The sequence below is a fragment of the Pelagicoccus sp. SDUM812002 genome (genome assembly GCF_031127835.1).
Taxonomy (GTDB): domain Bacteria; phylum Verrucomicrobiota; class Verrucomicrobiia; order Opitutales; family Opitutaceae; genus Pelagicoccus.
In genome coordinates this window covers 344,836-402,190 of sequence record NZ_JARXHX010000001.1, presented here as the reverse complement: position 1 = coordinate 402,190, position 57,355 = coordinate 344,836, and the positions used below count along the sequence as shown (strand labels likewise).

Annotated in this window: 54 protein-coding genes and 4 pseudogenes (2 of these 58 running past the window's edge); 19 read left to right on the top strand and 39 right to left on the bottom strand. The window is 51.1% G+C overall.

Going from position 1 to position 57,355, the window contains the following annotated elements:
- Positions 1-1,017, top strand: the 3' portion of a protein-coding gene (locus tag QEH53_RS01620; RefSeq protein ID WP_309021368.1) for an XRE family transcriptional regulator. The gene continues 69 nt to the left of window position 1, outside the view; 1,017 of the gene's 1,086 nt are visible here — the last part of the coding sequence; its start codon lies off the left edge, out of view; it ends in the stop codon at positions 1,015-1,017.
- Between the two features lie 473 nt (positions 1,018-1,490).
- Positions 1,491-2,153 carry a hypothetical protein gene (locus QEH53_RS01615; RefSeq protein WP_309021367.1) on the top strand — a complete coding sequence of 221 codons (663 nt, stop codon included), beginning with the start codon at positions 1,491-1,493 and terminating at the stop codon, positions 2,151-2,153.
- Positions 2,154-2,393: 240 nt separating this feature from the next.
- On the opposite strand, the gene QEH53_RS01610 is transcribed toward QEH53_RS01615, so the two are convergent.
- The 4 genes and pseudogenes from QEH53_RS01610 to QEH53_RS01600 form a co-directional block, all read right to left on the bottom strand.
- Positions 2,394-6,956 carry a hypothetical protein gene (locus QEH53_RS01610; RefSeq protein ID WP_309021366.1) on the bottom strand — a complete coding sequence of 1,521 codons (4,563 nt, stop codon included), beginning with the start codon at positions 6,954-6,956 and terminating at the stop codon, positions 2,394-2,396.
- A gap of 264 nt (positions 6,957-7,220) precedes the next feature.
- Positions 7,221-8,339: a DUF4236 domain-containing protein gene (locus QEH53_RS01605; protein ID WP_309021365.1), complete on the bottom strand. Its 1,119-nt coding sequence runs from the start codon at positions 8,337-8,339 to the stop codon at positions 7,221-7,223.
- Between the two features lie 94 nt (positions 8,340-8,433).
- Positions 8,434-8,541: pseudogene (locus QEH53_RS24365) on the bottom strand (ion transporter); the annotation flags it as partial.
- A gap of 395 nt (positions 8,542-8,936) precedes the next feature.
- Positions 8,937-9,212: a hypothetical protein gene (locus QEH53_RS01600; RefSeq protein WP_309021364.1), complete on the bottom strand. Its 276-nt coding sequence runs from the start codon at positions 9,210-9,212 to the stop codon at positions 8,937-8,939.
- 169 nt (positions 9,213-9,381) lie between these two features.
- On the opposite strand from QEH53_RS01600, the gene QEH53_RS01595 reads away from it, so the two are divergent.
- Positions 9,382-9,621, top strand: a complete 240-nt coding sequence (locus tag QEH53_RS01595; RefSeq protein WP_309021363.1) for a hypothetical protein — start codon at positions 9,382-9,384, stop codon at positions 9,619-9,621.
- Positions 9,622-9,684: 63 nt separating this feature from the next.
- Here the strand turns inward: QEH53_RS01595 and QEH53_RS01590 are convergent, their stop codons facing one another.
- From QEH53_RS01590 to QEH53_RS01525, 14 genes are all read right to left on the bottom strand, one after another.
- Positions 9,685-9,873: a hypothetical protein gene (locus QEH53_RS01590; protein WP_309021362.1), complete on the bottom strand. Its 189-nt coding sequence runs from the start codon at positions 9,871-9,873 to the stop codon at positions 9,685-9,687.
- The gene (locus tag QEH53_RS01585; RefSeq protein ID WP_309021361.1) at positions 9,870-10,157 is read right to left on the bottom strand and encodes a hypothetical protein; all 288 of its coding nucleotides are present in this window, start codon (positions 10,155-10,157) and stop codon (positions 9,870-9,872) included. The genes QEH53_RS01590 and QEH53_RS01585 overlap by 4 nt, the downstream gene beginning before the upstream one ends.
- Positions 10,158-10,159: 2 nt before the next feature.
- Complete coding sequence (locus tag QEH53_RS01580; protein WP_309021360.1) at positions 10,160-10,882, bottom strand: phosphatase PAP2 family protein; 723 nt, start codon at positions 10,880-10,882, stop codon at positions 10,160-10,162.
- A gap of 83 nt (positions 10,883-10,965) precedes the next feature.
- Positions 10,966-11,334, bottom strand: coding sequence for a hypothetical protein (locus QEH53_RS01575; RefSeq protein WP_309021359.1), 369 nt, complete (start codon positions 11,332-11,334; stop codon positions 10,966-10,968).
- A gap of 115 nt (positions 11,335-11,449) precedes the next feature.
- The gene (locus tag QEH53_RS01570; RefSeq protein WP_309021358.1) at positions 11,450-11,962 is read right to left on the bottom strand and encodes a hypothetical protein; all 513 of its coding nucleotides are present in this window, start codon (positions 11,960-11,962) and stop codon (positions 11,450-11,452) included.
- Positions 11,952-13,025, bottom strand: coding sequence for a TrbI/VirB10 family protein (locus QEH53_RS01565; protein ID WP_309021357.1), 1,074 nt, complete (start codon positions 13,023-13,025; stop codon positions 11,952-11,954). Before QEH53_RS01565 ends, QEH53_RS01570 begins: the two co-directional genes overlap by 11 nt.
- Before the next feature lie 12 nt (positions 13,026-13,037).
- On the bottom strand, positions 13,038-13,937 hold the full coding sequence (locus QEH53_RS01560) for a hypothetical protein (protein WP_309021356.1): 900 nt from the start codon (positions 13,935-13,937) through the stop codon (positions 13,038-13,040).
- A gap of 7 nt (positions 13,938-13,944) precedes the next feature.
- A complete protein-coding gene (locus tag QEH53_RS01555) occupies positions 13,945-14,631 on the bottom strand; it encodes a hypothetical protein (protein WP_309021355.1) in 687 nt (228 codons plus the stop codon).
- Positions 14,628-15,836: a hypothetical protein gene (locus QEH53_RS01550; RefSeq protein ID WP_309021354.1), complete on the bottom strand. Its 1,209-nt coding sequence runs from the start codon at positions 15,834-15,836 to the stop codon at positions 14,628-14,630. The genes QEH53_RS01555 and QEH53_RS01550 overlap by 4 nt, the downstream gene beginning before the upstream one ends.
- A 15-nt stretch (positions 15,837-15,851) precedes the next feature.
- Positions 15,852-16,289: a hypothetical protein gene (locus QEH53_RS01545; RefSeq protein ID WP_309021353.1), complete on the bottom strand. Its 438-nt coding sequence runs from the start codon at positions 16,287-16,289 to the stop codon at positions 15,852-15,854.
- A gap of 2 nt (positions 16,290-16,291) precedes the next feature.
- Complete coding sequence (locus tag QEH53_RS01540; protein WP_309021352.1) at positions 16,292-17,098, bottom strand: hypothetical protein; 807 nt, start codon at positions 17,096-17,098, stop codon at positions 16,292-16,294.
- Position 17,099: 1 nt separating this feature from the next.
- On the bottom strand, positions 17,100-17,534 hold the full coding sequence (locus QEH53_RS01535) for a hypothetical protein (protein WP_309021351.1): 435 nt from the start codon (positions 17,532-17,534) through the stop codon (positions 17,100-17,102).
- On the bottom strand, positions 17,524-20,175 hold the full coding sequence (locus tag QEH53_RS01530; RefSeq protein WP_309021350.1) for a hypothetical protein: 2,652 nt from the start codon (positions 20,173-20,175) through the stop codon (positions 17,524-17,526). Before QEH53_RS01530 ends, QEH53_RS01535 begins: the two co-directional genes overlap by 11 nt.
- A 383-nt stretch (positions 20,176-20,558) precedes the next feature.
- Positions 20,559-20,831, bottom strand: coding sequence for a hypothetical protein (locus QEH53_RS01525; protein WP_309021349.1), 273 nt, complete (start codon positions 20,829-20,831; stop codon positions 20,559-20,561).
- 183 nt (positions 20,832-21,014) lie between these two features.
- On the opposite strand from QEH53_RS01525, the gene QEH53_RS01520 reads away from it, so the two are divergent.
- Entirely contained in the window at positions 21,015-21,959 is a 945-nt protein-coding gene (locus QEH53_RS01520; RefSeq protein WP_309021348.1) for an AAA family ATPase, read from the top strand.
- 644 nt (positions 21,960-22,603) lie between these two features.
- Here the strand turns inward: QEH53_RS01520 and QEH53_RS01515 are convergent.
- A complete protein-coding gene (locus tag QEH53_RS01515) occupies positions 22,604-23,251 on the bottom strand; it encodes a response regulator transcription factor (RefSeq protein WP_309021347.1) in 648 nt (215 codons plus the stop codon).
- Between the two features lie 642 nt (positions 23,252-23,893).
- A complete protein-coding gene (locus QEH53_RS01510; protein WP_309021346.1) occupies positions 23,894-24,286 on the bottom strand; it encodes a hypothetical protein in 393 nt (130 codons plus the stop codon).
- Between the two features lie 576 nt (positions 24,287-24,862).
- On the opposite strand from QEH53_RS01510, the gene QEH53_RS01505 reads away from it, so the two are divergent.
- Together QEH53_RS01505 and QEH53_RS01500 are read left to right on the top strand one after the other, a co-directional pair.
- Positions 24,863-26,206, top strand: coding sequence for a methyl-accepting chemotaxis protein (locus QEH53_RS01505; protein WP_309021345.1), 1,344 nt, complete (start codon positions 24,863-24,865; stop codon positions 26,204-26,206).
- A 735-nt stretch (positions 26,207-26,941) separates the two neighbouring features.
- Positions 26,942-27,196 (top strand): hypothetical protein, encoded by a 255-nt coding sequence (locus tag QEH53_RS01500; RefSeq protein WP_309021344.1) that lies wholly within the window; start codon positions 26,942-26,944, stop codon positions 27,194-27,196.
- Between the two features lie 267 nt (positions 27,197-27,463).
- Here the strand turns inward: QEH53_RS01500 and QEH53_RS01495 are convergent, their stop codons facing one another.
- Positions 27,464-27,916: a JAB domain-containing protein gene (locus tag QEH53_RS01495; RefSeq protein WP_309021343.1), complete on the bottom strand. Its 453-nt coding sequence runs from the start codon at positions 27,914-27,916 to the stop codon at positions 27,464-27,466.
- Between the two features lie 424 nt (positions 27,917-28,340).
- On the opposite strand from QEH53_RS01495, the gene mobF reads away from it, so the two are divergent.
- The 3 genes from mobF (at position 28,341) to QEH53_RS01480 (ending at position 33,137) form a co-directional block, all read left to right on the top strand.
- Positions 28,341-31,124, top strand: a complete 2,784-nt coding sequence (gene mobF, locus QEH53_RS01490) for a MobF family relaxase (RefSeq protein WP_309021342.1) — start codon at positions 28,341-28,343, stop codon at positions 31,122-31,124.
- On the top strand, positions 31,121-31,498 hold the full coding sequence (locus tag QEH53_RS01485; RefSeq protein WP_309021341.1) for a hypothetical protein: 378 nt from the start codon (positions 31,121-31,123) through the stop codon (positions 31,496-31,498). The genes mobF and QEH53_RS01485 overlap by 4 nt, the downstream gene beginning before the upstream one ends.
- Before the next feature lie 121 nt (positions 31,499-31,619).
- Complete coding sequence (locus QEH53_RS01480; protein ID WP_309021340.1) at positions 31,620-33,137, top strand: type IV secretion system DNA-binding domain-containing protein; 1,518 nt, start codon at positions 31,620-31,622, stop codon at positions 33,135-33,137.
- A gap of 850 nt (positions 33,138-33,987) precedes the next feature.
- Here QEH53_RS01480 and QEH53_RS24360 read toward each other — a convergent pair.
- The 5 genes from QEH53_RS24360 to QEH53_RS24355 form a co-directional block, all read right to left on the bottom strand.
- A complete protein-coding gene (locus tag QEH53_RS24360; RefSeq protein ID WP_369426413.1) occupies positions 33,988-34,197 on the bottom strand; it encodes a helix-turn-helix domain-containing protein in 210 nt (69 codons plus the stop codon).
- A gap of 203 nt (positions 34,198-34,400) precedes the next feature.
- The gene (locus QEH53_RS01475; RefSeq protein ID WP_309021339.1) at positions 34,401-35,036 is read right to left on the bottom strand and encodes a tetratricopeptide repeat protein; all 636 of its coding nucleotides are present in this window, start codon (positions 35,034-35,036) and stop codon (positions 34,401-34,403) included.
- Positions 35,030-35,473: a tetratricopeptide repeat protein gene (locus QEH53_RS01470; protein ID WP_309021338.1), complete on the bottom strand. Its 444-nt coding sequence runs from the start codon at positions 35,471-35,473 to the stop codon at positions 35,030-35,032. The genes QEH53_RS01475 and QEH53_RS01470 overlap by 7 nt, the downstream gene beginning before the upstream one ends.
- 509 nt (positions 35,474-35,982) lie before the next feature.
- Positions 35,983-36,324, bottom strand: coding sequence for a VCBS repeat-containing protein (locus tag QEH53_RS01465; protein WP_309021337.1), 342 nt, complete (start codon positions 36,322-36,324; stop codon positions 35,983-35,985).
- A gap of 166 nt (positions 36,325-36,490) precedes the next feature.
- Positions 36,491-36,703, bottom strand: coding sequence for an FG-GAP repeat domain-containing protein (locus QEH53_RS24355; protein ID WP_369426400.1), 213 nt, complete (start codon positions 36,701-36,703; stop codon positions 36,491-36,493).
- Between the two features lie 403 nt (positions 36,704-37,106).
- Between QEH53_RS24355 and kduI the strand changes: the two genes are divergently transcribed.
- The 3 genes and pseudogenes from kduI to QEH53_RS01445 all read left to right on the top strand — a co-directional run bounded on the left by kduI (position 37,107) and on the right by QEH53_RS01445 (position 39,313).
- Entirely contained in the window at positions 37,107-37,934 is an 828-nt protein-coding gene (gene kduI / locus QEH53_RS01455) for a 5-dehydro-4-deoxy-D-glucuronate isomerase (protein ID WP_309021335.1), read from the top strand.
- A 69-nt stretch (positions 37,935-38,003) separates the two neighbouring features.
- Positions 38,004-38,427, top strand: a pseudogene (locus tag QEH53_RS01450) (SDR family oxidoreductase); the annotation flags it as partial.
- 40 nt (positions 38,428-38,467) lie between these two features.
- Positions 38,468-39,313, top strand: a complete 846-nt coding sequence (locus QEH53_RS01445) for a DUF4861 family protein (protein WP_309021334.1) — start codon at positions 38,468-38,470, stop codon at positions 39,311-39,313.
- Between the two features lie 69 nt (positions 39,314-39,382).
- Here QEH53_RS01445 and QEH53_RS01440 read toward each other — a convergent pair whose 3' ends face one another.
- Positions 39,383-39,688, bottom strand: a complete 306-nt coding sequence (locus QEH53_RS01440) for a hypothetical protein (RefSeq protein ID WP_309021333.1) — start codon at positions 39,686-39,688, stop codon at positions 39,383-39,385.
- 104 nt (positions 39,689-39,792) lie between these two features.
- Positions 39,793-40,443 (bottom strand): annotated as a pseudogene (locus QEH53_RS01435) (BNR repeat-containing protein); the annotation flags it as partial.
- 317 nt (positions 40,444-40,760) lie between these two features.
- On the opposite strand from QEH53_RS01435, the gene QEH53_RS01430 reads away from it, so the two are divergent.
- Positions 40,761-41,282, top strand: coding sequence for an IS5 family transposase (locus QEH53_RS01430; RefSeq protein WP_309021775.1), 522 nt, complete (start codon positions 40,761-40,763; stop codon positions 41,280-41,282).
- A 6-nt stretch (positions 41,283-41,288) separates the two neighbouring features.
- On the top strand, positions 41,289-41,507 hold the full coding sequence (locus QEH53_RS24350; protein WP_369426412.1) for a transposase: 219 nt from the start codon (positions 41,289-41,291) through the stop codon (positions 41,505-41,507).
- Between the two features lie 125 nt (positions 41,508-41,632).
- Here QEH53_RS24350 and QEH53_RS01425 read toward each other — a convergent pair whose 3' ends face one another.
- The 3 genes from QEH53_RS01425 to QEH53_RS01415 all read right to left on the bottom strand — a co-directional run bounded on the left by QEH53_RS01425 (position 41,633) and on the right by QEH53_RS01415 (position 43,612).
- Positions 41,633-41,995, bottom strand: a complete 363-nt coding sequence (locus QEH53_RS01425) for a hypothetical protein (RefSeq protein WP_309021332.1) — start codon at positions 41,993-41,995, stop codon at positions 41,633-41,635.
- A 404-nt stretch (positions 41,996-42,399) separates the two neighbouring features.
- Positions 42,400-42,894, bottom strand: coding sequence for a glycoside hydrolase family 88 protein (locus QEH53_RS01420; RefSeq protein ID WP_309021331.1), 495 nt, complete (start codon positions 42,892-42,894; stop codon positions 42,400-42,402).
- Between the two features lie 280 nt (positions 42,895-43,174).
- The gene (locus tag QEH53_RS01415; RefSeq protein WP_309021330.1) at positions 43,175-43,612 is read right to left on the bottom strand and encodes a DUF4372 domain-containing protein; all 438 of its coding nucleotides are present in this window, start codon (positions 43,610-43,612) and stop codon (positions 43,175-43,177) included.
- 222 nt (positions 43,613-43,834) lie between these two features.
- Here QEH53_RS01415 and QEH53_RS24135 point away from each other — a divergent pair.
- Positions 43,835-44,690 (top strand): annotated as a pseudogene (locus QEH53_RS24135) (glycoside hydrolase family 43 protein).
- 65 nt (positions 44,691-44,755) lie between these two features.
- On the opposite strand, the gene QEH53_RS01410 reads toward QEH53_RS24135, so the two are convergent.
- Both QEH53_RS01410 and QEH53_RS01405 read right to left on the bottom strand, forming a co-directional pair.
- Positions 44,756-45,367: a response regulator transcription factor gene (locus QEH53_RS01410; RefSeq protein ID WP_309021329.1), complete on the bottom strand. Its 612-nt coding sequence runs from the start codon at positions 45,365-45,367 to the stop codon at positions 44,756-44,758.
- Positions 45,368-45,501: 134 nt separating this feature from the next.
- The gene (locus tag QEH53_RS01405; protein WP_309021328.1) at positions 45,502-47,439 is read right to left on the bottom strand and encodes a sensor histidine kinase; all 1,938 of its coding nucleotides are present in this window, start codon (positions 47,437-47,439) and stop codon (positions 45,502-45,504) included.
- Positions 47,440-47,934: 495 nt separating this feature from the next.
- Here QEH53_RS01405 and QEH53_RS24345 point away from each other — a divergent pair, with 495 nt between their 5' ends.
- The gene (locus QEH53_RS24345) at positions 47,935-48,081 is read left to right on the top strand and encodes a transposase (RefSeq protein ID WP_369426399.1); all 147 of its coding nucleotides are present in this window, start codon (positions 47,935-47,937) and stop codon (positions 48,079-48,081) included.
- Positions 48,082-48,093: 12 nt separating this feature from the next.
- Entirely contained in the window at positions 48,094-48,540 is a 447-nt protein-coding gene (locus QEH53_RS01400; RefSeq protein WP_309021327.1) for a transposase, read from the top strand.
- A 1,511-nt stretch (positions 48,541-50,051) separates the two neighbouring features.
- Here QEH53_RS01400 and QEH53_RS01395 read toward each other — a convergent pair.
- The 6 genes from QEH53_RS01395 to QEH53_RS01370 all read right to left on the bottom strand — a co-directional run bounded on the left by QEH53_RS01395 (position 50,052) and on the right by QEH53_RS01370 (position 56,156).
- Entirely contained in the window at positions 50,052-50,657 is a 606-nt protein-coding gene (locus tag QEH53_RS01395) for a response regulator transcription factor (RefSeq protein ID WP_309021326.1), read from the bottom strand.
- Between the two features lie 171 nt (positions 50,658-50,828).
- Positions 50,829-51,080 (bottom strand): hypothetical protein, encoded by a 252-nt coding sequence (locus QEH53_RS01390; protein WP_309021325.1) that lies wholly within the window; start codon positions 51,078-51,080, stop codon positions 50,829-50,831.
- Positions 51,029-52,393, bottom strand: coding sequence for a glycoside hydrolase family 2 TIM barrel-domain containing protein (locus QEH53_RS01385; protein ID WP_309021324.1), 1,365 nt, complete (start codon positions 52,391-52,393; stop codon positions 51,029-51,031). Before QEH53_RS01385 ends, QEH53_RS01390 begins: the two co-directional genes overlap by 52 nt.
- A complete protein-coding gene (locus QEH53_RS01380; protein ID WP_309021323.1) occupies positions 52,393-53,538 on the bottom strand; it encodes a sugar-binding domain-containing protein in 1,146 nt (381 codons plus the stop codon). The genes QEH53_RS01385 and QEH53_RS01380 overlap by 1 nt, the downstream gene beginning before the upstream one ends.
- A gap of 1,318 nt (positions 53,539-54,856) precedes the next feature.
- Complete coding sequence (locus QEH53_RS24340; protein WP_369426398.1) at positions 54,857-55,273, bottom strand: transposase; 417 nt, start codon at positions 55,271-55,273, stop codon at positions 54,857-54,859.
- Between the two features lie 64 nt (positions 55,274-55,337).
- On the bottom strand, positions 55,338-56,156 hold the full coding sequence (locus tag QEH53_RS01370; RefSeq protein ID WP_309021321.1) for an AraC family transcriptional regulator: 819 nt from the start codon (positions 56,154-56,156) through the stop codon (positions 55,338-55,340).
- Between the two features lie 95 nt (positions 56,157-56,251).
- Here QEH53_RS01370 and QEH53_RS01365 point away from each other — a divergent pair, with 95 nt between their 5' ends.
- Positions 56,252-57,106: a sugar phosphate isomerase/epimerase gene (locus QEH53_RS01365; RefSeq protein ID WP_309021320.1), complete on the top strand. Its 855-nt coding sequence runs from the start codon at positions 56,252-56,254 to the stop codon at positions 57,104-57,106.
- 34 nt (positions 57,107-57,140) lie between these two features.
- Positions 57,141-57,355 carry the beginning of a Gfo/Idh/MocA family oxidoreductase gene (locus QEH53_RS01360; RefSeq protein WP_309021319.1) on the top strand. The gene runs 895 nt beyond the window's last position, so the window shows 215 of its 1,110 coding nt (coding positions 1-215); the start codon lies at positions 57,141-57,143; its stop codon lies off the right edge, out of view.

Genomic DNA, 57,355 nt, shown 5'->3' with positions numbered 1-57,355 from the left:
GAGGAGATAGACGGAGCACCCCTAACCATTTCACGATGGGAAAAGGGCACACATGTACCTACACGTGAAAACGTGCAGGCCCTCGCTGCTGCTTTGGAATTTCCAGCGGAGTTTTTCTATGGCTCTGATTCAACTGAACCTGAGAAGCGGGACGTAAGCTTTCGCAGTCAAAAGGGCATGACGGCCAAAGTGCGCGACGCCGCGTTGGCCGCTGGTTCTATTGGCTTCTTGCTCAACGAATGGGTTGAGGCACGCTTTTCCCTCCCGGTTGTAAACGTGCCTGACCTTGGCGGCGTTGAGCCTGAACAGGCAGCCCGGCATTTGCGTGAAATTTGGGGACTTGGCGAAGTGCCAATTACCAACATGGTAGAGCTGCTTGAGTCCAAAGGTGTACGCGTCTTCTCGCTTGTTCAAAACACCAAAACCGTTAACGCGTACTCCTTGTGGCAGTGCGGTAAACCCTTTGTGTTTCTAAACACGTTCAAAAGCGCTGAGAGCAGTCGCTTTGACGCGGCCCATGAGCTAGCCCACCTTGTGCTCCACCAAGATGGGGCAATAACTGGCAGGGAGGCTGAGGACCAAGCGGACCAATTTTCCTCTGCTTTTCTAATGCCTAGGGCTGACGTTATCGCATGCTGCGCAAACGAGGTGTTTAGCGTGCACTCCATCCTAATGCACAAAAAGCGGTGGAAGGTTTCAGCCATGGCTCTAAACTACACGCTGCACAAAATTGGCATTCTGAGCGATTGGCGATATCGCGACTTTAGCATTGCTTTAGCCCGTATGGGTTACCGCAGAGGAGAGCCAAAGGGTATGCCACGTGAACGGTCTATGGTGTGGGGAAAGGTGCTGACCATGCTTTGGGGTGAAGGTGTAACGACGGCAGATATCGCCAAGCAGCTTAGCCTTCCGGTATCGGAGGTTGAGGACCTTGTGTTTGACGCTGCCTATCAAGGCAATGGAGCAAGCTTGGATAGAAAAAAGCGAAGTGAAGCGCCAAAACTAGAGTGCTTATGAGTGAAGGCGAAAAGGTTGCTTTGCTTATTTCCTAGTCCAAATAGCTAAAACCTGATCTCGTTAATTTCTCCAGTTTTGTCACAATCCTGCTATACCGACTTTCGCGAGTGAGGTGCTTGCACGGTTGCGGAAGCGGGTTGATTATGCCTCCATTTAGGCAATCGCTTTCTTCGCTCATCTTTGGCGCATTTCTTGTTTTTGAGATGTGAAAGAAATCGGCCAAGCAAGTTTAATATTGATAGAGATTGGATTGACCCCATCCAGCTCCCCCTTTTTGGGACTTTCCTTAGCCGAGTTTGTAAAGGCAGGCCAATAGCAATTTATATAGAAGTATAGTGTCTAAAAGGAAACAAAGACGGAAGCTCATCAAGTGTAAGCTAACTGGTATTGAGGGGCTAGGGGTTGACTCGCACATCATTCCCAGAAGTTTTTATAGGTGGAAAGGATTTAAATCAAGAATCCGAAAACACGAATTGATTGCATTGCAGGGGGATGACTCGTTTCGTCCTCAAAGAGCAACAGCCAAAGGAATTTACGATAATTCAATTTTAGTTTTGGAGGGGGAGGCACTTTTCTCAGACTGGGATGGTTATGCGTGCGAGTTGCTTGTGAAGCTCAAAGCAAATGGTCAACGCATCTTCGTTGACGGAAAGGAAGCTGGATTGGAGATAGCAGACTACGATTATACCAAGCTAAAGCTGTTTTTCGTATCGCTTCTCTGGCGAGCGCATACAACAAAGCATCTCTTTTTTGGGAACGTGGAACTCGATGATTCCCACGAAAAGAAAATTAGACAAATGATCCTAAATGGTTTGCCAGGTGAAGTGGATGATTATCCCGTAACAATAGGATATTGCGAAGACAATAAGGGCGGGTGGCTTCCTGTTGCGAGTCCTTGGTGTAGCATGCGAGGAAATAAAAAATACTACACGTTTTTTCTGGCAAGCTGGATCGTGCAGATCAGGCCTGATGATGAAGGGTGCGACCCTGACGAGCACTTTTATGCTTTATCGCCACACTGGCCGCTCAGGCTCGCAAACTTAGGCAGGTTGCAAGACTTAACTATTTTCAAGGACTGGATGCTGCCTAAGATGAAAGAAAGATGGGAGAATGAGCCAGGATCTTGGACTTTTTAGTCATTCAAAGATGTTTGGTAAAAGAAGGTTAGCTTCCAATGGTATCGGAAGTCGAATCGCTCAGGTAGTAGTTGGAAAGTGGTGACGAGGATTTGGTTAGGCTTATCTCGCAGGATTTATCGATACTTTCCTGCCTCTGTTTTTTTAACATAGAAACGTTTTCTAAAGAGTGGCTTTTCGAAACCTGAATGAAATCAAAAAACAAGGTGCGATCTCATTGGGTTTTCGCTAGCCAGAGGTTTACCGATCAAATTCCGAAAGATTTTGTGCAGCACTATTGAGTCCTTCCTCGCACAGTCGGTCTATGAGTTGCAGCGCTCGGAGCTGGGCTGGATTGCCCTCAAGTTGTTGGTATGCTCGAAACACGATAGGGCCAATCTTGTATTCCTCTGCCGCATATTGGGTGCTGATGTCGTGGGCTTCGGCTGCGTATCGATCAACAAAATGCTCGCAAACTTCGATAGCAACGTCGGGTAGGGTGTGTTTCGAATCTTCCAAGGCATAGAATAACATCGTTGGTGAAACAGTAAATGCCGAGCTTTTCAGGAATTTCGCGATTAGGCTGACGTATTCAGTAAGTGGAACTTCTGGCTTTTGCCAGAGCTGCCAGAAGCAATGGGAAGCTTCCTTTTGAACGGCTTTGTCGGTATCGTCGAATAAATCACCCAACACTTGTTCACACCACGAACGGCAATTCGAATGAGTTAGGTTATGTTCGGCGATTTCGGCAATACCGAGGCGAGAAGCAGCGTTGCCGCCCATGGCAAATTCAACAATGGCTTCTTCGGTTACGTGAGTTAGTCGAGCAAGTGCTGCAAGCCTACCCCCCGTTTGACGGACCTTTGTTTCTTCGGAATACAACATTCTCTCGATGTAAGGGCGCATTATGGGCATGTGTGTTAAGAGGCCGCGGCGAATAAACGCCTCGGCGTATTGCGTCCCAAGCAAAGCATCGTCGGTTTGGGACAGCGTTTCGAAAAGCGTCAACGCAAGCTTTTCATCGTGCAGAGCAACTCCGAACAATGTTGAAACCGTGCAAGCCCGAACAGAAATGTTTGGATCAGTGACCAGATGTTCGATTGTCGGAAGAAACACGTCGAGGTAGTGTTTATCTGCGTTGAGTAAGATGCGAAGTTTGTCGGCGATGCACCCACGTACGGTGTTGATTCCGCAATTCAGGATATCGCCACCAAAAGACGCCGATTGGCCTTCCTTCTCAACACGCCAGTGTTCACGGTCAGGATCTGGATGTTCTCTCGCGAGGTGAGAAATAAATTCGATTGCATCAGATGGTAGAAACTCATCCGTGATTCTGCTCAACAAATCGACGGCTGGTCTCAGGCATGCTTTGTCATCTGAGCTGAAGACTCTGCGAGTTACCTCAATCTTTAGGGACGATGCGATCGCTGCGTCATTCAGGCCATAGAGGACATTCATCCAATAGCAAGGAGCGACATCGGATGGAAAGCGAAGCGCTAGTCGTGCGAAACGATCCGGCTCCTCCTTTACTAGTTCTTGCATCATGGCAGCAAATGATTGTTCGCCGCCACGTTCTGGGTGTTCCCAATCCGAATGGTGCCCGACGCCACGGTATGTTTCGATCATAGCAAGCCAGTCGTCGTCACTCAATTCTTTGGCGTCCTCCTTGGGGACTGGAGATACAATCTCATAGCAACGAATTCCTTGTGGTTCTGCGTCGGGCTTCCCAAAATTCTTCGTCAACATCGCGATGCGTTCCAGTGTTCGTTTGTGACACCGCTCAGGAGGTAGCGCGGAGAGTAGATTGAAGCTCTCACGGCCTCGAATCACTGCTGCGTCTTCACTTTGCTCGTAATTGGTCACATAGCTGGCGAGCAAATCTTCCAGTTTTTGAAAGGTTTCCTGCGAACAACACGACGACAATTTTTTGATCATGCAACGACTGAACCAGTGCGAACTATCGGAATAGCCAGAATGCAAACGCGACGGTTCTTCGCATAGTAGTAGCAACGCTTCGTCAGCAAAGGGTTCGCCGCCTACCGTGTAGGCTTGCAGAAGCAGACTGTTGGTGGTTTTTGTCGATCTGCCTCGAAGCTGTGCTATATATGGTCTGAGGTCTTCTGGAGTTTGCTGCCCGAGGTTTTCAAAGGCAGCCTCACACGCAGCGAGATACGATTCACTGAGAGATGGGTGTTTACTCTTAATGCGAATTGACCAAATGGAGTCATGTGTGAGGCCGTCATCTTTAGAAAACGCCGTGGCTTCAGTGGTCCGCATGATGGCGGGAAGAACATGCGACAGAAACGCTGACGGAGCTTTGCCAGCGCTATAGAAAAGATCTTTCACTCCAACTCCTTCTCGAATTCGGAAATCTTGAGACTGAATATCGTCACTGGTTTCTTCTACTTTCGCGATTTGCCGATCAAGCCAGCGAGCCGCAGCTTCGGCGCACCAATCAGGCCTTTCCTTCGAAAGTCCATAAAGTGTATTCCAAAAAGTGCCGTTAGGAGCAAAGCAACCCTGAGCATCGTCGAGCGTGCCATCTTTAAGTAGGCGGAGGAACAACTCAAAATATCGGCGACTTTTTCCAATGCAGCGGGCCGACATCATATAGCGTAACCGACGAATCCACTCACCTCCATTACCGACAAAAGGTTCGATCAATTCCGTCACCCGGTCTGCGTGCTCGTAAGTTTGCCAGTGTAGATATTTGGTTACGAAGTCCTCCAACTTCGGCTCATTCGAGTGTAGGCAGCGATCAACGAAGCCAAGGCGATCCGCGACGATGAACAGCGAGCGAGAAGCTTGAAATACTTCAAAGGCACGCGATGATATTTTGTCGGAGTTCGCCTTCTCGCAGCGTAGGCAATTGAGTTCAGCCTCGATACGCGGCAGCAGGATCGCCCATTCGTCGTCACCTGGGTGGGGAAATGCAGCGATCAATTCAATTATCAACAGCTTCAAATGCGACCGAATTTTTCCGCTCGCAAGTAGGGCGACGGTATTCCGCAAGTAACGCGGTCGATCATCCTCGCGAAGATACACCAGGACTTGGCGTGTCTGTGCCCGGCGAAAGAGATGCTGAGCATCAGCCTCGAGAAAATCGACCAGGTCCTGCCTGCCAGCGGCAAAGGTGCGCGCAAAGCAGTAGTCAAAAAAGCTCTCGTGGCCGAATCCGTAGCGTTTTCCATCGAAAGTTAAAACCCCGACAGAGACCATCACGTCGAGAAAGCGTGGCGAAAAATCATCAAGTCGCACTTTCGGCACAGAGATCTCCTGCGCTTCGTTCATCGACTGTACCAACGTTTCAATGATTTGTATCCACTGATTCGCGTCGTTAGGTCGAACACGCTCCAACTCAACTCGCTTTGTTCGCCAGTAGACATCAAACAGTTCTTTTTGCGAAATGAAACTCGCCGGAGCGCAACGTACGAGGCCCGAGTCTACATATAGTGCGAGGTTTTGCGGAAGACGCAGCAATCGCAATTGCGTTTGGCCCAACTGTGTAGGAGTGCAGTCTTCCGCCTCTAGCGTGGTGCGGACTTCTGATTCAGACAGTTCACCGAGCGAAAAGGAAGTTTCATCAACTGGACATAAAGCCCGCAACCTCGCGTCATGGTCGAAATCGAATTTTCGGCACGCGAGCAGGAGATGTATTTCCGTTTCTGCACGGAGAGCGCGAACCTCGCCAATGACGGCTGCGAGCGTATCAAAGAAATCAGGATGACGGCCGGATGTTGTACTCACGAAGTCGAGTTGATCGACAACAAGCACAACCTTTTTCCCTGGGTAAGAGCGAGCTAGCACTAACGCCGGCGATTCTGGCAATCCAATCTCTGCACCTAGCGCCGCAGTAGTCTGGACTGGTTGCATCCGATCTAGTCGAAAGGCAAGAACAGGCACACCTTGTTCAACGAGTTCCTCGATGATTTCCAGTAGGCATCCACTCTTTCCGCTGCCAGCGGGGCCAGTTACAATGATGTCGTGCCCAAGGCCTGCATCCATGATTTTGGCGACAATATTGGCTGAAGCGACGCGCGGTATCATTTGACCACGAATCAGTTTGGAACGCTGACCGGCGATGTATGTTTCGGTAACCGCTCTAAGTACATGCAGGGCTTTCTCTCCGAATGAAAAAGTCCGAGGACCAATTTTCAGCTCGTTTAGGTGGCTCCAAATTGACTCTTTGGTAAGGAATCGATGTACGCTGTCCTGATAAAAAGCTCTGAGGCAACCGAGAGTTGCCATCCCCGGTGCTTCGGACAACACGCCGAGTGAAAAGCAAAGGTCTTGCGATAGAGTGTGGTCGTCGGAACTCCTGACCTCAATTCCACAAAGCAAATCAAACGTTTCGGCTTCTTTTGCGTTACCCCAAATACGGCACAATTCGTCAAATTGCTTTCGCCATTTTCCTTCAACAAGGAACTTTGCTATAAAGTCTGTAAAGCCCTCGACGTATGTTTCTGCACTCTCAAGCGCATCGCGGGCACGCTCGGCAAGCGTACGCAATTCCGGCGCGTCGGTGATTGATGCAAATACACAACGATGCCCGCTTCGCCGCTGTTCGAGAAAGAACTGCAAAATACCTTCGTTAGACAAAGCTCTTAGCGTCCAGTTTGCTTGACTGAGGAGCTGCCTCTTAATCTGCCAGTATTCACGTTGTGCATTCCGCTCTATCCAGAATTCCGCGCCATCGACTCGCGGCTCTTCAATGCGAATGCGGTCCGCCTTCTCGTGTAAGATTTCTAGCATTGCACGAACACCCCAAAGTGCTTCATACGTGGTGCCCGCTTTTTCTGCTGCTCCACCTGGAAGACTACTCATTGTTCACGCTTTCGTTCACATTTTAAAAGGAGAAAAGATGGGTGGGTCCTGCATTTTGACATTAGCATGTGAGGTTCGGGAAATAATTGGAATATGGGTTGGTGCTTTACTATTGTCACGATGCTAAATTGCCGCGAGTAAGGCTGTATTCAGATTTTATAGGTTGGATGAGGTCTATCAAAGGAAAGGAACTTCGGTTTTGCCCTCGCTTTTATTTTTTCCAACGTTCTGCGATTTCTTTTAGGTCGGAGGCTTGAAGGTTCTTTACCATTTTAAATCAGAGACGCGTTTCTGATGTTCTTCAAATGCTTGAGCAAATGATTGGGTGGATTTCCAGTTGCTGAATTCGAAGCGTTCGCAGAGCCCATTCGTTGTTCTGAATTCACAATCGTAGTATTTTGTTACTGGAATCTGGGGGTTGTCTTTAAATCGTTTGTCACGAGTTCCGCTTTTGTTCACGTATTTATATGTGTACTCGACGATCTCTGCGTCAGAAGGTACTGCACTGGACTCTACGAATTTTTGTGGGTTATGAATGAGATTGATTTCCGAATACGGTATGAGTGCGAAGTCTTCTTTTCCGGAACCTTCGACAAGTACGAAGCCGGGGTGTAGATGTATGTCGCCGCCATTCTTGTTCTCAAAAGCCAGTGTTTCGTTGTTAGATTTAAAGTAACGATTAGATCCTGAATACGCTCGGGTTTTTGTTCTTTCGATGGCGTGCGAAGCGGCACTGCGCGTCGAGAATTGATCGACCGATGATTCTGTTGTTACGTCCCAAATCGCCTTTGAACTTTTCAAAATTCCAAATGCAGTTTCAAGTTTGTTGAAGCTAGATTTGATTTTTTTATCCATTTCGAAATCGAAGTCTACTTGGTAATCGTCGTATTCTTTCTGTAATGATAATCTTTCTGCTTTGTATATAGCACACGTAACTTTGATCTTCTTGACGAAGAATCCGAATATTAAGATCCGTGAGGTTAACAGCCAGAGTGCGTGCCATCTGTGCTTGGAAAAAGCTTTGTTTAGCTCGCTCCCAATTTCTCTTTTGGTTGCGATGGCGGATGAAACCTGTTCCTTGATGAAATCTAATTGATTACTAGAAATCTCTTGTAGCGGTCTGCTTTTGAACTCGGTTTCGGGCTTGGGTTCGAACTCTAAAGTTTGCTCTCGCTCTTCAAGTTCCTGCGGATTGCGATTGGCCTGCGGCGTGATTCTTTGGCGGTCGTATAGTCCCGTTCCTGGGATGCCCGTATTAAGATACGCCCCTTTCTTTCCAACATTAACATTGAAGCCTCGGGGGCCGATGGTGGCGCTTACACCTGACAAACTTAGGTTGAGTCGAATTCCGGGTGCGATTCTAATACGTTTTCTAAATCTCATATGTCTTGGAGGTGGCTTTTGATTGGGCTGCCTATTGGCTATTGTCGGATTCTATCTTCATCTCTTCCCGGGCTTGGGAAAGGGCGTTGGCCATTTAGCCGGAGGAGACAGCAATGGCAACTAGGCCGACCGCGAGAATGAGGAAGGTAAAGTGCTTGCCGCCAATCGTGATGGGTAAGACGTTGCCGCCGCCAACAGTCGTTAATTTGGTGGTGGCCTTCTAAAGACATTTCGGAATGGAAGGGCAGTGGCTGAACTCCGGCCTCGAAGCCATGGACTCCTACGGCTGCGACGATCCAAAGGACCGATCTATGTTCTGGTGAAACGCTAGGGATGGTCTCAATCGTGAAATCCAGAATCGAGACGATGATTACGATCTGGATGAACCAGGCGAAAACGCATCCAGGACCACGGTCAGAGTTGTCGACCAATTGCTGGAGGATTTCGAGAGACATAAAGAGAAGGAGTTTCCTCTTTGCCGTGTTTTACTAAGTCCGGCGAGCAAAAAGCAGGATTACTTAGGGAAATGATGAGTACTGCTTTTCTCGATTAGACCCGTTCTGTGGTGGGAGCTGGTTACCACCTCGAAACCAGAATTTAAGGGATAGGCTTCGTTTTTTGTAAAATAGCGACTGCTGCTTCACGTTTCTGGTTACGCCTCGATGAATTGCCCTCCAATGCTGTTTTGATCACCCTAGCGACGAAGCGTTCGGTGATCATTTTTTGGATGGCTCTATCTTCAGCTTTTTTGAGCTCCGCTTCGATGAGCGGTATCGAGGAATCAATGACGGCTTTGAGGAGGACTGGTGGGAGTTTGTCTAGTTCGTAGCCGCGTCCGATCTGTTTGAGTCTGGCGATGATTTTGTCTTTCATCTGGGAAAGCTAGCGATGCTTCGCTTTTCGAAATAGGGGAAAGCGTATCCGATGAACGTTCCTATTCAGGACGAGCCCTTCTTGGTAAGGTATGTTGATCGAGCAGGTTGCTGTACGTTAACCTAGCCAGGCAATCGTTGTTCGATGAAACTGAATACAGGAGATTCTAATGAGTGGCACGAACGAACAAATGGAATTGGGCACAGATATCGAAGCCCAGGGCAAGGGACCGAACTACATAGCCTATCAGCTAACGGACCGTAATGAGGGCGAAAAGCCGTTCTGGAACCGGATCGGAGCGGGATTCATGCACCGCGATGGCGGTGGCGTGAACCTTGTGCTCAATAGCTTGCCGATTGACGGCAAGGTGACGTTGAGGGCTTGCTCGCCCTCTGGTGGCGACACCTGAAATTTGGATACAGGAGTTGGTTGACTGCGGGAAAGCTCATTTGAGCTTTCCCGCTTTGTTTTGCTAGGGGCGCTGCTGCGTCCCTTTCTTGAGTTCAAGTTTGTGACGAGGGGTCACTTTGGCAGCGACTCGCTTTTCGAAGCCGGGATTCTCCTTGAGCCACTTTACGACTTGGGGACCGACTTTCAGGTTCGGTTCCGTTTGCAGGTTTGCCTGCTTTTGATTGATGGATTCTTCGAGTCGATTTCTCATGGCTTGGGGTAGTATTCGGTGGTTCTCTCCATTTCCAAGTAGGTCTGTACGAGATGGTCGTCCTTGTCCGGTAATGAACTTCCGGATATCTGGAGGACTTGCCGCTCCAAGTTGGTGACGACTTCGTGGGGCTCGGCGCCTGCGAGGTAGAAGATGGCAAGTTCTTCGGGGCTGGGAGCCACTCCGTCGTATTTGTAGGCGAGGAAGGCGCTGGATCGCTCGAAGGTTCGCTGGATCTCTGGCGGCAGGATCAGGTTAATGGATGGTTGGCTGGTGGACGGCATGCTTAGTGGGCGGTTGAGTGGAGCGTATCGCTTGAGGCGAGTTCGGCCTTGGCGGCATGGAACGCTTCGATGAAGTCCGGCTTCTCCATGAGCCAGGTATTGAGTTGCTTCGCGAGGGAGATTCCGGCCTGGGTGTCGCTTGGGTAGTGGACTCCGGCGATTTCCCGTCGGAGTCCCATTTCCGTTCCCAATGTCATCAGTTTCTCGATACGTGGATCGTCTTCGTGCAGGAACTTCGAAAGGACAAGCGCGAGAAGGTAGGCTTGGGTGGCGTGCCCGGAGGGATAGGAGGCGTGTGGCGGACCTTCGATGACGGTATTGAGGCTATTGTCCAGTTGGTAGGGACGGGTGCGGGAGAACTTGTGCTTGAAGTAGAGGATGGGGAGGTAGGCTTCGGAGGTTATGCGTTCTATGAGTTCGAAGGTGCGTGGATGATCGGCTTTGGTGATGTCGAGCAGGTTGTAGAAGCGTCGCTGAGGTTTGTGGTTCTCTTTGGCGATGAGTACGATGTCGGTGGAACTGCGTTTGCTTGCGATCCTTTTTAAGTAATCGATTTCCGAATACGTTTCTTCAGAATCGTCCGGAGGAGGTGGCGGTAGCGTCAGCTCTGAAGCGTTGGTTTCGACGAATTCGATCGCGAGCGGGATGTCGCCGCTAAGGGTTGGGTCCCATGCGTCGCTGGGGAAGCCTCCTGCCTGGCAGAGAGGGACGAGGCTCTTTATCATAAGTAGGAGAGGGGGGATATAATAAAAGTTCATGGGGAAGGAAGGCTAACCGGACCAGTCTGCCGTCCGGCTAGCCGCGTTGGTCAGATTCCTAAGGCAGTGTTAGTGGCCGCCTTGCGTCCTAGGCGTATGCGAGCGACCTGCTTTTCCTGTTCGGGCACTCGGATTATCTTTTGCTCGATAGCCTCCGCTATTTCGGGATTCTTCTTGAGAAAAGATCCGATTGCCGCGGTTTCCTCTTTCAAGCGCTTCGCCTTGTCGGCGTGCTTGATCGCATCGCCAACGACGACGCGGCGTATCAAGTGCTCCTTGCTTTCCGTCTTTAAAAAGGCGATCCGCTGAGGATTCTCCTTGATGTACTGGTCGATGAGCGGGTCGATCTCGGGGTTCCGCTTGGGACCCTTCGACTTGATCGCTTCCGACTTCTGATTAACGCTAGTTTCTAATGCCATAGGATGTTCCTACTGTAACCCAGCGATTTCTTTGCCTGTCCGCTGGGCCGCTATCAATTCAGCTGGTGACAGGTTCGGCGTCGTGCCAAAGTGTTTATTTTTTGTATCCATAATCCTATTTCGATTCGATTTCTGAGATGCGTCGGGAGAGCGCTTCGACTGCCTTGTCTCGTTCCTTGAGCTTGGCCAGCAGTTCGTCGTTCTGTTCGATGAGGGCTGCGACGAGGAGATTCGCCTGAGCGATCTTGTTCTCGAGTTCGGCCGAAAGCTGCGCGGTTTGCTTGGCGGGATCGGCTACCGCAACGACGGGACCCAGCGGAACGGCTGTCGGCGCGGAGGGGGAAAGATTCCATTTGGCCGAAGACTCGACTCTCGAAATACGATGTCCGTCGTGCCTGATTCCGGAATCCTGCGGGTCGATATAGGGACCGAGGTAGTAGGCGTGGACCGCTTCGGAAGTTCGTACCTTCGACATGTCGTAGGGATCCAGTTCGGTTCCCGATACTTGTATGGGTAGCGAGGGGGCGGGTGGAGCCGGTGGTGGCGTGACGACTTGTTCCGTGTGCTTGCAGCCTGATGTGCTCACCGTAATGCAAGCGAGGAGCGTGATTGCTGATTTATCCTTCATTGGTATCGAGTTTCTGCTTCCAGATGTTTGCGGCTCTCGCGTTTCCGCGAATGGCTTTTTCCACGTCGATGGTTTGCGTGACGTAGACGTAGAACTGCTTTCCCGTGGGAATTCTGATGTAGAAGCCGTCGCTTTCGATGGCCTCCCTAATTTGCCGCGCGTACGCTTCCAGTACTGCGGTCGTCCCGTCGAGGGCGGCGTTTCCTGCCGTGTTCTTAGCGAGTTGGATGCTGGATCCGGTATCGGTAATGAATTGGTCGTAGTCCTTTACGCCTTGGGTGGCGGCGGCAAGGAAGGTGGATGCGAAAAGCCGGATTTCGTTCCAGTTGTCGCTCTTTATCAAATAGCCTTTGAGGCCAGCGGATCCGTCTCTCATGCCCCAGGTGCCGTTGTTGAAGTCGAAGTCCCTGTCCAATGCGATTCCCTCGACTGTGAGTTCTGAGCCGTTGAGCGGGTCCTGGGTGCGCCATACGAAGCTCCATGTACCCGTGGCGTCGATACGGTCGCGCTTTCGTCCTTGGCTTGCCCTTCCGTGGACTTCGGCTCCTGCGGGAATGATCGTCTTCCCGTCGTGTACTACGTCTTCTGTCACGATACCGATGATTGGCGTATCGATGGAGTTACTCTCGACTGTGATGGCAAGCTGACAGGGGACGAGTCGTCCGTAAGGCGCGTATTGTTCGGATACGCCGTCAGCTGTATCCGCTTGTCCGGAAAAAAGGTTGAGTGGGAGGATCGCAGGCTTGGTCGCTTTTCTTGTCTTCTGTCGCGCCAGCAGCGGCCTCGAGAGTGTTTGCTCCGGCTTGGGTGGAGGCGTTTTTTCGATTTCGTCCACTGCCTGGGAACCGGTATCTTCATCGATAGCCTTTCTGGGAGTGTTGAAGCGGGGGATGTCGCGTTTGTATACGTCGGGCTTGTAGTTGTAGGTTTCGCTCGACTCGACGAATTGGGCTGGATCTTCGTCGCTGCCGATCACGCTTATCAAAACCGACAAGGTGACGATCCCTATGAGCAGCAGCATAGCGAGGGCGTTTCCGAGTGGCGACTTGATGAATTCGAACATGGTTTCGCGTTTCTAGGGTATGGTGAGCGTTGCAGGGTCGCTGATTCTGGATACGATGATCTGGAAGCTGTTTTTGATGCTTAGGTGCGCGGGTTGCCCGTTGGGCTTTCCGGTGATTGCGATGTAGGCAACGCTCTCCGATTGAGCGGGTACGATGCCCGAAGCGTCTGCAATGGACGGGAAGTACACGTTCTGGCCGATGCGAACCGCGACGGATTGCGGTTGGTAAAAAATGTCCGTCGCAATTTTGTTTCGTAGGCGTAATTTGAATACGATTGTATCGTAGCTGCCGAAACGGAAGACCTCGCTGATGCTGACTTCGAAATCCCTATAGACAGTGCCCGCGTTGGTTGGAGCGTTCCATTCGATGTCGTCCAACTGTCCTGGGTAGGCTTGGTTGACCAGATGGAAGCTCTTGGCTTGGTCCAAGATACCGACCAATGCCGCTGGCGTGGTGGGACGTATTTCGTTGCGGGATCCGGCGAGATTCGTAGCTCCTGAGATAAAAGTATTTGGGGTTTCCGCCTCGACGAGGCGTACGGTTCGGTAGGGAGGAGTGTCTTCCCTGTGGTAGAAGTTGAATGCGTAGGTTCGGTTCTTGTAGATCGCGTTGATCGCGGCTTGGGCGTTTGGCTGGTTTGCCCGGATGGAGAAGTAGTAGCGTCCTCCCACGTGATTGAGGAGCACGGGAGCCGCGTTCGCCGCATCGGCGCTGACATTGGCGCCGTCGATCGACATTAACGGGCCGGGAAAGGCAATGGTGGTAGGTGTGTTGCCGATGGGGATGTTGTAGACCGTCGCGGGATCCAAGGCGTATTCCTTGATGATGCCCGAGCTGTCGCGGTCCACGCTCGCAGTGGCAAGGTGAGCGGCGGCGAGCAATATCGCAGTGATGGCGCTTGTTCGGATCATTTCAGGTTCAGAGTAAGATCGTTTCTTCGAAGGAGATGACCGCGAGAGGGAAGCGCTTGTTAGCGAGCATGTCCGGGTTTCTGTGCATGACTAGGGTTAGGCTGAATTGCGGGTCCTCTACGAAGGGCTTCCCTTCGAAACTGCCGGTGCGTATGAGCTGGCCCTTGACCTGAGCGAACACTTCCTCTTCGCGGGTAAGCAGTATTTTGATTTCGAATACTTCGACCTTTTGATGGATGCTCTTCTCCCTGAATTCCTTCGATGCGCTCGACTGGAGCTTGCGGGCTGCCTTGAGCGGTTCCTCCAAGAACATCTTGTCGAGGAGCTCCGGCATATCGAAGCCGTTTGGGTTTTGGGAAAAGAGGGCGTAGGTCGACCAGAGGGCCATTTCCTCGTGCAATCGAGTTGCCTTCTCGAAATCCAAGGTTGGAGCGATCGAGAAGGTTCCCGCTTGGTCCATGATGACGACACGCTCTCGGGTGCGGTAGGCTTCGATGATAAAGAAAGGCTGAACGACGACAAGGCCGAGGAGGGCGAGCGAAAGCAGAAACCATACGCGCGCCGCCCAGGCATTGTCGGTAAAGAGCTTTAGCGGATGGAACTGGTTTTTTGTCGCCGCTCTTTTCGCATGTTCTCTTCCCTTGATCGGGTCCGGACGAGAACGGTCCAGTTCTTCTTCGGAGTCCGTATTCATATATCGATGACAGGTTTTGTCGTGGCTCCGAGTGCGAAGAGCTGGGCAGCCTTCCGGTCTCCGCTCGGATCGTTGGGAGAGCTCGGAAGGAGCGGGTTGTTGGGAGAGCGGGAAGAAGGCAGCGAGCGCTGGCTTTGGCTGGGAAGGGTTTTCTGGGAAGGAACCTGGTAGTGCTCCAGGGGGCCGACGATCGAACTGGCCGATCCGTAGGCAGCCGGCGATTCGCTTGCCTGTGATCCACCACCGGATGGGCCGATGCCTCCGTAACCGGAGGTAGAGGCGGGACCTCCTTTGCTTTCCTTGCCGCCTTTCGAAGAATCGGAGCTGCTTCCTTTTCCTGCTGCCCCTTTAGCCACGCCTCCGACTAGGTAGGTTGCGAACATTGCGGTTCCCGATGCGACACCAGTAAGCCCCTGCAGTCCTGCTCCGCTGGAAAAGAGAATGAACATGACGGTGGGAGTCGCGATCGTTCCGATGACGAGGATCAAAGCTGCGATCAGTCCCATGACGAGGGATCCGAAGCTCATCATGTAAAGGGCTTCGCCGGTGGTGTTTCCGCTGTAGGTGGCGGCGGTTCCAAAATCGTTGACGAACCCCATTGCAGCGAGGTTGGTGATAGCGAAGCCAACTGGCCAAGCCATGACCGCCAGGATGTTGGATATAAGCCGAACGCCGATGCTCGCCAGCGAAGGGAAAATGAACAAGGCGAGCCCGATGGGCAGGAAGAGCGCTCCGAGCCATTTGAGGATGAATTGCATGAGGTAGATCGGAACCTGTATCAATGCCACCAATACGATAAAAAATTTGGAAAGTCCGTAGACGACGCTCAGATAGATGGACTGGACGATTCGATCGACTCCCCATCCGTCCGCCTCCGGATCTTCGGCGACCGTATCCATCAAGGCCTTGGTGACTTCGAACGGTTCGCTGCCAAAGTTCTCGTTGATATATTCGGCCAAGCCGTAGAAGCCGTAGTCGAGTTTCTCGAACCAGTAGGAGCTGGTCGAAATGATGGCGACGATGAAGAAGCAAGTGAAGACCGGCTTGGTCATGGCGACCAGGTCAGCGTTGCCGTCTGAAAGCTTGGCGATTCGAACGATCAGTCCGGCTAGGAGAATGAAGTAGGCGATGAACATCATCGCGTCCTGCAGCTCGAGGATCGCGTTTTCGAAGTTAACGAGGTAGATGGGTCCTACTAGGTTCATCGATCGGATAGAGGCTTAGTTTTCGAGCGAATCGAAGTAGTCTTTTGCGTCCTGCGTGGAAGTGGAGGATTCCCTTGTTTCCAAGGTGAAGCCGACGCCTTCGTAGGCTTCGAGCTGGGAGCGGATGTAGGCGCGTCTGAGCTTGTCGAGTTCGCGTATCTGGGCTGCGGTAGAGTCTCTCAGTTTCCCATAGGCCTTTCTTTGTTCGGAGCTCATGTTCGCCCGGTTTTCGATAAAATTGTCGCGCTCGGAGGCGAAGGCTCGCGAGAGCTCCTGTATCTTGTCTTCGTAGGGATCGTCTATAACGACGTCCTTCTTTCCTTCTACGGTGATATGAATGGCGTAGCGGGAGCTTCCGTCTTGCTTTACGACGACCTCGACCGGTTCTTCCGAATTTGAGCATCCGGAAAGCCAAAGGGATACGGCTGCGATAAATGTAGTTGCTATCTTCATACTTATTCCGAGTCCGGTTTTGTGATACTGTCCAAGTAGCTTTGCAGGGAGCCGAGCGCGTCGCTCTGGTCCTTTAGCTGGGCCTTGACCGCTACCGCTTTGGCCTTCGATTCCTGGTTTTCATTGAGCTGCTTGAGGGCGAGGTAGCGCTGGTATTGCTTTTCCCGTTCCGAGACGAGTAGGGCTATTTGCCCGTTTTGGGCGTTGACGATTGTAGAAAGCTTTTGGACTTCCGAATCGGTGGTGGCTGCTTCGAGTTCCTCAAGCGCGAGGGCTTGGTTTTCCTGTAGCTCCGCCAGTCGTTCGTCTATCGTTCCCGATGCTTCGACGTAGTTGGTGTATTGCCGATCCACTACGGCGTACTTTTTTAGTTCCGCATCGCTCATGGCGACTTCCTTGCCGGTGACGGTTGCGGCTTCCACCTCTACGAACATCCCGCCGTGGGTTTCTTCGAGGCTATCCGTCCCGTCCGCTTCCTCGATCACTATTTCCCAGGAGACGCCGTGTTTGAGTTCGTCGAGAAAGTCCTCGACGGATAGTATATCTATGGATGGAAGATCCACGTCGATGGGATTGCCGATCCAGCTTTTCACGTCGAGTTGGGCTTCCAGCTGATCTCCCATGGTATCGAGCTGTTTGGTTAGATTATCGTAGTTGCGCTTCCACTCCCGCATCGTCTTGGCATGCTGGGCGACGTTTTGGATTTTGAAGGCTATCTGGGTGGTTTCCGTCGAAAAGTTTCCGGCTACCGAGAACAGACCGTAGACGGAAGAGGGGGCGAGTAGCGCCAAGGCGAAGATAAGTTTCATGTTATTGGGTCCTTAGGTAGATGATCCGCTCGCTGGTGATTTCACCGTCGATCTCCTGCTCGGGGATGACGACCGGAACGAAGGTTCCGGTATCGGTTCCTTGGTTACTCGTGTCTTCCTTTTGACGGTTTTGAATGATCCAGTACTGTTGCTTCACGCTTTGGTTGAGAGCTGCCTCGTATCCGTTTCGATAGGCTTGTTGCTCGTTGCTCTCTGCCATTGCGTTAACCCCTGCCGCAGAAATGGCACCAATGGCGGCTCCGCCTATCGTCCACGACGCATCGCCATCGGAGGCGTTGTGTCCGAGGGCTGCGCCTAAGGCGCTGCCTCCAATAATGTTCGCGTTCCTGCCTGCGTTTCCGCTGGCGCAACCGGAGAGAACGGCTCCCGCAATCAATAAAACGCAGGCTAGTATAAGTTTGAGTCTATCTTTCATTGTTGGCCGTCTCCGTGGCTTGGGCGGGCTTGCCGCCGCTTTCCTTGTAGTATGTTTTTGCTTGGATGTTCAGGGCGGTGCCGCAAAGGGCGGGGCTCGCTCCGGGAGCGTGGTAGCAAACGCTTGAGAACTTCGCTCCCTCGGGCTGCTGTTCTACGAGAGGATATTCCATGATGGCTTCTTGGGCGACGGGAGGCAGTCCGGTATCCGCTGCTATTTCGTGTATGTCGGCCTTGTCCAACTGCCTCATCAAGAGGTGTTGCTTGGAATTGCCCATCACCACGGAACGGATACGCGAGTTCTTGAACCGTTGGTATTGCTGAACGATCGAGCAGGTCCAGCAGGAGAATTTACGAAGCTGGGCGTAGGCTTCCGAAACCGTTTTTTCTCCGTTTGGAACGTCGAGAAATCTGGATACTTCCTCGAAGATGATTCTCTTCCTCAGTTTTCTCGGAAGCGAAATGATATGCTGCCGGGCGAAGGAGGTGATGAGAAGTCCGGCCGCGGTTCTCAGTTCGACTGCTTCGTCGCCGAGCTGTCCGAGCTCGAAGTGGGCGATCTTGCTTTTTAGGCTGACGTTAGTGGTTCCGTCGAAGAGGCGGCCGTAGCTGCCGGAGGCGGTCCACGCGCTCATCAGGGTGGCGAGTTCGTCGATGTCTTTTTTGGGATGATGGGGGCTTCTGCCGAACCGCATGAGTTCGATTAACTGCGAGTGGGCTGGATAGTCGCTTGGCGAGAAATAGGCGAAGGCCGTATCCTTCACGTAGTCGGCCGTGTCCGGATCTTTGGAGAATGCGAGAATCTCGCTGGCTTGGATGGTGTCGTAGAACTCCAATGCTTCCTCTTCCTCGTTTGCGAGGGCTTCCTTCAGGCTGCTGAATGCCTCCACGTAGCTGGTCTTCGTTCCAGAGCTTCGCTTCTTCCAAAGGTACGCGGCGTAGGCGATCTTGCGAACCTCTGGCATCCTGCTGCGGTTCCGCTTGCTCCATGTCTCGAACTGGTCGCGGTAGAGCAGGTCGATATAGTGACCGATCTGAGCTTGCCTTGTTTGTTGTCGTTCCCGCGAATCGGCGAGTCCGATCATTCTGGATACGAGCGTGACGCCTGCGGATACCTGCAGGCGTGTCAACGGCATGGCTGCGGTATCCAGATAGTTGATAACGAGATCGCTGTCCGGTTCGATAATGATCGGAGTTTCGCCTAGGTTTTTCGTAAAAGTCTCGTAGGACATGCCTTCCTCGATGATTACCGAATAGGCGAACCGGTGGGCCGTTTGCGAAAGCAGGTCTTCCATGAAGACCGACTTGCCCGCTCCACTTGTTCCGAAAAGAACAGTGTGCTGAGGCGTCTCGTCGACGAAGGCGTTGATGCCAACCAAATTGTTTTGGCTCCCGTCGTAGAGCGCTTCGGCTTGGTCGAGATACCCCGTAAAGGTTGCTGAAAAAGGAAGCAGGTCGGCAAGGTATCCGTCTTCGGCGTATTCGCTGCGATGCGTATAGTTCGATCCTGTCCAGCCCGGCCACGAAGCAAAGAACAGCTTTTTGCTCGATGCGAAGAGCGTGTTTTGATAGATCTCCGCTCCGTTCATCTGGCTTATCGCCTGCTTGAGCTCGGTGGTTCGCGCCCTGAGCGTATCAGGATCGCCCGCCCAGACTCGCACGATGTAGGTGACGCTGAAGGGATGCGTATAGCCTTGGGCGAGCGAATCGATTGTGGCTTCCTTCTTGTTGATGGCGGTTGCGTCGGACTGACGTCCTTTGTGCCGGTGCTCGTTCTTTAGCCGGTCCGCTTCCTTTTCTTCCTTGCGGATGATTTCCTTCGCATCGAGTGGCGTCACGTTGACGGTGATCTGATAGTCTTGAGAGGGCAGACTCGTCAGGTTGTGAGCGATTCCTGGATACGTTTCGCTCGGCCAGCGCATGATGGTGAATATGCTGTGGTAGTAGCCGTCGAATTCCAACGCAGCTCCCTGCGCTGGGCGTATGTCGCCGTGCAGGCAGTTTTCCTGTATGCTGTATCGCTCGTCGAATCCTCTGGAAAAGTCATAGTCGACGTTTTGCGATAGGGATGGATTGAGGAACTTCTTTAGGTAACTGCAGTGCTGCAAGTCGTCCATCGGGGCGACAGTCGTGTCCGCTCCGAGCACGTTTCGAATATGGCTCTCCTGTTCCTCGTAGTAGGTTCGCAGGCTGGAAAGCTGGGCTTCGTAAAATCTTCGGAGCCCTGCCTTGGTCTTCAGGTTGCCGGAATACGTTTCCATTTTTCTGGATACGAAAACGACGAGGACTTCGCGCCTGAGTTCCCGGGCGAGCATCTTTGACCAGTAGCGGCTGAAACGTTCGTTGCGAATGGCCCTGACGTAGGTTTGGTCGCAGTGGTCGAGCGTGTCGTTGTAGTACCGCGTCAACTCCTTGCGATAGTCGCTGTCGCAGGTCCACTGGACCTGCATGGTTTCGTCAGGGCCGAGGGCGTTTATCAAATGTCGAATCCTGCGCTTGAATTCGTTTTTCCGGCTAACGCTTCCTCCTCTAAGGTCTGGCGTTTCGATAGCGAAACCTTTCGAGGCGACGCATCCTTTTTCGAGCGAACCGTAGATGAGCATCCCATCCGCAAACCAACCGTTGGGCGCTTGGCTAGTCATGGGCCGCGATTCCGAACCGAGGGTTTGACGGTTGGTTCGACCTCGCGATCGAAAATCCGGAGGACGAAATATTATCGATGAAGTCCTTGTCGAAACCTTTCGGTTTGTTGTGCTTGAATAGGACAACGTATGCGACGGGGATTATCATAAAAGGGATCCCTATTATAATAGAAATGGCTAAGCTAATATTGAAGGCTCCGAAGCATAAGGTCGAAATCGTCAGGGCGAAAACCATGCCTCCTATTGGGTATAGGAAGAGGTTCCCTGATAGGCCGAATGCTTGTCCCTTCGAGTCTGTCGCGGCATTTGTGCGCGTTCTTTCCAACTGTTCCATTACGGTAGTTTGGTTGTGGGGTTAATAGGGGGAGGCCGGTTCGAGCGACCTAGAAGTCCGGCGTGATTACCGCGTCGTCAAGGCCGGCAAGCACGAAGAAGGCGGACATGATCAGGCCTGCGGCCGCTATTATGATGCCTCCGAAAATGGACGAGTATCCCTCGGAATCTCCGTCGGATATCTTTCTGGCTCCGCGCCAGATAAGAAAAATTCCGTAGACGAAACCGAAGAAGAAAATGACGCCTAGGGCTAAGGAAAACATTTCCTTTAGGTCGTCGAGATCCGCTTGGGCAAGGACGATGGGTGCGAAGGATATATTCATATCTCACATAGGGTTGAGTTGGATTTTGTCGCAGGCGAAGGTTGGAGTTTCGCTGCGGGTTACAAGAGTGGGTATATTGAAAAAGTTATGATAATGTTTCGTCAATTTATTTCACTTTATATAACACTATGATGTGTGCGGTTTTACATTGTTTCTAAATATAACATAATGTCTTTTTAATATATGAGCATTCGGAAGCTGGATATCAGTCGGGCGGCGACCCTTAAGGATCACTTGTTGTCCGGGATATTAGGGCAGGATCGCGCGATTGAAAAAGCGTGTTCCGTTTTAGTTCGTGGAGCTTGCGGGCTGGCGTCGAAGGATCGTCCCTTGGGGTCGCTGCTTTTAGTGGGACCGACAGGCGTTGGAAAAACGGAGTTTACGAAACGCTTTACCCGTTGCCTTTTCGAGGGTGAAAACCGTTTGGTTCGCTTGGACATGTCCGAGTATCAGAACAAGGAACAGTTGGAAGTGCTGTTGGGCGATGGATCGAACGCGCAAGGACAGCTGGGCCGTTTCTTCGACTTGAATCGTGACGAAGAAGGGAATCTGAGAGGCGGCACTATTCTCTTGGACGAAATTGAAAAGGCGCATCCGGATATTCTGCTGATTTTGCTGCAAGTATTGGAGGAGGGGCGGTTGACCTTGCGAGACGGTACCTTGCTTTGCTTGTCGGAGTTCTTCGTGGTGATGACTTCGAATATCGGAGCGTCGGAATCGATGGAAATGCGGAAGTCTTCTCAGGAAACGATAGACCGCGTTCTTTTTTCCTTGGTGAAGGACCGATTGAGGCCGGAACTCGTTGGCCGAATTGGCGAGCTGGTCGTCTTCAACCGTTTGGAGTATGCGGCTCAGATCGAAATCGCTCGTCTCTTGCTCGACCGTGAGGTTCGACGTTTGCATGACGAGCTTGGGTATTCGGTATCGTATGACGACAGCGCGCTCGAACTTGCCCTTGTTGAAGGCTTCGACTCTCGCTTTGGAGCCCGTCCCCTGCGCCGCTGTATCGAGAGATTGGTTGGCGACGCGATCGTAGAGAAACTGTTCCTGAACGAGGAAACCGATGGAAAGCTGTTTGCGAATGCGGATACGGGAAAGCTCGTATTAGAAATGGAATCGAAACGGTGAGGAACCGATTCGGTTCGAGGTTTTCTGGCTCTTCCGGGAAGATAGTCGAGCACCGTCGGATATTCAGTAGGGAGGAGCTCCAATCCGAGTTCTGGCTGGCAGCCCTAGAATATTGCCACGCGTCTTTCGTTCAGATTCTCGCACTTCCCAAAACAGCGATTTTGTGTGGTAGAGCTCCGACCAGACGAATCAGGGAATCCACGACTTGGCCAAGAAGCGATAGTTCTTTTGCACGAAGGCGTGCGGTACCGGCTAGCAAAATGCTGTACGCGACGGTTTTTCCACACCTTCCCAGTAAATTAATCGAAGCTATTTAGCTACCTTCTTAATAGCAGGCTGCAGTCAGGTGAGAGATGGGAGGTATCGATATTTGTTGCTATCGAATCAGTGTTTGTGTCCTGATTCCGGATGTGTAGGCTGCCACAGCTGTAAAAAAAGGGGGGGGTATCCGTAAAGGCGGTCTAAATTCTTGAATCGACTATCCTCACTCTTCTATCATTTAGAATTTTGATAGAAGCAGCAGAACAGGATAGAGGATCGAAGAGTATTACAAGAAATCGCGATGACCCCGAAAAAAAGTGATTTAAGGCTTCTGTCGCTCTGAAACCTGCCAACAGGTGGGCTTATACTTTTAAATTGTTTTACTATAGGGCGGATTCGAGGTCGATGAGCCCGTTTATCATTGCGTAGCGAGTGATGCTGGCGACGTTATGCAGGTCGAGCTTGCGCATCATGTTGGTACGATGGTTGTCGACCGTTTTGACGCTGAGACCAAGCTTGAAAGCGATCTCTTTGGTGCTGTGGCCCTCGGCGATCTTTTGCAGTACATCGAGTTCGCGTTCCGTAAGGGTGTCTTTCGAGCGATGCTCGTTTCCTCGGTTTACGACTACGGAGCGAATCAGCTCCGCTACGTTCGGCCCGAAGAAGGTGCCGCCTTCCGCTACGATGCTTAACCCATTGATAAATTCTCTAAGGTTGGCGTTTTTTTCCGCGAAGCCGTGGGCGCCGGCTTCGAGCATATCCTTCAGGATGGAGTGGTTTTGGTAGGTGGAGAATACGAGAATGCGCGTTTCGGGAAGCTGGCGCTTGAGGCGTCGCACGATTTCCAGGCCGTTCAATCTCGGCAGTCGAGCGTCGACGATGACGACATCGGGTTTGAGTTCGATTATTTCTTTGAGTGCTTCTTGTCCGATTCCGCAATCGCCGACGATGTTGTAATTGTGGCGTTCGAGAACATCTGCGAGCAACTGTCGAACGGTGGTTAGGTCATCAACTATGTACAGACGTTTCATTTAGTTTATGGAATCCTCGGAAGTTTTGGGACGTTGTCTACCCGCAGTGGTCTATATATGGAAAAGCTATAGGGTTAAGTCCTTATATCAAGCTACAAGGTCAGATTTCACAAACATCTGAAGTTTGGATTCAAAAAAGGGTTAATGGGTTGGCCACATACGTAAGCCAATCGCGACGAATTTGATTAAGAGGTTCATCACCAAAATCTGTGGAAGGCTTATAGCGAGGAGCGGGCACGTTCTGCAGAGTCTAATTACTCAGGTGAATTCCAGTCCAACCACACCCGTTCAAAAAGATGGAAAGTAAACTTTGCTCGCTGTTTGGGATGGTTACAGCTTACCCCGTTTCGCTACTATGGAATATAAGCACTTTGCTGGCGTGACTGAAGCCAATCGGTGTAGCGCTGTCGGGTTTGTTGAGATCTTGAAAGTATCCAAAAAAAGATACATATTGACCCTGTTGAGCGAGTTGCCGTCAGTTCGCTAGAGCTAGGTTCGCCGTCTGATTATCGACGAGTTCGCTCTGCGAATATGACACTGCCACGCCACGCGGCCAGTACTCTAGGTCGGAAGAAGCAGGAGCCGCGAGGCTTTGCACCTCTTCTTCGAGCGTATTTGATGCTGGCCGCCATCGGGGAAGCTCTATCGTGAAGGAGAGCAGCCTTTGCTGTCTTCGATGTGGGCGAGGGCTTCTTCTTGGGATTCGAAGTGCAGAATTGCCCAACATTGTTGGGCTCTGGAGGTCTCGTAGGCGGCCTCTACCGCCTCTAAGATCTTGGTGTGCCCGATGAAGGCAACGGTTATTCGTGGATTGCTGATTGCCGCAGCTTCATCCATGTAGGCGATGATGCGGACTTGCTTTGGCTCGAAGGAGACAGAATCGGCCTTGTCGAAAGAAACCAGTTCCCAGCGAAGATCGTCGAAACGCTCGTCGCCGTAGACTTCCTTGTTGCTCTCTACGATATCTTCTGGGGTGACTTCCCCAAAGTAGTCGAATGAGACGTAGTTGGAGTTCCAATTTATTTCGTAAGACATCGTCGGATGCTGCGAGTGGGGATTCGTGGTAACTACGTATCACTCTAGACGATTGTCAGTTTTTTTCAAGTATAAGTTCTCCTTGTTGGGTGCGTTAAGTTCTACGAACGTCGCTGATAGTGCTAGAAGTTCTAAGTTTCGGCTAACGCGAACCAGTTCATGTATTAGCGAAATTACTGTCCAGTGTAAGAAGGTATTACATCTGGCTCTGGTTAAAGGTAAAAATTCGGCTGTCGATGAACATCGTTACCACCACTGCTCGACCACAGTACCCATGAAGCTTAGCACCAAAATACTCCTTGCTGCCTCCTCGGCAGGTCTCCTGACCGCGATTTCCTGCATAACGACTGTCTATATTACGACTAAGGCCAACCGTATTGCCGGGGTGGAGGAAGAAATGAATGGGATCCTTTCGCAGGCGGAGAACGTGATCGACAACATGGATCGAATGCACTCCTCGGGTGCTTTCAACACCGAGGGCTTGCTGGACGAAGCGAAAGCTTCAAGGGGGAGCAGGCCTCTCAAGGAAACCTATCGGAGTTCTGCGTTTTACGATACGATTCCAGTAGTCTCGGCTTGGAAGTCGGTACGAACGATGGCGGACCAAAAGGGCTTCGATTTCGAGATTTCTACGCATCCCGACGTCGTCGCGCGAAACACGACTACGGCGACAAGTACGCCGATATGTTCGACTATTTCGAGCGCGGCAACGACCTCTACATCGAGGAGGTCGAGGGAACCGACGAGATCATCGCCGCCCGCCCGGTCAAGCTTCGCGAGAGCTGTTTGGATTGCCATGGAAATCCGGACGACAGTCTCAGTGGCGACGGCCTCGACTTGCTTGGGTTCCGGATGGAGAACATGCAGGTGGGTGACATCAAGGGAGCCTTCGTCCTGCGAACGAGCATAGGGAGCGATCCTGTGATCGCATCGACAATGTCTCGAGCCTCGGCTGTGGGCTTCGGCGTCCTGGTTCTCGTGGTGCTCTCCTTCAACTATTTCAACAAGCGATTCATCACTGACCCTGTCAGACAGGTGATCGGCAAGCTCGAAGCCAGCTCCGATCGCGCTGCCCGAGCCTCCGACGAGGTATCGAACTCGAGCAACTCGTTGGCGAACGGGGCGAGCGAACAGGCTTCGAGCATCGAGGAGACGGCGTCCTCCCTGGAGACGCTAGGCCTGATGACCGAAAAGAACACTAACGCGACCTTGGAAGCGGAAAAGACTACGAAGCTGGCGAAGCTTTCCGTGCAGGAAGGCGTGGATAACATGAAGCGGATGGTCGAAACGATGAACACCATCAAGAGTTCGAGCGACAGCGTATCCAATATCCTGAAGACGATCGACGAGATAGCATTCCAGACCAATATCCTAGCTTTGAATGCTGCAGTGGAAGCGGCTCGGGCCGGGGAGGCTGGCGCAGGTTTCGCGGTGGTCGCGGACGAGGTGCGCAACTTGGCTCGTCGCAGCGCTGAAGCTGCTAGCGAGACTTCAAGCAAGCTGGAGGAGTCGATCTCCAATAGTCAGACCGGGGTGAGCGTTTGCGAGACGGTCGGCAGTAGCTTGGAAGCTATTTTGAGGAACGTGGAAAAGGTCGATGAGATCATGGTCGATATCTCGAATGCCTCTCGTGATCAAAGCGAAGGGATCAGTCAGATAAACCACGCTATCGGGCAGATGAACGAGACTACCCAAAGTTCGGCTGCATCCGCGGAAGAGACAGCCTCAGCGGCGTGCGATTTAAACCACATCGGCAATGAATTGCGCGATTACGTCGGTATTTTGAGTTCGATTGTCGACGGCAAGCAGCGTGTTGGTCTCGCGAAGCCTTCAGAGGATAGTCGCGACGACCTAGGCTTCGGTTTTGCGGAATCGCCACCGTCAGGCAATCGCCGGATATCGGCCGACCTACTCAATTAGTTGACCGTATCTAGCTAAGGCTACAGTCCGAATTGATCCTCCGGTTGGTACGCTCTGCCGGTAACGCGAACTTTTCGATGCAAATCTAGTGGCATCGCCCGAGAGGTGTGTCGGCATAGTTGGTGGAACCTCTTGACCGGGTTCTTTCAGGACGTACAGGCCAATCAATAGCGCTCCTGCTGGCGGCGAACATTGTCGATTAAGCGTGAAAGAAACACAGCTTCTTAGCGTTGAAGCCTCGCGGACATGTTGCGGCTCGTTCCTGTTATCTTCTCCCTGTATGACCGATCGTTTCCCAGGCCCTCCTTTTTGCGCTTTTCCCGTCAACGTTCGATGCTTCGGATTCATCCAAGAGCCCCTCGATATCTCCGGCAACAACGGATGGATGCGACTGCCTTCGCAATGTCCAGGCAGGGAACTCTGCCAATGACCTCCGGCAAGTTCGGCTGAGTTGGCAGACAGTCATATTGTTGAATTCTCGGTACGAGAAACTGCCTTCGTCCTGGCGCCGCGGGAATGGGTGCGGTTGAAGCCCCTCCATCATAAAGCCCACGCTCGGCTGGAGGAATATCGGGTCTCGGTCAGGCACGTAGAAGCGATGACTGGTTTGGATTTCTTCCCCGGCCTAGGGTTGGGTGACCTAGAGAGGGCTTCGAGCTACTAGTTCTTAAAAGGCCGCGTGAAAACTAGAAGTCGCACTTGCGAACGCGAAGCGTATGGCAAACTTTTGTCCTCATGGGTGTCGACCGAATTGTCGCAACGGTATACGGAGCTTCCGGAAACAAGCTGTCGGGAGATTGGAAAAGCTACGCGTCGACAGGAAAGGATGCCCACCGTTTGTTGGAAGCGGAGGTCGAGCGTTCGGCCAGGGTGTTTCTGTCTGAAAGGAGCATTGGCTATTCGGTGTTGCTGGTGGAAATCCAAAATGCGGATGGCTCTCCCATGACGTTTGCTAGCGCGTCGGGCCGTTTCGAGGTGACCTACGCCTAAAGGGCTTGCGACGCCGACCGCGTCTGTTCGTGACTATGAGTTCGTGGATTCCTCGTGATTCTCAACTAATTTTCTTCAATACATTTCGGTCGCTCGGTTGCGCTTAGGCAGGCGAAACCCGAGATGCAATCGTGGAACAGCTTTTCCGAAAGAAGAAACCAAATGGAAAATTGGTCGCGGAAAGAGATAGGGGAACGCTCGTATTAGAAGAGGGTTTTAATGGGTGATAAAGCGGCTCGGTTCGAGAAAACCGAGCCGCGTCTAACGTCAGTAGAGTCCTGCCTCGTTGAAGGAATAGTATCCTCGGCCTTGGGGATCGGATATAGAATTTCCGCAAATGACATGGTCGAGTAGATCGATATTCATGAGCGTTCCGCACTCCTTTAGCGTTCGGGTAACTTTAATATCGGCGGCGGATGGAGCGGGATCTCCGCTGGGATGATTGTGGCAGACGATCATCGCCGTAGCGCTGGCGAGAATGGCGATGCGGAAGATTTCCGGCGGAGTTGCTATGCTTCCGGTCGCGCTGCCGAGTGTCACCATTGCCCGGAATATCGGGTGGTTTTTCCGGTTTAGGCAGATGACCCAGAAGCTCTCCTGCATGGGGTTCCTCTCGAATGCGTCCTGCATGTAGCGGTGCACTTTTTCCGGGGCGTCGAGCGGCTTGGTTTCGCCTTCGCTGACGAGTGAGTATTGAAGTGATGCTTCATAGACTTTCATTGTTTTACCTTTCGTTTTGAAAGGATTCCCGCCCCTCAAACCGATGAGGGTTTTAACTGGAAACCGTTCGCGTTTCCCAGTCGCGCGAAGTCAAGGTGGAGGCGTAGCACGACCTTGAATCGCGTGATAGGCTGGGAGAAAACGGACAGACAGTTTTTCTTTTTGGGATCGACTTTGATCCATCGAATTTTCGCGGACACGTATCCGAATTGATAGGACAATCATCCTGCTTAAGGCCTACTTCGATGCATGCCGTCTCGATCCCGTAAATAGGGGAATCGTGTTGTTCGGCGTTTCCCTATTCAACCGAGGGCTTCCGTTCTAATGTTGCCTTATTCCATAAGGGGTAAGGCGTCCCTCTCCCAAACGAAACGAAACGTACGTTTCGAAAATGTGGATACACCGATCAGAAGGAACGAATGCGATGATAAGTCCCAAGGCCCAGTACAACCTCAGGAATGCCCAGCGATACTTTCGCGAGCACTTGCAGGTGGGCGATTACTACGCCCAGGAGAATGCGGTTCAGGGTGAGTGGTTCGGACTGGGGGCCGAACGTCTCGACCTGAATGGACCGGTGCAGGAGAAGGATTTCCTAGCCCTTTGCGAAGGACTGAACCCCGCGAATGGCGAGCGGTTGACCTTGCGGAAGAACACGACGCGTCTGTCGTGCGGCAAGGAAACCGCGAACCGGCGTATCTTCTACGACTTTACGATTAGCCCTCCGAAGAGCGTGTCGATCGTAGCGCTATACCAAGACGAACGCATCGTGAGAATCCATGACGAAGCGATCCGAAAATCGATGCACGAAATGGAGAAATTTGCGATGACGAGAGTTCGCAAGGGAGGCGTTTCCGATGATCGTGAAACCGGCAATGTGGTGGGCGCATACTTTCGGCATGATACGAGTCGGGCTCTCGATCCGCATTTGCATACGCACTGCATCGTGATGAACGCGACCTTCGACCCTTTCGAAAAACGTTGGAAAGCGCTGCAGAATTACCAGATGCTAAAGGCTCAGAAGTTCGTTGAAAATCTGTACTACCACGAGCTGTCGAAAGGCCTACGCAAGCTTGGCTACGCAATCGAGAACAATGCTCGCGACTTCGAAATCCGAGGGGTTTCGCGTTCATTGATTGAAACGTTTTCGAAACGGAACCGGCAGATAGACGAAGCGGTTGCGGAGCATATTTCCAAAGGAAAATTCGTGGGAAACGTGAAGGAGCTGCGAGCTCAGATAGCACATGAGAAACGGGATCGGAAGATGAGGGGAGCGAGCGCGGAAAAGCTTTCGGCAATGTGGGATGAGCAAATGATCGATCGGGAACGGGCCATACTTTCGAATGGAATTTCCGGTAGTTTTTCGGCGAATACGAAGCCTGATATCACTGCCGTGGTCGACTGGGCGGACGAGCATATGTTCGAGCGGAAGTCTGTGGTGGAGGATTACCAGCTTAAGGCGGCGGCTCTGGTGCGAGGACGCGGCGAACGTTTTTCGCTCGAAGAATTGGAAGCGGAAATCGTTCGTCGCGAATACCTCAAGAACGATAAGGGATACAAGATTACGACCCGGCTGACGTTGGGCCGCGAGTTGGAGCTCGTACATGCGGCGTGGAACGGGAAGGGAATCTGCGAGCCGTTTTGCGAGACTTACGAGCCCTCGATTCCAACGGTAACTGAGGAGCAAAAGTTGGCGATCGAAAGGATCCTTACGAGTAGGGATCGAGTGGTTCTGTTCCGAGGCGGTGCGGGTACGGGAAAGAGTTTCGCGTTGAAGGAAGTGGAACGTGGTCTCAAACGTGCGGGCTTTGATGCGACTGTTTTGGCTCCGCAAAGACAGCAGGTAATCGATCTGGAAAAGGACGGTTTCAAGGCACAGACCGTCGCTAGCTTCCTGACGAAATGCGAGTTGCCAGAGCGGGCGGTAGTGGTCGTGGACGAGGCTGGGCAGATAGGAGGCAAGCAGATGTCGGAGTTGTTTCGGGCAGCTGAAAAGGCCGACGCTCGGATCATCCTTTCCGGCGATACGCGGCAGCATGGAGCGGTGGAGGCGTCCGATGCCTTGCGAGCAATCGAACTGCACTCGGGACTCGAGGCAGCCGAACTGGAGGAGATCCGGCGCCAGGATCCGGATGGAGGAAAGGACGAGGTTGAGCGTGAGTTCATTCGAGACTATCGCGGCGCCGTGAAGGCCGCGTCGGCAGAACAAATCTACGAGTCCTTCGAACGCTTGGACGCTCTTGGTTGCGTGGAGGAATACGCGGAAGCCGTTCGCAAGGAGGTCTTGGCGAGCGATTACCTAGCTGCGAAACTTGCCGGGGAAAACGTCTTGGTGGTGGCCCAGACTTGGGACGAAATCAATGCTGTGAACAGAGCGGTTCGCAGAAATCTCAAGGCGAGCGGAATGCTGGGAAAGGACTCGCGCTTGGAGTTCTACCAGAGCCGCGACCTCGGCGAGGCTCAGAAACGCGACGCGCGTTTCTATCGAAAGGACGACCACGTTTGCTTTGTCCGCAGTTATGGTCGTTTTCGCAAAGGAGACTTTGCGAAGGTTCGCGGAGCTGGCTGCGATGGCTTGAAATTGGACATCGACGGCAAGGTGACGACCGTCGCATTCAAGCAGGCCAAGCGCTTTATGGTGGTGGAAAGCAAGGAGATGGAACTGGCTCGGGGAGACCGCCTGCAGATGAAGTTCAACGACCGTTCCTTGGACGGGAAGCCGGTTGTGAACGGCGAGCTGGTTACGGTGTCGCGGATATGGGAGAACGGAAACATCTCGGTTCGCGACGACAAGGGAATCCGCAAGACGCTGTCGCCCAACCAACGTTTGGCGAATCTCGGCTACGCGGTCACTTCCTACGCCTCGCAAGGCAAGACGGTGGATACGGTTCTTTTTAGCGATTCGCGGAGCAAGGCGGCGACGAACCGGAACCAGTGGTACGTATCCATTTCCCGGGCGCGCAAACGCATCAAGATCTATACTTCGGACAAGGACGCCTTGAGCGAGAACCTGTTGCGCTCAGGCGACCGGCAGTTGGCGCTGGACATTGCGGGGAGTTCCGCGGAAGGCGGTAGTGGAAACGTGCGTGGTAAAGTGGAGAAGCCCCGTCGTTTGGTTCGGTGGACCTTGAGCATGGCGAGGAAAATGATGGCTGCTGCCAGGTGGAAGGGACTTTTGCCTAGAGGTCCGCGACTCAAAAGATATAGATGAGAAAATTGAATAGCTTAACTTCCGCTGATGGGACCGGAGAAGAGTCGGGCAAACGCTCGGGAGTCATTTGCGCGTCGGTTCGAGAGGGAGCTCCGACGCTGATAATCGAGGATGCGAGCGGGAGGCGTTGGATCATGCCGTGGGTTCACCTCCTCCATGCTGTTTACGAAAGCGAGAGGGGACTGGATAGGATCGAACTGTCCTATGCGTCCCATACAGTAACGCTCGAAGGCGTACGCTTGGGGGGCTTGGTGGAGCGCATTGCGAAGTTTGGGGTGGAGTGGGTACGCCGATACGATAAACGCTACCTGCTCTCCTGTCCGAAGGACATGCCGTTTATAGAGAGGATCGAGGTCGCCGATAAAAACGAATGACGATCCTAAAACTTCATATTATGGTGTGTATAGTCATCTGCTATTTGCCTGTTCCTGAGCTTTGCGCAATTGTTTGATCGGACGGCCGTCGGAATCCGGTCGCCTGGATGACTCTTGTACGATGCCTTGGGGAAATTTGATACTGAGCCTATTGTGCGCTTCGGCTTGCTACGCTTTGCTTTGGAGCTCGCAGGCGACCTTGTCCGTATCGGCTGTCGCCTTCGGGGCGCTTTCGGTTTGGCAGTACGGGTGCGAATGTTACCGGCTATCTGGGGAAGGCGGATTCTCGGGTAATCCGGTCGTGTTTCGGTTCGGGCGTTTCCGCTGGCGAGAGTCCGAAGCGTGCCGGCATTGGTTCGTAACGGGTGAGACGGGAACCGGAAAGACCTTCTTCTTTCGACGGGTTATCTGGCAGCTTTGCGAAAACGTTCCGAATTGGGGAGGGCTCGTGCTCGACGAGAAGGGTGTGTTCGTGGAAATACTACAGGGGATATTTCGGAATCATCCGAAAAGGAGCGAAGCGGACTTAGTCGTGCTTGAGCTGCGGTCCGAACGTCACGGCGAAGATTGGAAACCGAAGGTTACCTTCAACTTTCTCGACGTTCCGGGAATTCCGTATTCGAATCATGCCAAGACGATCGTCGATGTCGCGAGCGCATTACTCAAGAAGGGCGGAGAGAATCCGTTCTTTCCGCAGCAGGCGACGATCCATATCGAGTGGGGCTTCAAGTGCCTCGAGGCCATCGAGGAACCCGTTACGCTGAAGAATTGCCACGACCTTCTGACATCGGATGCCTTGCTGCCGAAGGTGATGGAAATCCTCGCCTCGCTTGGGACGGCTGAAGCGAAGCTGGTTCGCAGCCATTTCGAGGACAATTACTTGGGGCTGAACGAAGAGACCTTCAAGGGAGTTCAATCTACGATTGCTGGATACCTCAGCTACTTTACCGGCCCGGAAGTGGCAGAAGTGTTTTGCCCCGAGGAACCTTCGACTTTCAAGTTTTCGGATTTGGACGATGGAAAGGTCGTTACCGTTTCGATCCCACAGAAATTTTCGGTCGAACGGAAGTACATCTATACGCTTTTAAAGCTTAGCCTCTATAACCATGGCTTGCAGCGATTCGACAAGACTGCGGCGGCAAGGAAGAAGGACAACTTGTTGGTCGGTCTTTTCGACGAGTTCCAGAAGACCGCGACGGCGAGCGAAGCGGGTATCAGCGATTACAATACAGCGGATACCTTGCGGGAGGCGAGGGTGATGATCATGGCGGGGACGCAGTCTACGCAGAGCTTGATTCCACCGATGGGAAGCCGGGACAAGGCGCAAGTCTTCATTGCGAACATGGCGAACAAGGTTGTTTTTAAAGCAGCCGACGAGGAGAGCGCGAAGACTGCTGCCGATGGAATCGGAAAGCGCGAAGTGTGGCGAAAGTCGTACGGTGTTTCCGGCGGCAAGAAATCGTATAACAAGCAACGAGAAGACCGCTATATCATCCAGCCATACGAGTTTCGGAAACTGCGGAAATTCGAGTGCGTCGTCCAGCATTGCGAGCAAGGCTGGCAGAAGGTGACGCTTCCGCCGATAGGCCTCGATGGAGAAGTGTGCGATTGGTGGAGCAAGGCGAAGCGAACAAGGTGATAGTCGGGCGTGTATCTTATAATATTATACGCTATGTCTTCTTTGAGTCTTTTTTTGGAGCTCCTGGTTTCGAATCCAACGTGATCCCAATCTTTCTGCAGAATGCTCTGATCGTCTTTGGTGTCGGCATTTCGTTGACGCCAACTTCTTGTTCGAAGTGCTTAACGAATTCGCGGATCGGGTACCTATGTTTGGGGTATTCCCAAATGTATAATAAAATATGGAATTGCCACCAATGCCGAGGATCGTGGTCCCAATTGCCGTTGGTTTCGTACTCCTCCGTTTTGAGGAAGTCTAGAGTATCTGCAAGTTCTCGAAGAAAGTCGCTTCTATTTGTTCTAATTGCCTCGCTGAGCGAGTGCAGTGTTAGCTGTTTCAGGCGTACACTGATCGGAGTAGCAGATCCGTGACTTCTTTTCCATTCTCTTACAAGAAGGTAGGGTCCGATTGAGGTCCGACCTGCCTTATGTTTTTCGAGAAGCATAATCAACTTTCGAAGGCTAAGTCCTCCGAATGTGATAGTGAGGCTTCGAGAAATTTCCAACGGAGAAATACGACCGGATTCAATTAGGCTTTCAATGCTTGACGGACCTTTGGGAGAAGATGCAAGTGGATTTTTTGAACTAGTGTTTAGTTTGGTGTGATTGGTAATAGGATACGAATCCGCGTTGCATGTGGCTTGGCGTATTACATGTCTTATGCTTGCTGAATGGTTCCAGAGTTCTATGAATTCTTTGAAAGCTGCTTCACTTTCACTTTTCATCGAAATGGCGACAAACTCATCAAGGGAAAGAAGTGAGGTGAGTTTGCTATCGGAAACAGCTTCTGAACCTTCACATCGCATAGATTGTCAGTAGTTGGGAATTGGATTCTGATCTTGGACTAGTCTAACTAATTCCGTAGGCTCGATTTTCATTGCCGAGGAAAGCAACCAAATCGAATTCAAGCTTGGTTGTTCGATTCCTCGTTCGCAGAATGAGATAAAATTAGTTGAGAGACCCGATAGCTCTGAAAGCTTGTTTTGTGTAAGCCCCATCTTCGAACGAAGGTCACGCAGCACTTGGCCGAATGTCTTTTGGAGAGGTTCTGCGGGACTTGAGCTCACACATCATAATAACAGTTTCTGTGAATGGATGTAACACATCATAGTGTGTGTTAGGACTGGATTTATTCTGCTTACATGCTGATACTCTCGTCGGTTAGCATGAACTGCCCGTTTCAGACGTTACCATGGTGAGATGCCGAATGCTGCTTGGTAGGCCTTTAAACTTGCGATAGATGAACCTCCGAAAGGGATGTCTGAGCTAGACAACGTCGGGCTAGGTCCAGAGCGTTTGGCTCGTTGTCTTCTTTAATCCAATGGATCGCGAGCATGTAGAGAACGAGAGGATCTTCTGGAACGATCTCCAGAGCTTTTTGAAGAGAGGCATTTGCTTCGTCGTTTTCGCCACGCTGGAATTGGATTAGTGTGCATTCAAACAGTCTAAGAATCTCGGCAGGCCGGAGAGAAGCTACCTTACGGAACGCTTCCAGTGCCTCGTTTAGCTGTCCGCTTGCCTTGAGCCTCTTTCCGTTTAGAGAATGAAGAGTAGGCGAATTGGGGCATTTGCGGAGCCCTTCTTCGAATAGACGGGTTGCTTCGGCTTGTGACTGGCTAAACTCGATGAGCTGTACCCAGCCATCGCCGTAGCTCGGATTGAGATCGACTGACTTGCGAATGGTGATTTTGGCGGATTCCAAATCTTGAAGATCTAGATACAGGAGACCGAGTTGAAAGTGAGCGTGGGCATGGGAAGGGTCTACTTTTATCGCTTTCTCTAAGAAGCGACGGGCTCTTGGCAGCTCTTGCTTTCGTCTTGCGGCTACAGCTTGTAGCCTGAGGGGAAATGGATTTAGCAATATTCACTAATCTGGTCGAGCCAGGGATCGGGCACTTCTATGTAGGAATCGGTGCTTTTGGCGCGGCTCCGAATAGCTCTCGATTTAGTCGTCTCCCCGAGGTGTTCGTAAATGGATACCAAAAGGTTTTCACCTATTCCCACTCGGATATTCAGCTCTGCGTCCTCCAAAAGTGCTTTCGCGTCTGTCCAACGGTCGGTGGCGATTGCGGCTTTTGCCAATCCTGCGATGGTGTAGGGGTTTTGTGGATCTTTTTTCTGAACCAAATTGTAAATGGGTACCGCTTTTGCAGCTTGGTTGGATCTTTTATAAGCGTCAGCTAAGTTGAGTTGGGCGGGCAGGTAGTTGGGGTCGATGTCTGAAGTGTGCTGCCAAAGCGCTATTGCTTGGTCCAATTGCCCATAGAGGCTGTATATGGAGACGAGTCGATTGCTCAAAAGCGCATTTTGTTCATCACAGCGGATTAAAATGCCATAAAGCGTGGCTGCCTCTTGGGAGTATCCATTTGCGTGATATAGGGTGGCTAGGTTACCGGAGTTAGTTTGCCAATTCTCCCTAGACTGTATTTTCGATTCTATGATTTAAATACGGTCACTGAGTTCTGGATACGCAATGTTTTCGGGGCGAGGTGGCAGTTCTGCTATAGCCTTTTCCCATGTCCGTGTTTTACGCACTTTCGGCAGATAGTCGATAGACCCTCCGATTGCGAGGGAGGCAAATAGGGCGCAACTAAGAATCAGTTTCGTTCGGCTAGTCAATGCTTCACCTGAGTCCAGAGCAATAGGCGGCTTATTCTGACGTTGTATGGAGGGTACGCATGGAATCCTCCAGTTGGGAGCGAGACTTGTCCACTGCTATCGAAGTCGTCAGGAACGACAGAAAGGAGCTTTATTGGTTCGTAGGCAAGGACGTTTGGGGTAAAGCGCAATTGACCATTGTTCTTGAATCAAACCATCGGTTGCGCATTTGGTTTGGTCCAATCATTGAAGGCACTCACTGCGATGACGTCAATGTGGCCGTCTCTGTCAAAATCGACTTCGATTGGCGAATACGCGCCGGCAAGGTTTTCAATGCGATGGAATTGAAATGAGTCTTTACCAGTATTTTCTAACCACTGCACCCCGTGCCATGGGCGCGGGCCGGAGATTCCGATGGGACCAAAGCCGTCACCTTTTGAAAAGAGCACATCTGGCATGCCGTCTTGGTTGAGGTCGCAAATGGAAAGGCCGCTTGCAGCGTAGTCTTCGTTGGTGGAGCTCCAAATGGAACGGCTGGCAAAGCTACCCACCCCTCGTTCTCAAAGTACCAAATTTGCTCCCAATCTTGAAAGACAATTGCTACGATGTATTGCTGTTTGTCGCTATTGAAGTCGGCGGCTCTCATGTTAGTCACAAGAGCGACGTTTTTGAGTATCCAGTGCGGCGTGAAGGTTTGTTGGCCATCGTTTTGGAGATTTATGGTGGAACCAATACGGTCGTTGTTGGGAAAGACCTGACCATGCTTGAAACGAGCAGGTCAATGTCTCCGTCGCTATCCATGTCGGTAGTTTCCACTCTTACAGGTGCTCGCATGTCCTCAGCAATCGTGAGTTCCCGGAAGTCTCCCGGAGCGACCTGTCGGAGCCAGTGGATTCGGCCCTCCTGAGCTTCGCACAGAAAAGCATCCATTTTGCCATCTTGGTCGAGATCTACGGAGTTTACATGTGCAATCCATGGATATCCATCGATAGGTACTCCAACCTTTTTCGGATTGGGAAGAAGGGCTAGGTGATCACCGCTTTGGGATGTGCTGCGGCAGGGGGAAGGGAGAGCGATTCAGCCTTGGCTGGTTTCTCGCAACTTTGAATGAGAATGCAGCAGCAATGGCGCGCATGGAAGAAATCTAAGTGTTCGAGTTGTTCGTTGCCGCATTTTTGGTTCAGGAGATAAGTTCTGTTGGGTACGGGCAAATAGATTTTCGGCTTGAGTAGTAGAATCCCCCAAATGGGGGGTAGGGAAGGGAGTGACATACTGGTTGTTTCACTTTTAGCCTAACGGTTTTAATCGATACCGCTAATCTTATAACTTTGCAATGAGCCTAAGATGCCTCCCTTTGATTTATGAGAGCAATACTAGGTCAACCGATGAACTTCGATCTCGATATTTGTTGGAAGACCTATTTCAAGAAGGGGAAATCAAAATCCAGTATTGCGACTTAGACCGAGTGATCGTGGGTGGCGCATTTCCGAAGGGCGAATGGCTTGGGTTGAAGCCAACCGGGGACATAAAGGCTGAATACTTCTGCGAGCGGCGTGAATTGGGTGTGATTAACCTAGGCGAACTCGGTGTAGTTACGGTAGATGGTCAAACTTACGAATTAGCTCCAAAGGAATGCCTTTATGTAGGGAGAGGCGCGAAGTCTATCACGTTTGACGGTCCGGCAGGAGGAGGGAGCTGTTTTTATTTTGTTAGTTATCCTGCGCACAGAGAGTATCCGACAAAGAGATTTGCGAAGGAAGATGCTAAGAGAATAGAGTTGGGGAGTAGCGCCACCGCGAATGAGCGCGTGATTTATCAATACATCCACGAAAGTGGTACCCAAAGCTGTCAACTTGTTTTAGGTTACACTGAGATCGCCCAAGGAAGTGTATGGAATACCATGCCACCGCACACACACGATAGGCGGAGCGAGGTGTATTTGTACTTGGACGTGCCAGGTGACCAGGCTGTCATGCATTTTATGGGACAACCGCAGTCTACCCGTCACCTGTGCGTTGGAGACAAGCAGGCGGTTCTTTCACCTGCTTGGAGTATTCACGCTGGATGTGGCACAGCCAACTATTCATTTGTTTGGGCGATGGGTGGAGAGAACCAACGATTCGACGACATGGATCCAGCGCCAATAGCTTCATTGAGATAGCCCATTAATGTTATGAAAGCATTTTCGCTCGAAGGAAAGAAGGCTCTGGTGACTGGTTGCGCACGCGGGATCGACGTGAACTTGAACGCCCAGTGGATATTGTCTCGAGAAATTGGTCAGCGGATGGTTGAGCGAGGAAGCGGAAAAATTGTATTCACAGCTTCGTTACTGACTTTTCAGAGGGGAATAACGGTACCCGGTTATGCCGCAAGCAAGGGTGCGATTGGACAGTTGACGAAGGCGTTGGCCAACGAATGGGCATTCAAAGGTGTGAATGTTAATGCAATCGCTCCCGGCTATGTTGCGACAGACAACACCGCGGACCTTAGAGACGATCCTCTTCGAAGTGAACTGATTCTGGCTCGTATCCCAGCTGGCAGGTGGGGCACCCCAGAGGACTTTAAGGGACCAACTGTATTTCTTGTCGAGTGCTGCCTTCGACTATGTTAGCGGAGAGATACTAGTTGTGGATGGCGGCTGGATGGGGCGCTGACGTATCGATGGCCTTTAGTTGTCAAAGTTGCATGGGGAATTTGAAAACAATAGTTTTTGCCGGCTTTTTCGCCGCTTGTTCGGTATCGCTCGGCGATACATCAGCCCAAACGGTGGGAGCCTATGTGGTGCCGCGTCGAGCTGATGATGTGGCGTGGGAAAACGACAAAATTGCTTTTCGAGTGTATGGCCCTGCATTAATGAACTCAGCGGAGGACAGCGGAGTCGATGTTTGGTGCAAGCGCATCGAGACACCAGTAGTCCTTAAGTGGTACGAAAAGGAATTCTCTAGAGAGGGAAGCTATCACGAGGATACGGGGGAAGGCTACGACCCCTACAAGGTCGGCGGTTCGAGAGGTTGTGGCGGTACTGGGATTTGGTACGAGGGCGATTTCTACACCAGTAACGTGTATCGTGCGGTCCGTATCGACGATTCTAGAGATGACATGGTGCTCATATCCTTGGATTATGAATACGACATCGCAGGCGAGAAGCTCTACGAGCAAAAGGAAATTTCCCTGAGAAAAGGCTCATACCTTTGCGGAGCTCGCTCCCACTTTTCCGGTTCGGAGAAAGTCTTGAGAGACATGAAGGTTTCGGTGGGCTTGGTGCCGCAAAGCACCAAGGCTACAGCTATGGCTGGTGGTGGCTGTCTTACGTTATGGGACGAGATCGACGGTTACTGGTTGGCTACCGGAGTGCAGCTCTTGGGCGGTTTTCGAGAGGGCTCCATTCAATTTCAGCAAGGGGCGACCCTACAAGGTGATTATCTAGCGACTATCGATCTGGAAGACAACACGCTCGACTTCGCGTTTGGATTCGCGTGGGAACGTCATAGTGATTTCACGTCTATTCAAGATTGGCACGAATACGTTTTCAACTGGTGATTCGGTAACTGCGCAGAAGTCGCTTGCGGGCAAAAAGTCTAAAGCGGAATGCTCGCAGACTTTAGTGCATTAGCTATTTGCGCTATTTAATTGTAGGGTGAGTACTTGGTAAGGAGTAGCGGGCACCTGGTCTCTGGTATCGTCATTGCCGTCGTCTTGGTGGACGGTTTGTATAGGAATGGAGATGTGGCCGCGTTGAAGCCAAAGCGCTGCATCGTATGAGGGCTCCCAGGCGTCGAGATTGTTGGGAAGAGGCTCCTTGAGCACCCATTCGTCACTTTCGAGCCTTTTGGTAGTTGCGAGAACTAAACGGTTTCTGCGGTTGTCATCACTAAAGACAAGGTGGGCGGCTCCTAAAGATTGGTAAAGAAGCACCGAACGCGAGAGTGGAGGGCGTTTAGTGTTGGTCCCAGAAAGATTGAAGGAAGACGTGCGTTGAGTGACTTGAGTCCGGTGCCACTCGTTGTCCTTGTAATAGATTATTTGATACTGAGGGATGTCAGAGTCGGGTGCGTTCCAGTAGTTGGCGATAGCGGGGTTCCCGTTTTCGTCTGCGGCAACGGTGGCGGGTTCATGAGATTGCTGTTTTGTGGTATCTCTAGAATGTACGGTGAATTAGCGAGATTAAAGGGCAGGGGTCGTTGATTGCCTGATATGTCTTCCCAAGTGAGTCCTCCGTCTTTGGAACGGGCGTAGCAGAGATCGTGATTTGTGGATACCTCCGGACTTTCGCGCCAGTTCCAGGCGAGGTGGAAATTTCCCGATGGATCGACGGTTGCATTAAAGTAGGCGCTTCGGTCCCCTTCGCCATCGATTAGGTTCTCTTGAATTAGAGACCACCTTTCGGTTTCTAAAACGTATCGCTTTAGCACACTGTTCCCCCGGCCTGAAGCTCCGTTGCGGTAGAGAAAGAGGAGGTCTCCGTCGGGCAGCGAGAAGAATTGAGGGTAGCTGACCAAATTTTCCATTGTGGCCGTCATTCCTCGTTTGGGGCCAAATTCAAGCATGCCAGGCTCCGTAGAGCGGATGTAGTTCAGAGGTGTGTTGTGATGTCCCCATGCGATGTGAAGAAATCCAGCGCCATCTATTCCGAATCTTGCAGTATTGTGTGCATCCTGTGTTCGAGTTTCGTACTTCGTCTTAACGAATAGTCAAGCGTTCGTGCCGACTTTTCGCTTAGCTACTGTCAGGTAGCTTTCTTGGTCATAGAATACGGCGTATTGGAATTCTCCGTGCGAATAGAGAGAATTATGTTGATCAGAGATCATGTTGATCGAGCTACCCGAATAGGCCGATGGATGTACATCGGTTGGCTAGGCCGCGTGGACAAATTGTTTATTAAATTTAAGATGTTGGCTTGCAACGCCATGCGAGTTTTTATGATGGTATTCGATGTCAGAATACAAAGCCGACGAGTTGCCCTCGGATATCCGCGAGGAGTTAAAAAATTAACAACGCTTACCGCGAAGAGGTAAGCGGCCGTCGGGGTCGCCCGAACCACAGCCTCGACCGTACCTTGAACGGAATTTGGTGGGTGCTGTGCACTGGAGCAATGTGGAATCAGGTGCCTGATCGCTTCGGTAAGCACAACAGCGTTTGGAGAAGTTTTCGACGCTGGTGCGAATGCGGGATGTGGGCATGGATTCTCGAACGCATCTCTGGTCGCTACCGCGACTATTCGATTTCGGTCATGCTCGATGCGTCGCATGTTAAGGCTCATAAGGACGCTTCGAAGCATCCTCTTTCCCTTGAAGATCAGAAACTTGGAAAGGCCAAGGGTGGATGCAACACGAAGATCTCCTCCGCTGTCAACGTGGTCGGATTGCCTTTGAGCATGAAGCTGGTTTGCGGGAACGAGCATGACAGTATCAGGGCAGTCGATACGATCCGAGGTCTTGTAGGTGGAAGTTTCCTGCTTGCCGACAAGGCTTACGATAGCGACGCGATCTGTTGCTATGTCGAGGACTGATGCGGCATCGCCGTTATTCCTCCGAGACGAAATCGGAAACGTAAAATTGAATATATCAAGGAGGTTGGAAAAACCAGGCATCGTGTTGAAAACTTCTTCGCTAAGATAAAACGGTACCGGAGAATCGGCACCCGCTACGACAAATTGGAGAAAACCTATATGGGATTCGTAAATATCGCTGCATTAGTGGATTGGGTTAAATTTGATTTTGTCCACGCGGCCTAGACAGTATTGACATTTGACTTTAGGCTGCAGGAGACTGCAATAATTGTGGATACAATAGGTACGATAGCCCTTGCGACAAACAGCCAATCTGATTGCTTTTGGTGTGTCCTGTTGCTGTCCGGATTCTAATCTGCCTTTTCAATTACTCCCACAACACGGGTTTTGTAGTCCTCATAATTGGTGTAGCGACCTTGGAGCCAAAGAGCGACTGTATCGAAATCGTGGTTGCGCGAGATGACCGGACGAATGTTGTCCTGGCTGGCGTCAAAGGTGAGTTGCAGAAAATTCCACGACACTTGGCTGCGGGTAGCGTGGAAGATTTGGTAGCGTCCAGTTAGGTTTGGCTGGCCTGATTGCGGATCGACCTCGCTGGATAGGTAGAGAGTATCCGTGTCCTGTGGGTCGATGGCGATGCCGCCAGCGTAGTGTTCTTCTCTGCTGTAGAGATGGGTACCTGCGAAAGCGACTTGGCTCTGGATCCAGCCCATTGACGAAGTGTCCAAATGGGCGATACGATAGCGCAGATCATTGTCGACTTCGTGATCGGTGGAGTTTATAAATGCGTTGAGGGGGGGAGTCGTTTTGATCGTATCAAGATCTCATATCCAAGCCCTTCCGGCTTCTGTTCCGGAGTAGATGAGGGTGGCCTCGGAGGGTAGGAGCGGCTGTGATATGACTGTTTCGAGCGAGCGTATGGGGGTCCATCGCTTTTATGGAAAATGTCGCCTTGGTAGTAAATGTGATAGACGTTGTTTTCGTGATCCCGGCGAGGGTGCGAGTCGGTGAAGATGATATCGATGCGGTAAGTGCCGTTGGTGGCGTAGGGGCTTTGAGCGGTCTTGGTAGAGTAGTAGTAAACTCGAGCACGGCCTTCTGAGTCGATAGAACCTGTCTAGATTCCGTCGCCATCGTAGAGTACGCGTTCGTCATTGAACCAAGTCCAGGCTCCGTCTCGGGAAAGTTCTTTGAGCTCAAAAGGGGACTTGAGGGCGAGGAAGTCCTCGTGCCCGAGGTCCATTTTGTAGAGTTCGCTGGCGGCTAGGAGAAAGGCACCGTTTGCGTAGTCGATGGATTCGGATGGTCGTTCGTGGGCTGGACCACCAACTACAAGCTGTGCGTAGCCCATTTTTCCGTCTTCGTCTACGCAGGATAGCAGGTCTTCCCAGGTGTCCAGCGGAGCAGGTAGATACGAGCGCTTGTCAAGAAATCCTCGGTTGATGCCACCTAGCAGGCCGTAGCAGTATAAGGACTTGATTCGGAGGTTCTGCTTGATCCATTTGAAGAAGAGCTCGGTCTGCCAACGCGCTTTTGTAGAGCTTTGCCACCATGACCGCTTCGAGCTCGAAGTTGTTGGTGAGGAAGATCCGCTTCTTTCCCGTTTCCGCATCCAAATACCTGATACGCCTCAAGTTCGAAATGTACAGGCTTTTGCTTTTCGATTCGTTGGGTCTGATGGTCAGGTCGGAACGCAGCCCGGTCCTCTTATCGACAGTTCTGGATTCCTTGACCTAGAAGCTCATGTTCGACTTCGCCCTTATCGCGAAGTAGGATCGGGCCGATTCGATACGGGTGAGACGTCCGAAGTCGAGATAGCCTCGATCCATCACCTAAAAGGCTCCTGTCTCGAACACGATCCAGTCCAGAGCGTTCACGTCGTGGATCTTCCCCTACGTGACCGCTATGAAGGCGGGCATAGGGCCTCTGAGATCGATCATGGCTTGGTTCTTCACGGCGGACTTGGCCCGCCGAAATCTCGCCCAAGGGAACAGCGACATGCACAGGTCGACGATAGAAGCGTCCAAGTCGTAAACCGCCTGGTCGATCTCCTCGATGTATCTTTCCTTCGAATGCAGTCGCCGCGCCTTTCGCATGAGGATGTCGGCAAGGTCGAAGAACATTCGCCAGTCTCGCCGCTCGTTGACGTAGGCGAGATTGCTTTTGGAAACCGATCCGCGGATTCCCATGGCGTAGAGCAGCTGCGATTGCGAGCGAAGGCACGCCTCGATGTCCCTGAGGCTCTCTCGATAAGTCAACTGAGCGAAGAGCATGCTTGACCCAGTGTCATGGGCTAAGTCGCCTGAACCTGTCTTCAAGAGCAGTTCCAAGACGATGCAGTTTGGTCCGGGGCACAATAGTTTTACAACGTCCTAAGATGGCGAAACTGATATCATGCTCGTAACTACGAGAATATTGAGGGAGACCCTTTGCGAAACCCTGACAGAGCGACTCGAGCCAGGGTCGTCGAGTGGAACGAAGATGGGACGCCAAACTAGGGGATTCCACCTGCGGACGACCAGCCGTACGTTCACAGTACGGCTGGTAATCCTATTATCGAAAAATCCTTTACTGCGGGTCCCGCCGCTCTGGTGCACGAAGGGCGTGTGTATTTGTATACTGGACACGACTAGTCCCCTGATAATTCATTCTACAAGATGCATGACTGGCTTTGCTTTTCATCGAATGACATGAAGGATTTGTGTGATGAGGGTTCGCCCTTGTCTGTTGCTGATTTTTTGTGGGCGAAAGCCGATGCCTGGGCAGCGCAAGTAATCGAGCGAGATGGAAAGTTCTTTTGGTAGGTGTCGGTTGAGCACGAAAAGGGCGGCAAGGCCTTGGGGGTTGCAGTTGCAGACAATCCAACAGGACCGTTCAAAGATGCCCGCGGGTCTGCTCTCGTAACTAATGAAATGACAAAGGAAACGGATATTTGGTGGGACGACATGACCCGACAGTCTGGATCGATGACGATGGACAGGCCTATTTGTTTTTGGGAAACAAACTTTGTTACTACGCGAAGCTCAAACATAACATGATTGAGTTTGAAGGACCGATACGGACAGTTGATATTCTGGACTTTACCGAAGCACCTTGGATCCACAAACGTGGTGAGACTTTTTACATTAGCTATGCCACGGGGTTCCCGAGAGGGTTGCTTACGCAACGAGCGATTCTATAAATAACCCTTGGACTTACCGCGGCCTGTTCTCAGAGATCGCGGGCAACAGCAATACGATACACCAAGCGATCATCGAATTCGAAGGAAAGTGGAACTTCTTCTATCATAGCGGCGGCGTACAGGCGAGTGGGGGAAGCTATCGACGTTCAGTGTGTATTGAAGAACTGATACACAATCCTGACGGGAGCTTGCCAAAGGTATCGCAATCGATAGAAGGACTGCATTGATGAATAATGGTGAAAGTTTTCGAAATGTCGATGTAGTCGAAATCTGAAACTTGATCTCTTGCCCTCTAGTCCAAGTGGACGATGCCATGTCTAACTGCTGCAATTGCCGCTTCCGTTCGGTCGCAAACATTCAATTTTTGGAAAAGGGTTTTGAGGTGGGACTTTGCGGTTTCATCTGAGATTGAAAGTCGAGAGGCTATTTCCTTGTTGCTACGGCCCATTATGAGCGCTTCGAGAACCTCTTTCTCTCTTTCCGTTAGCTGCTCGCGCTGCAAACTCTCTGCGAGACGTTTGGTGACTGATTTCGGAAGCGAAACGTTTCCTGCATAGGCACTTGTAATAGCGTTCGCAATGTCCTCTATCGGAGTATCCTTCAGTAAATACGAGGCCGCACCCGATCGAATGGCCAGATGAATGTCCTCGTCTAAATCGTAGGTTGATAGAACAATGACCTTTACATCTGGATCAACTTTACGGATGGCGAGAATCGCCTCGACTCCACCAATGCCGGGCATGCGTAGGTCCATAAGGACTACGTCGGGCTTTGTTTTAGAGTAGACCTCTATTGCTTCTTCACCATTTGCCGCTTCGGCGACAACCTGTATTTTCGATTGATGGTTGATCAGGGCGGCTAATCCAACCCTCATTGATGGATGGTCGTTCAGCAATGAGTACACGAATGATGTGTTCAGGTGTGTTTTGTGTCACGGGGTAGTTTGGGGTTTCTAAGGGAGATGCTGTGGTTCGCCTATCTCACGCTATTACTTTTGGGTAGAGCAGTGCTTTCGAAATCAATTTCAGAACGTTTATATCAGTCGCTGGCTTCAACCCAGATTGTGGTGCCTTTGCCAATCTGACTTTGAATGTTGAATTTACCTCCAAGAATTTCGATTCGCTCTTTTATTCCAACAAGGCCGAAGCTTTGTCTGGATTCCAGGGAGACATTTTCTGGGTCAAATCCAGTGCCATTGTCTGATACTCGCAATTCGATCCGCCGCCTGAAATAGGTGATTGAAATCTCGATGCGGGTTGGTTTTGCGTGCTTGCAAGCGTTCGCAAGTGCTTCTTGTCCAATTCTAAGTAAGTTATTTTCAACTACAGGATGAAGTCTTCGGCTGGTACCTTGAACGTTTGCGATTACTTCGACTTCAGATTCTTCCGTCAGTTGTTTTGATACTCGTTGAAGAGCTCCAGTAAGGTCGTGTTTTTCCAATACTTGGGATCGCATGTTCCAAATAGATTCCCGTGTATCTGACAACGCATTGCGAGCGAGCGAATGAGCTGTTTTCAGGTGCTGTTTCGCGATATCTCCCAGATTTTTGGAGTCTGTGCGAACAAGTTCGAGCTGAACCGATATCGCGCCAATATTTTGAGCTAGAGTATCGTGGATTTCGCGAGCAACACGATTGCGTTCATTGAGGATAGCGGAGAACTTACCTTCTGCTTGAGTTTGTTGTTGCTGCTGTTCACGAAGTCTCCTTCGAGACATGATGACAATAATCGCAATAGTAATGACGGCAAGGAACAGAATACTGGCAAGTGCATATGAGATCCTCTTGATTGTCCACCAAGGGGCCGCAATGAGTGTCTTGAGGTCATCTTGGGAACGTAGAAGGATGTGGAGCGATTCGGAAGACCAAAGCCCGTTTCGAGGTATTGGTTCACCTTCACCGACCGACGCAATTCCCGATACAGAGACAATGCTACCGACTTCCCAGCTTGTATGAATCTCCTGACCGGTCGCAATTTGTAATGAAGCGCTTACGGTAGTTCCGAGACCATTTAGGGTAAGTTCGATACTTTCGGGATAGTTTTGGAATTCAACTAGCTCAGCTTCAATTTGGACAAGGTCCGAATCGTGCCGTGTAATCATTGCGATGTCGTCTAGCTTGATGGGCTCGATTGGCGATTGTTCGTTGCGTTTTGAAAAAACTGCGTCTTTTAGGATTGGACTGTAGGTCCCAACTTCCGGAAATCCAAGCACGTCGACCAAGTCGCCAGGTTCGAGGGCATCATTTTGGGAGCTGTGTATTTGCATGCTGTGGGACTCGTCCCTGACCCAAAGCGCCTGTTCTTTGCGATGGTGTGTAACAACGCCTCTTATATGAACTCGGTGCCAGGGATGTCCTCCGCTTTGGTCGAAGGTAAACAATCTTGATACAGATCTAGGTATGCCGTCGAAGTCGGTTGTTCGAGGCGGTGTAATAATCTCAGGCAAAACCCCGTTCGTAGAGTGGAGTATTGGGCGAACGGCCTGCCTGTTGTCGTTGTGAAGGTAGAAAATTAGCCCCCTTAACTTGATCTTAGCGTCAATGTATAGGTGAGGCTCCAAGATTTCCTGTATTTCCGCTACAATCCATGAGTTTCCAACCGCTATTTTGATTACTGTGTGCGGGTGTGGTTCTAGTGTAATGGTGGGATCCGCATCTTCGTATGGATCCTCAGGTATTGGATCTGGCTGAAAATCTATGCTCCGGACGATTCCTGTTATTTCGACCCACTTGGCATCAAACTGTCCAGAGTGAAGGTCTTGTATCGACACCTTGATTGGGTTAGGAAGATCTGTTTGCCCGATCTTTCTGATTGCTGTCGCGGTACCGCAGGGAGCGTAATCACCGGGGGTTGTAAACCCCTCAACCTCGACGAGATCACCAGGCTCGAATACGATTGGAGGAGTGTCTTCGGTAAACAAGAAAATACTGTCAGTCTCATCGATAATTGCAAAGGAATGGAGCTGTTCCCTGGCCATAAAGCAGCCTCGAAGCTTGATCGGTATTTGCTGAGCAGCTTGATCAGGGGTGAGTGCTCGGATCTCAGCGGCTGTTGTGAGAAGGCTTAAATTTGATGTCTCTAGGGCGAAGATCGGACTGACAACTACGGTCGGTAGAAGTAAGAGGGTCTTGGCGAGTAAGTTAATAGGGAAGGGAAATCTCAATTGGATTTGGGATGGGGGTTATATTCAGCTTTTGTTGCAGCTTGTTTCAGGATCAATCTGATTTGAAAACGCAGCCTAGCACATGGTTCTTGAATATCAGATCACCCTAAATGGGTGAGGTAATTGTGTGATAACATCGGACGACACTGTTTAAGCCGCGTGGACAAATTATTTATTTTAGTTAAGATGTTGGCTTGCAACGCTATGTGAGTTTTTATGGTAGTATTCGATGTCAGAATACAAAGCCGATGAGATGCCCTCGGATATCCGCGAGGAGCTAAAAAAATTAACAACGCTTACCGCGAAGAGGTGAGCGGCCGTCGCGGCCGCCCGAACCACAGCCTCGACCGTACCTTGAACGGTATCTGGTGGGTGTTGTGCACTGGAGCGATGTGGAACCAGATGCCTGAACGCTTCGGCAAGCACAACAGCGTGCGGAGAAGTTTTCGACGCTAGTGCGAATGCGGGATGTGGACATGGATTCTCGAACGCATCTCTGGTCGCTACCACGACTATTCGATTTCGGTCATGCTCGATGCGTCGCATCTTAAGGCTCATCAGGACGCTTCGAAGCACCCTCTTTGCCTTGAAGACCAGAAGCTTGGAAAGACCAAGGGCGGTTGCAACACGAAGATCTCCGCCGCAGTGAACGTGGTCGGACTGCCCTTGAGCATGCGACTGGTTTGCGGAAACGAGCACGACAGTATTAGCGCTGTGGATACGATACGAGGACTTGTGGATGGAAGCTTCCTGCTTGCCGACAAGGCCTACGACAGCAACGCGATCCGTTGCTATGTCGAGGAATGCTGCGGCATCGCCGTAATACCTCCACGAGCGAACCGGAAACGTAAAATTGAATATATCAAGGAGGTTGGAAGAGCTAGGCATCGTGTTAAAACTTCTTCGCTAAGATAAAACGGTACCGGAGGTTCGGCACCCTCTACGACAAATTGGAGAAAACCTATATGGGATTCGTAAATATCGCTGCATTAGTGGATTGGGTTAAACTTGATTTTGTCCACGCTGCCTAATCTCGTCGCAATTGTTATGAGTTCGAAATCGCGGTTTGAGGCTTCTCCGAAGGATTCTGAAGCAGAGGAGCGGAGTCTTCTTGTATAAGTAGATTCATTACTCGGATCCAGTTTCGGCACATGTTTCTTGAAAGCAAAGTATTTTCGTAGGTTGGAGAGAATTCGGAAGCACACAACTTAGAGCAAAGCATACTTTAAACCCATATAGTCGTGATCGCGTTTGGACTAGATTGTTGCGGTCTCGCTGCCAATTGAAAAACAATCGACACTACAAACCAAGGGCCTCACGCAGATTGTCGTGAAGGGATTCTCCATCGAGATCTGTTCGGTTGCCTTAACATCTCAAGATAGTCACCTCGATCCGCCATATCGAAGAACTTGCCGCGAGCTCCGCGATACGGGCGATGTAGCACCATCATGAAGTTTCCATCGAAGGTATGGAACAGCATGCCGTAACTGGAGTCGCGTTTGACCAAGGGTGCGAGTTGAGTCAACGGCCATGCAAGGTACCCGACTTCGAACTGGCTATCGTTTGCATATAGGATCCTGACTCGTAACTCGACCAGAGCAAAAGAAGCTGGTCGTCTTTTGTCCGGTACAATTGAGGATCATCGGTCACATAGTGTGGTCATGAGTCGGATACATTGAATACATTGTTGAGCCAAGGGGCATCTGAAACCTTGAAGAGATGGATAGGATCGTCAATGGCTCGCGACAGGTCAGAGGAGAGCTTTACCGCCTCGATCGTACCGTCGATGCGTTACAGCCACTCGTGGGCGTATACCATCCATGGTTGACCGTACCTATCAACGTGAAGCGTACCGTCCAGCGTCATAATGTCCTTGAAAACGACGGGGCCGGTCTTGTCCAACATTTTGAAGGGTCCGTCCGGCGAACCCGAAACGGCTGTGATCGTACCACGTACATAAGGGTCACGCCAGGCATCTTCAGATATGCTTCACTATCGCGCAAGGTAACAAAAAGGTAGAACTTCCCCTCGTACTCATGTACTTTAGGTGCCCAGTTGCCCTGACGCGCAAACGAGTCCTCGGGCACTACGAAAACTACCTTTGGCAAAAGACCAACTTTTCAAATCCTTGGACAAGTATGCCATGGTGCACAGCCTTTCCTCACCCGTGAGGCGGGGAACCTTTCGCATGTACAAATATTAAGTCGCGAAGGCTCATGAGCTACAATGTAGGGGTCATGCAAGGGCATGTCCGGCAGTCTCATCGCTGGGCCTGACTCGCCGCTTTCTGCAGCATAAATATCTAGGTTAAGCGCCTAGAGTGGCCGCAGGAGCAACGTCCAAATCTGACGGTTCATGTTGCTGAATTTAGAAAGCATCGAAAAGTCTTAGATGAGCGAACTCCGGTTACCAGATGAACTCCATTTTCAATCCAAATGAACAATCCCATGCCGTATCGCTGCAATAGCTGCTTCGGTCCTATCCCTCACTCCAAGCTTGTTGAAAAGAGTTTTGAAGTGCGACTTAACTGTTTCATCTGATATCCCCAGACTCGTCGCTATTTCCTTGTTGCTCCGGCCTTTGATAAGAGTTTCTAGGACTTCCTTTTCGCGCGCTGTGAGTTGTTGGCGTTCCGCTCGTTGAGAGAGACGCTCAGCAACTTGACTCGGCAATATCTGGTCGCCATTGAAGACCTTTCGGATAGTGCCCGTAATAACCTCGACCGCCATATCTTTGAGCAAATAGGACTTTGCCCCCGATTGAATCGCACTGTGGATATCCTCGTCCCAGTCGTAAGTGGAAAGCACAATGATCTTGGCTTCCGGATGCCTTCGGCAAATAGACATTGTCGCTTCCACCCCTCCAATACCATGCATTCTTAGGTCCATGAGAACCACATCAGGCAGTTTCTCGTCATAGACTCTAATCGCATCCTCCCCACTCGAAGCCTCTGCCACAACTTCCATTTGCGGCTGGCTTTGGGCCAAGGCTATTATACCCTTTCTCATCGATGGATGATCGTCTGCGACCATTAGACGAATAATCCGTTCTTTTTGCCGATTCCGGCGATGAGTCTTTTGTAAATTCTGGAACTTCACTCGAGTAGGTTTCGGAGTTCGTAAGCGTCAAAAAGCTCGAATAGAGCGTGAGGATTGGAAGTGAAGGGATCTGAAATTTCAGCTGGATTGCTGAAAAAGAGGATTCTACTCGTCGATACTTATTGATAGGTTTGATGACTCGAGGCCATTTGCTCTAAAGGAGACAGTGACTTCCCCGTGGTCCGCGGCGGCCTGTACGAATGCAACTAACTTGCCGTTATTCACTGGAGCTCTGTTGTCGCGGTGGTTTTCTGAGGCGTCACTGGAGGCGTTCTCAATAGCGAGTAGCTTGCCTTGGCTCTCGACTAAGCAAGTGATCTCCTGACTAGCTTCTGCGTTTCTGTCGTCTTCTTCCATACCGCATGGGTTTGTGGCATACGGTAACCGAAATCATTGTCGGTTTGGGTGCGCCAGAAGTTTGGTCGAAGAGCTTCCTTGAGAATGTTCTTGTCCGAGTCATTCAGTTCGGAAAGTGCTCCGGTCTGCGAATCGAATACGACTTTTAAGCCTGAGCCATTGATTGTCAGGTTCTTACCCTCAAGTTGCGAGCTGATCGATTCTTTACTGATTGGCATATCGGCTGCAAACTTGTATGAAGACAGAGCAAATTGCTCTGCGGCTAATTCCGATCCAACAGAAAGTAGGGGTTTTTCAACACGAAGATTCGCCCGTAGGTTTAACAAGAACTCGCCGCTCGTCTGATCAAAGTTAGATCGATTCAAGTCTACGCGACGGGATCCACCTGGAGCAATATCAAGTTCCGATAGCCCTCCAGTTGCGTAAGGTTTTCCGTCCTTCGTGATTTCCCAGCTGATTATGAAATCGCTTAGATTTTTGAAATCGTAACCGTTCGCAATTTCGATAGTATTCGTTTCGAGGGCGAAGTTGCGGAACTTGATGAACTGATAGACCTTCTTGACTTCGAACAAAGCCGGATGGGGAGTACGATCTGCGTCAATCAAACCATTGAGGCAAAAGTTGTAATCGTGCTGTAGGTGCTCGCTACCGAGTTGTGCGCCGTAGGTCCAGTAGTCTTTACCGTTTTCGTTTTGGGCTAGAATGCCTTGATCGACCCAATCCAAATTGAAGCCCCCTTGCATTATATCATATGACTCGATCACGTCCCAGTAGTCTTGGAGGTTTTCTACGCTATTGCCCATGGCGTGAGAGTATTCGCACTGAATGAGTGGGCGTCCGGGAGTGTTCTCAGCGTATGCGATCATGTCCTCGAATTTCCAATACATTGGAACTTGGAAATTACTATTCGAGAAGTGTGTGGCGCCTTCGTATTGGACTGGTCCGCTTGATTGGCCCGATTTCAACCAGTTGTAGGAAGCGACCTGATTTTGACCATTTCCTGCCTCGTTTCCAAGAGACCAAATGATTATGGATGGATGGTTCTTTGAACTCTCGTACATGCGTTCGGTGCGGTCGAGGAAAGCACCGGTCCATTCGGGCAGATAAACTGGATGAACAGTCATGTCAAAGGGACCTTGGTTGGTCGTGCCCATGCCCTGAACCTCTATATTTGTTTCGTCTACGACGTATAAATCTAGACGATCGCAAAGAGTGTAGAATGAATCCTTCTTTGGATAGTGGCTACAAAGTATGTCGTTGATGTTGTTTTCCTTCATTAACTGAAGGTCCTTCAACGTGATCGATTCTTCCATTATGTGACCTTTAATGGATGATGGTCATGAAGGTTCACACCTTTCAGGTAGTCTTCCTTGCCGTTGACGAGGAGTTGGGCGCTCTTTATCTCAATGCGTCGGAAGCCGACGTCGAATCGCGAGAATTCGGATTCGCCATTCTTTGGTTTTGTAACCACCTCCAGTGAATATAGCTCTGGTGTCTCGGCGGTCCACTTTCGGACATTGGAGATATCTCCATCGAAAGTGACAGTCTTGTTTCCGTTGGCTGGCACACACAATGACTTGTCGAATTCAAGAATCTTCTTATTGCCGTCGAGAAGTTTTGCGGAAATTGAAATCGTTTGGGTTTTGTCCTCTGTGTTTACGATCTCGAATTCGGTGACAAATTTGCTGGTGCTGAACGAGTCGTCTAGATCTGCGATTATTGTAAGATCCGTTAGCGTTGCGGTATTGGTGGCGTAGAGCCAAACGTCACGCTCGATGCCATTCAGGCGCCAGAATTCCTGATCCTCCATATAGCTCGCGTCAGACCAGCGATAGATTTCTACAGCGAGAAGTCTATCGCCCGTTTGGAGAGAATCGGTAATATCGAATTCAGCCTCTGACTTGCTCCCTTCGCTGTATTCAATTCTCTGGCCGTTTACCCAGACATACATAGCCCCGCTGACTCCTCCGAAGCAAAGGTAAACCCGCTGTCCGTTCCACTCGCTGGGAATAGTGTATTTGTGTCGGTAACTTCCTACTGGATTGTCGGAATGGTCGATGGACCGTGGGGTTTTCGGGAACGGATTGATAATGTTCGTGTAGATCGGAATTCCGAATCCTTGTAGCTCCCAGTGCGAGGGGACGGAGATTTGATCCCAGCTAGAGGCGTCAAAGTTCGGATTTTCGAAGCCAATCGGTCGCTCGCTAGGTTTGGCGGCCCAGTTGAAGCTCCAGTTGCCATTTAGGCTGAAAATTTTTCTGGATTCTTCTTTCCGATCCTTGGTCGCTGCTTCGGGGATTTGATAGCGAGTGAAGAATGCATGTGGGGCTTCACGGTATATTTGGAAAATCTCGGGATTCTCCCATTCGTGATGAATTCCGTTGGCTTTACTCGAATTGCAGTTGAGGGTAACCAGAGAGAGGATTAGGGCGAAAGAGCGTTTCGGGAAGAGTTTCATTAGGGTTGGAATTTTGCTAATCAATCTGGAGCCAATGCGGTGTCGGTACGATTGACTGAGTTACTCAAAAAGAGGGCCAGATGGCTGTCGTTTTCGTCTTTGCAGACCGATTCACTAGCTTAGCGGAAATCCGAAATCGGAGTTATCAATTATGTATCAGAGTGCTATTGAATATTTAGCGCTCTACATAAGGAGTTGGTGTACAAAAGCTTGTGGCTTATTGAAATAATACCTAGAAAAAAATTGGGATCTGGTGACTGGACAGACCCGTTTTCTGTACATTTCTGGTGTTAATAAACCTCATCTTCCTCGTGCCCCGACTTCTAGATACACTACAATTCAGTTTGCTCTTTTGGCTCGGCATGCTCGGGCTTTTGGCAAGCTTGGTGCATGCGCGTCTTTATACTCCCGTTCGTGGAAGCGCTATCGAAGAGCCGTGGCGTTGGAGTTCCTTGGAAACGTTGAAAGGCAAACCTATCGTTTGCGCGGCAACCGATGAGGATGGTGCCCTGTGGATGGGTACTACCACAGGGTTGGCGAGTTACGACGGACAAGCTTATTCGGACCACCCCTATGGCAATGTGGAGGAATTCGGTTTATGCACTGGCGTGATTCCATCTCGTTGGGGGACAATATATGTAACGACAGCGACGGAACTTTTTGTCTGGTCGCAGAGCGAGGGTGGCTGGAGTCAGCTATTGCCCTTTCCATGTAATCTGAGAACTCGAAATATAAGAGCAGTCTCGACCAAGGAGGGTTATGTTTTTTTGCCCCCCCTCTGGGCTCGCCCACATTAATGAGGGCAAATTAACGTTGTTAGGCGCCTTGCCTCGTTCGGTTGTTAGCGTTGCCCCTAGATAAGGGCGATGCTCTTTGGATGAGCACTCTTGACGACAGAAAAGTATACACTTGTTCTCTTCGAGGCGATCGCTCTCTGGAGGATTTGGATAATTGGCGAGTTTACGATACGATGCCAGGACGGAGTCCTCGTATAACTATGCTGTGCGTCTGGAGGAACGGGGCTGACGATTTTGTCGCGATACCAGTCGATGTTGCTGCCATCAAAATTCGGATACGATATTTAATTACAACTCGAGAACGATTAAAAAAGCTGTTTCCGAATCGGCCAAGTTAGTCGAATTGATCCCGAGTGATACCGTTGTGGTGGATAAAGATCGTGGATTTTTGGAGCGTGCCCGACAAATCGTGTTGAATAATCTTCAGAATACGCAATTCGATGTGGAGAATTTAGCTGGTTCTTGGGGGATGAGTTGTATGACTCTATATCGGAAATTGAAGGCTGTGACGGATCTTTCTCCTAGTTTTTTTCAGAAGCGTTCGATTTAAGTTGGCAGCCTCTGGGTTGGAATTTGTTGGGATGACTCCTTGAATTAGGACCTGTTGAAAAGTTAGTCTGGTTGCCGCACGATACCGGACAATGAAAAAGAAGCGATACAACGCTGTGTATCATCACCTCGGAGGAGCAGGTTTTACTTTCTCGATCGACGGTCAGCCTGCCTTGCTGCGAGAGCCTTTCGAAGGTTCGTTCCACGACCCATCGGCGAGGCAGCAACTTGAAGCCCTCGGCCTTGTCGCTTCTGCGGATTATCTCCAGCTCGACCTTGCGATGTCTTGGAATCTCGGATACCCATTGGACGAACTTCCCGTCGTCTCCCTCGTTCGCCCAAAGCTTGCGTATGCACCCGAACGCGGTCTCGAACTTGCCTAGAACCATTCGAGCCCTGTCCTGGTCCTGGACCGACGCCGAGTGGACCGCGCAGGCAAGCCGTATCGATCGCCTAAATAGGGGAATTATGATTTGGATTCCCGCTATCGCCTTGATGGCTTTGGAGAGCGCCATGGGGTAGGGAGCTGGTAACTTTGGTAAGCTCCCGTCGAAAGCGTTTGCGAAATTTAAGTGGGGTGGTGCCGAATGTCGAACGGAAGTGTCGGATAAAACTGCTGTGATCGTAGAATCCGCATTCGTAAGCAATTTCAGTGATCGGCATGTCGCTTTCACGCAAACGGTCACTAGCGATGATGAGGCGAAGGCGCACGATGTAGCGCCGGGGACTGACGCGAAAAACCGAGTTGAAACGACGCTCCAGTTGACGTTGGGAAAGCCCGATTTTGCGAGCCAGTTCGGGAATCGAAATCGGGTTGGCGTAGTTTTCCCGGATGTATCTAACAAGTTGATAGATCGGGTCTTTGGCGTGAGAGAGAATTCGCTCGTAACTCTGAACGACTCCGCAGACGCCGATGGCTTTCCCTGATATGTCGCAAAGTGGTAGCTTGTGGGTGGTGAACCACTCAGGCAGGCCTTCGCGGGTAGGGAAGAGCTCTACGAGATTGGTCAGCGGCTCCGCATTTTCGAGTACTACGAGGTCGTCGCGATGGAATTTACGAGCCATATAGGCCGGGAAAATTGCGTCGTCGCTCAGCCCATGCAACTGTTCGGCGGAGCAGAAGCCGCAGTGCTGAGCAAATTCCTGATTGCTCATCACGATGCGGAGATCGGCGTCTTTCACGAAGAACATGGTCCTCGGCATCACATCGAAAATCCGATTGATAGACGAGGTCGGATCAAGTTGATGAAATAGCGATTCTACGGGTGACATGACGAAAAATTACAATTTTTAGACTCATAGATACAAGCCAATTGGGACCTCGATCCGATAGAATTCTGCCACAACCCAGTCCCTGATACCCAACTATGAAATTTGGAGCTAGCACTTGGCTTTGGACCTCGCCCTTCGATGGATCCGATTTGTCTATTTTAAAACAGATTGCCGAACTTGGGTTCAGCTTCGTGGAAATTCCGGTAGAGGATCCGACTGCGATCGATAGATTTGCGATCAAAGCGGCAATGGTAGAGTATGGCCTTGAGACGATAGTTTGCACTGCGGTGGACGAGGAACGGGACTTCTCGAGTCCCGAACCGTCTGTGGTGGAAACGGCACAACGTTATTTCGAAGACTGCATCGAACTCGCGAAATTGTGGAGCAGTCCGTTGGTGGTTGGCCCTTTGTACGCACCGGTGGGAAAGGCACGACTTTCGACAGAAGGAGAGCGACAGCTGGAGTGGGAGCGCTCGGTGGCCAACCTCCGCCGTCTGGCCGCTACCGCAGGAGAGGCTGGAGTGAAGCTCGGGATCGAGCCGCTCAACCGCTTCGAGACCGACATGATCAACACCGTGGAAGATGCGATGAAGATGGTGGAGGACGTAGCCAGTCCGCACTTAGGCGTTTCGCTCGATAGCTTTCACATGAGCATCGAGGAAGTCGATTTTCGCGAGGCGATCCGGCAGGCGGGAGATTCTCTGGTGCACCTGCAGGTTTCCGACAGCCATCGCGGAGTGCCGGGCGATGGAAATAGCGACTGGGACGGATTAAGAGCCGGCCTGCAAGACATCGGATACACCGGCAAGATTTCGATTGAGAGCTTCTCTCCCGATAGTTCGAGCTTGGCCGAAGCAGTATGTATCTGGAAGCGGTTCACGCCGACTCAGGACGAGTTTGCCGCCAGAGGACTGCAATTTTTAAAATCATGGTACGCCTCCGTGCGATGAGCGTACTGAAGCACAACCCCAAAAAGTGAATACTATGAACGTAGCGATTATCGGACTCGGATTTGGAGCGGAATTTATCCCGATTTATCAAGCTCACAAGCGGAGCAACATGTACGCGATCTGCCAACGGAGTGAAGCTAAGCTAAACGAAGTCGGAGATCAATTTGGCATCGAGAAACGTTATACATCCTTCGACGACGTGTTGGCTGATCCGGAGGTAGACGCAGTCCACATCAATACTCCAATCCC

Bases quoted from the DNA above. Each gene is read 5' to 3' on its own strand.
- QEH53_RS01610 (WP_309021366.1), bottom strand. From the start codon at position 6,956: ATGAGTAGTCTTCCAGGTGGAGCAGCAGAAAAAGCGGGCACCACGTAT.
- QEH53_RS01605 (WP_309021365.1), bottom strand. From the start codon at position 8,339: ATGAGATTTAGAAAACGTATTAGAATCGCACCCGGAATTCGACTCAAC.
- QEH53_RS01600 (WP_309021364.1), bottom strand. From the start codon at position 9,212: ATGAAAGACAAAATCATCGCCAGACTCAAACAGATCGGACGCGGCTAC.
- QEH53_RS01595 (WP_309021363.1), top strand. From the start codon at position 9,382: ATGAGTGGCACGAACGAACAAATGGAATTGGGCACAGATATCGAAGCC.
- QEH53_RS01590 (WP_309021362.1), bottom strand. From the start codon at position 9,873: ATGAGAAATCGACTCGAAGAATCCATCAATCAAAAGCAGGCAAACCTG.
- QEH53_RS01585 (WP_309021361.1), bottom strand. From the start codon at position 10,157: ATGCCGTCCACCAGCCAACCATCCATTAACCTGATCCTGCCGCCAGAG.
- QEH53_RS01580 (WP_309021360.1), bottom strand. From the start codon at position 10,882: ATGATAAAGAGCCTCGTCCCTCTCTGCCAGGCAGGAGGCTTCCCCAGC.
- QEH53_RS01575 (WP_309021359.1), bottom strand. From the start codon at position 11,334: ATGGCATTAGAAACTAGCGTTAATCAGAAGTCGGAAGCGATCAAGTCG.
- QEH53_RS01570 (WP_309021358.1), bottom strand. From the start codon at position 11,962: ATGAAGGATAAATCAGCAATCACGCTCCTCGCTTGCATTACGGTGAGC.
- QEH53_RS01565 (WP_309021357.1), bottom strand. From the start codon at position 13,025: ATGTTCGAATTCATCAAGTCGCCACTCGGAAACGCCCTCGCTATGCTG.
- QEH53_RS01560 (WP_309021356.1), bottom strand. From the start codon at position 13,937: ATGATCCGAACAAGCGCCATCACTGCGATATTGCTCGCCGCCGCTCAC.
- QEH53_RS01555 (WP_309021355.1), bottom strand. From the start codon at position 14,631: ATGAATACGGACTCCGAAGAAGAACTGGACCGTTCTCGTCCGGACCCG.
- QEH53_RS01550 (WP_309021354.1), bottom strand. From the start codon at position 15,836: ATGAACCTAGTAGGACCCATCTACCTCGTTAACTTCGAAAACGCGATC.
- QEH53_RS01545 (WP_309021353.1), bottom strand. From the start codon at position 16,289: ATGAAGATAGCAACTACATTTATCGCAGCCGTATCCCTTTGGCTTTCC.
- QEH53_RS01540 (WP_309021352.1), bottom strand. From the start codon at position 17,098: ATGAAACTTATCTTCGCCTTGGCGCTACTCGCCCCCTCTTCCGTCTAC.
- QEH53_RS01535 (WP_309021351.1), bottom strand. From the start codon at position 17,534: ATGAAAGATAGACTCAAACTTATACTAGCCTGCGTTTTATTGATTGCG.
- QEH53_RS01530 (WP_309021350.1), bottom strand. From the start codon at position 20,175: ATGACTAGCCAAGCGCCCAACGGTTGGTTTGCGGATGGGATGCTCATC.
- QEH53_RS01525 (WP_309021349.1), bottom strand. From the start codon at position 20,831: ATGAATATATCCTTCGCACCCATCGTCCTTGCCCAAGCGGATCTCGAC.
- QEH53_RS01520 (WP_309021348.1), top strand. From the start codon at position 21,015: ATGAGCATTCGGAAGCTGGATATCAGTCGGGCGGCGACCCTTAAGGAT.
- QEH53_RS01515 (WP_309021347.1), bottom strand. From the start codon at position 23,251: ATGAAACGTCTGTACATAGTTGATGACCTAACCACCGTTCGACAGTTG.
- QEH53_RS01510 (WP_309021346.1), bottom strand. From the start codon at position 24,286: ATGTCTTACGAAATAAATTGGAACTCCAACTACGTCTCATTCGACTAC.
- QEH53_RS01500 (WP_309021344.1), top strand. From the start codon at position 26,942: ATGGGTGTCGACCGAATTGTCGCAACGGTATACGGAGCTTCCGGAAAC.
- QEH53_RS01495 (WP_309021343.1), bottom strand. From the start codon at position 27,916: ATGAAAGTCTATGAAGCATCACTTCAATACTCACTCGTCAGCGAAGGC.
- mobF (WP_309021342.1), top strand. From the start codon at position 28,341: ATGATAAGTCCCAAGGCCCAGTACAACCTCAGGAATGCCCAGCGATAC.
- QEH53_RS01485 (WP_309021341.1), top strand. From the start codon at position 31,121: ATGAGAAAATTGAATAGCTTAACTTCCGCTGATGGGACCGGAGAAGAG.
- QEH53_RS01480 (WP_309021340.1), top strand. From the start codon at position 31,620: ATGCCTTGGGGAAATTTGATACTGAGCCTATTGTGCGCTTCGGCTTGC.
- QEH53_RS24355 (WP_369426400.1), bottom strand. From the start codon at position 36,703: ATGGATGCTTTTCTGTGCGAAGCTCAGGAGGGCCGAATCCACTGGCTC.
- kduI (WP_309021335.1), top strand. From the start codon at position 37,107: ATGAGCCTAAGATGCCTCCCTTTGATTTATGAGAGCAATACTAGGTCA.
- QEH53_RS01425 (WP_309021332.1), bottom strand. From the start codon at position 41,995: ATGGGCTGGATCCAGAGCCAAGTCGCTTTCGCAGGTACCCATCTCTAC.
- QEH53_RS01420 (WP_309021331.1), bottom strand. From the start codon at position 42,894: ATGCGGAAACGGGAAAGAAGCGGATCTTCCTCACCAACAACTTCGAGC.
- QEH53_RS01405 (WP_309021328.1), bottom strand. From the start codon at position 47,439: ATGGCCAGGGAACAGCTCCATTCCTTTGCAATTATCGATGAGACTGAC.
- QEH53_RS01400 (WP_309021327.1), top strand. From the start codon at position 48,094: ATGTGGACATGGATTCTCGAACGCATCTCTGGTCGCTACCACGACTAT.
- QEH53_RS01395 (WP_309021326.1), bottom strand. From the start codon at position 50,657: ATGGTCGCAGACGATCATCCATCGATGAGAAAGGGTATAATAGCCTTG.
- QEH53_RS01390 (WP_309021325.1), bottom strand. From the start codon at position 51,080: ATGGAAGAAGACGACAGAAACGCAGAAGCTAGTCAGGAGATCACTTGC.
- QEH53_RS01385 (WP_309021324.1), bottom strand. From the start codon at position 52,393: ATGGAAGAATCGATCACGTTGAAGGACCTTCAGTTAATGAAGGAAAAC.
- QEH53_RS01380 (WP_309021323.1), bottom strand. From the start codon at position 53,538: ATGAAACTCTTCCCGAAACGCTCTTTCGCCCTAATCCTCTCTCTGGTT.
- QEH53_RS24340 (WP_369426398.1), bottom strand. From the start codon at position 55,273: ATGGTTCTAGGCAAGTTCGAGACCGCGTTCGGGTGCATACGCAAGCTT.
- QEH53_RS01370 (WP_309021321.1), bottom strand. From the start codon at position 56,156: ATGTCACCCGTAGAATCGCTATTTCATCAACTTGATCCGACCTCGTCT.
- QEH53_RS01365 (WP_309021320.1), top strand. From the start codon at position 56,252: ATGAAATTTGGAGCTAGCACTTGGCTTTGGACCTCGCCCTTCGATGGA.